The sequence below is a fragment of the Streptomyces sp. NPDC051740 genome, assembly GCF_044453165.1.
GTDB lineage: Bacteria > Actinomycetota > Actinomycetes > Streptomycetales > Streptomycetaceae > Streptomyces > Streptomyces atrovirens.
On the sequence record NZ_JBITCL010000002.1, the window covers coordinates 1 to 55,130 of the forward strand.

Genomic DNA, 55,130 nt, shown 5'->3' on the forward strand with positions numbered 1-55,130 from the left:
CTGCACGGCACCGCCGACCGCATCCTGCCCATCGAGTCCACCGGCGAGCCCTTCCACCGGGCGCTGCCGCAGGCCGAGTACGTCGTCGTCGAGGGTGCCCCGCACGGCCTGCTGTGGACCCACGCCCAGGAGGTCACCGACGCCCTCCTCGCCTTCCTCGCCAAGTAGGCGAGCCCCGCTCCGTCAGGCCTGGAACACCTGTACCGCCCGTACGCCGACAGTCGGCGTACGGGCGGCACGGCCGGTCGTCAGTCCGCCCCGTGACACTCCCCGTACGCCCGCCCCGACCCGCACCAGCACGCCGCCGACCGCTCCGGGGGCCACGCCACCGCCCGGCCCCGGGCCGCCAGCGTCGTGGCGTACTGCGGGAGCAGGGTCGGGTCGGTGGGGGAGGTGAGCTCCGAGGCGGCGAAGGCCTCGTAGGACGGGACCGTGCCCGTGACGATGCCCAGGTTCGGGGTGCCGGACGCGGCCAGTTCGCGCAGGGCCGCCTCTATGGCCGCGAGGTGCTCCTCGTAGGAGGGGTACTCCTCCGCCAGGGTCGGGTACGCCTCCGTCAGTTCCGCCAGTTCGCCGGCCGGCCAGTGCAGCACCGCCACCGGGAACGGGCGGGACAGCGCCTCCCGGTACGCGCCCACTTCCGCGCGCAGGCGGATGATCTCCGCCTCCAGCTCCACCGGGTTCTCCGAGCCGAGCGACCACACCCGCTTGGGGTCGTGGAGTTCGTCCAGGGTGATCGGGAGGGTGTGGACGGTGTCCGCGAGCGCGTCCCACTCGTCGTGGGCCGCGCCGAGCATCCTGCGCACGCGGTGGCGGCCGAAGAGGAGCGGGTGGGTGGCGCGCGGGGGCTTGTCGGCGCCGGTCAGGAGGAGGAGTACCGCCTGTGTGAACGTCTCGTGCGCCTGTTCCAGCTCGTCGTGCGCCTCCAGGGACTCCGCGACGATCACCCAGGGGGCCGCGACGCGCGGGGCCGCCGTGCGGATGCCGGTGATGATCGCGCGGGCCTCCGCCTCGTGGCCGTACTCCCAGAGGTTCGAGGCCTTCAGGGCCCGGACCAGGTACGGGTCGTCCAGCTCCTGGGAGGAGGCCAGCAGGCGGTCGTAGAGGGCGGTCGCGGTGGGGCGGTCACCGGAGAGTTCGCGATGGGCGGCGGCCCGCAGGAGCAGGGCCTCGGCGTCCTCGGGGTAGAGGTCGGCGGTCCGCTCCAGGCGGTCGGCTTCGGCGGTGTGGTCGACGTTTTCGGCAGGCGTGTCGGGGCGCATGGGGGACACCGTACTGCCGGAGGGTGACAAAGGTGAGACGACCGCGGGCCGGTACGGGGTGCGGGGCGGGGAGGCGAGGAGGGGCGGAAGACCGGTGACCGCCGCCGCGTGGCCGGCCGCCGGTCGGTGACCGGCCAGAAGTTGGCGCGTTCGGACGGGTTCCTTCATATCGTTCTCACAGAGAACGTCGTTAGCGTCGCGGGCATGACAAATCCCTTACATGAGGAGCCCGACAACGCCGTCGTCTCCCGCCTCCTGCCCCGCCGCCGCATGCTCGCCCTCGGCGGAGCCGGTGCCGTGGCCCTCACCGGGCTCGGGGCGGCGCACGCCCTCGCCCGCGACGCCTCCACCGGTGCCGGCGCCGTCGAGCGGGCCAAGGCCGCGGCGCTGGCCGCCGGCGCGTGCATGGAGCTGACCACCGAGCAGATGGAGGGCCCCTACTACCTCGACTACGAACTCTTCCGGACGAACGTCGTCGAGGACCGCACCGGCATCCCCCTCCTCCTCGTCCTGCGCGTGGTGGACACCGCGACCTGCGCACCCATCCGCGACTCGGCCATCGAGATCTGGCACTGCGACGCCTCCGGCGTCTACTCCGGCTACACCGAGAACGGCAACGGAGGCGGCGGCACGCCCCCGACCGACGCGCCGACGGGTACTCCGCCCACCGACGCTCCGACCGGTCCGCCCCCGGGCGGCGGGGGCGGCGGCCACGCCACCCCGACCGACGACCTCACCTGGCTGCGCGGCATCCAGATGACCGACCGCCACGGCTTCGTCACCTTCCGGACCGTCTTCCCCGGCTGGTACGCCGGACGCGCCGTCCACGTCCACACCAAGGTGCACACCGGCGGCACCCGCACCGCCGACGGTTACACCGGCGGACGCACCTGCCACACCGGCCAGTTCTACTTCGCCGAGGAGTCGGTGGAGGCCACCGAGGCCGTCGCCCCCTACTCGGCGAACACCGCGACCCGGGTCACCCTCGACCAGGACGGCATCTACCCGGGGACCGGCACGCAGGGCGGCCTGCTCGAGCTCGTCCACGACCGGCGGCACATCGAGCGCGGTGTCGTCGGCCACATCACGATGGCCGTGGATCCCGAAGCCACCAACGACGGCGACCTGCCGCCCGGGGGCCCCGCTCCCACCGCCTCGCCCTCGCCCTCTCCCTCTCCGTCCTCCGGCGCCTGACGCACCGGAGCCCCGGCACCCCGGACATCCGGGGAGTCGGGGCTCCGGCCCGTACGGCGAGTGCCCGGCCTGGGGAACCATCGTGCGCGTGCCGGACGTTGGAAGGGCGCGGGGTCCGGGCGGAACCGGGACGGTGCTGGAGGGGAGGGACGAGTGGTGCGCGGTCGTGTGGTGTGGTCCCCCGCCGTGCTCCTGCCCTTCGTGCCGGCCCTCCTGCTCCTGCTGCCGGCCGCCGGCGGCCTCTCCGTGGTCGACGTCGCGCTCGCCGCGACCGCCGCGGCCGGTACCGCGCTCGCCGTCTGCGCCCTCCTCACCGCCCGCCGCGCGCCCGCCGTGGCGCCCACGCGGGTGCGTACGGCCATACGCGACCGTGACCGGCGTACGGCCTTCCTGCCCCAGCGCGACCCCGACGCCAAGGGGCGCACCAGACCCCGGGCACCCGGACACGCCCTCCCGGCGACCGCCGCGTAGGGCGCTTCTTCCGTACGTCCACCACGCCCCGCTGCGGGTCGTCATGCCGTCCCTTCCGTACTTCCGGCACGACGAGACCCCCGGAGGGCTCACCCATGTCCGTCTTCGCCAGCCTGGTCGAGCACCTGGCCGACCTGCTCCAGCCGCTGTTCGGCGTCTCCGCGGCGGCTGCCGCGATCGTTCTGTTCACCGCCTTCGTACGACTCCTCGTCCACCCCCTGTCCCGGGCCGCCGCGCGTGGACAGAAGGCGCGGGCGGCGCTCCGGCCGCGCATCGCCGAGCTGCGGCGCAAGCACGGCCGCGACCCCGAGAAGCTGCAGCGCGCCGTGCTGGAACTGCACGCGCGGGAGAAGGTGTCGCCGCTGTCCGGGTGCCTGCCGAGCCTGCTCCAGCTGCCCGCCTTCTTCCTGCTGTACCACCTGTTCTCCAGCGAGACGATCGGCGGGCGGGCCAACGAGCTGCTCGGGCACCGGCTGTTCGAGGCGCCGCTCGGCGGCCGGTGGGCGGACGCGCTCGGGGACGGCGGGGTGTTCGGCGGGCCCGGACTCGTGTACGTCGGGCTGTTCGCGGTCGTCACCGTGGTCGCCTGGTTCGGGTACCGGCTGTCCCGGCGGATGACGGCCGCCCATCCCGCGATGCCCGCGGCCGGTGAGGGGGAGCAGGTGCCGGGGCTGGGGGCGGTGACCAAGGTGATGCCGTTCATGTCGTTCTTCACGCTCGTCACCGTCGCCGTCATGCCGCTGGCGGCCGCGCTGTACATGGTGACCAGTACGACGTGGAGCGTGGCGGAGCGGGCCGTGCTGTACCGCTGAGCGCGGGGCAGGGCGGGGGTGCCCGTCGGCTGACGGTTGTGGGGTGGTGAGGGCTGGGTGTGCGCAGTTCCCCGCGCCCCTGGGGAGTTGGGGTTGCCGTTGGCCGGCAGCTGTGGGCTGTCCTCGCGGTCCAGTACGTGAACGGGGTATTGCGGAGTGGAGCGCGGGATCGGAGGATCGACCAGTCCTCCGATGACTGTGCCCCGCCGCATCCGGGCCGTGCTCATCGGGCGGGCCCGCGATCGAGGGAGACGGGAATCATGAAGCTGCTGCGAGTCGGTACGGCGGGACAGGAGCGGCCGGCGCTGCTCGACGACGAGGGGACCCTGCGCGACCTGTCGGGTCTCGTCGCCGACGTCGACGGGACGCTGCTCGCCGACGAGGCCGCGCTCGGCCGGATCCGGGCCGCCGCCGACAGCGGGGAGCTGCCCGCGCTGGACGGGGAGGGGCTGCGGGTCGGGCCGCCGGTGGCGCGGATCGGGAAGATCGTCTGCATCGGGCTGAACTACCACGACCACGCCCGCGAGACGGGGGCCGAGCCGCCCGCCGAGCCGGTGGTCTTCTTCAAGGCGGCGGACACGGTCGTCGGGCCGGACGACACGGTGCTGGTGCCGCGCGGGTCGGTGAAGACCGACTGGGAGGTCGAACTGGCGGTCGTGATCGGGCGTACGGCGCGGTACCTGGAGTCGGCGGAGGAGGGGCTCGCGCACGTCGCCGGGTACGCCGTCGCGCACGACGTCTCCGAGCGGGAGTTCCAGCTCGAGCGGGGCGGGACCTGGGACAAGGGGAAGAACTGCGAGACGTTCAACCCGCTGGGCCCGTGGCTGGTGACGGCGGACGAGGCCGGCGATCCGCAGGACCTGTCGCTGCGGCTGTGGGTCAACGGGGAGCTGAAGCAGGACGGGACGACCGCCGAGCAGATCTTCCCGGTGGGCGAGGTCGTGCGGTACGTCAGTCACTTCATGACGCTCTATCCCGGTGACGTCATCAACACCGGGACGCCGGCGGGGGTGGCGCTGGGGGAGCCGGAGCCGAAGCCGTTCCTGCGGGCGGGGGACGTGGTGGAGCTGGAGATCTCCGGGCTCGGGCGGCAGCGGCAGGAGTTCAAGGACGCGTAAGCGCTCCGCTGGGAAGGCGGGCGACCACGGGGTGGGGAGTTGTGGTTCGTTGTCGGCTGCGGGTTTGTCGTGGCTGGTCGCGCCCGCGCGGCGGAGCCGCATGTGGACACAGCCCCGCGCCTCTTTAGGTGGGTCGACTCGCGTCAGTGGAGAAGTGGGGCGGCGCCTGGCTTCCCGCGTCCCCTCTTTCCGCATCCATAGCGCGGTGTTATCGCCAAGTGTTAGTACCCCTGTTCGGGGTTCCTCCGGGATTCTGGGCGTGCTCATGGTGAACTTGCCGTCGGCAGGCGGCGGTTCGTCGTGGGCGCGGCCCATGGGGCCGTCACCCCCACGCGTACACGTCCAGGCGACGTGTCTCCCCGAATCGAGGAACCTTGCGCATAACAAGGCTCGTTCCCGCTCTCGCCGCGGCGGCGGTCTCCGTCCTCGCGCTTCTCGTCCCCACCGCGACCGCCACCGCGGCACCGGCACCCCCGACCACCAAGGCCCCGCAGCCCATCATCGGCGGCGGGTACGCCTCCAGCGGTCCCTGGGCCGCCCGGCTGTTCTCCAACGGCAGGGAGACCTGTTCGGCCACGATCATCGCCCCGACCTGGATCCTCACCGCCAAGCACTGCGTCACCGGCGGCGGACTGTCGTTCCGCATCGGCAGCCTGGACCAGCACAGCGGCGGCACCGTGGCCAACGGCGTCCAGACCTACACCCACAGCGCGGACCTGGCACTCGTCCGCCTCGACCGTTCCGTGCCGGCGACCTACGCCGGACTCGGGCAGCCGGGCACCGTGCGCGTCGGACAGAACGTGCAGGTGTACGGCTGGGGCGCCACCTCCCGGTGCGGCTCGGAGGCCAACTGCCAGTCCCGCTACCTGAAGGTCGCCAACGTCACGGTCACCAGCGGCTGCAGCGACGCCTACGGCGGCTCCGCCATCTGCGCCCGCCGGGGCGACGGCATCACCGCCGGCGGCGACTCCGGCGGCCCGATGATGGCGAACGGCGTCCAGGTGGGCGTCGCCTCCACCAGCGACCGCCAGACGACCACGGCGTACACCAACGTGACGGCGTACCGCTCCTGGATCCAGTCGATCGCCGGCGTCTGAGCCGTTCCCGCCCCTTCCCGCCCCTTCCCCGTCCCGGGCGGACACCGGGCCCTCACCGCGTCGCGGCGAGGGCCCTTCACGGCGGGGCGGGCCTCAGTCCGACGCGGCGGGCCCGCGGTCGGCCAGGAACCGCTCCAGGACCTCCACCACGAAGCGGTGGTCCTGGAGTTGGGGGAGGCCCGAGACCGTCACCGCGCCGATGACGCCCACGCCCTCCACCGTGATGGGGAAGGAGCCGCCGTGGGCCGCGTAGGTGTCGGGGTCCAGGCGGGAGGACGCCTCGAACGTCGTGCCCTTGGCCCGGTGGCGGGCGCCCACCAGGTAGGAGGCGGAGCCGTAGCGCTCGACGACCCGGCGCTTGCGGGCGATCCAGGCGTCGTTGTCGGGGGCGGAGCCGGGCAGGGCGGCGTGGAAGAGCTGCTGGCCCGCGCGGTGGATGTCGATGGCGACGGGGGCCTGGCGCTCGCGCGCCGTCTCCACCAGCAGGGAGCCGAGCGCCCACGCGTCGTCGTACGTGAACCGCCGGAAGACCAGGCGGCGTTCCTGGGCCTCCAGCTCCTCCACGCTCGGCGTGAGTTCCGGGGTCTGCTTCGGGGTGGTCACAGCGTCACCGTCACCTTCTCCAGGGCCGAGCGCCGCGCGGCCTCCAGTACGTCCAGGGCGGCGGCCGCCTCCCGCGCGGTCACCGGGTTGGGGGCGCCCTCCAGCAGGGCCTTCGCCACGGCCGCGTAGTAGGCGGGGTAGTCACCCGGGAGGGTCGGTACGAGGCTGCCGCCGCCGGTCACCGGGGACTCGCCGGCACCGACACGGCCCCACAGCTCCTCGGGTTCCGTGCCCCAGCCGGCACCGGACGCGCCGGGGCGCAGGCCGTCGCGCAGGGCGGCCTCCTGGGGGTCGAGGCCGTGCTTGACGTAGCCGGCCTTCGAGCCCAGGACGCGGAAGCGCGGGCCGAGCTGGGCCGTGGTCGCCGAGACGTAGAGGTGGGAGCGGACGCCGCCGGCGTGCGTCAGCGCGATGAACGTGTCGTCGTCGGTCCGCGCGCCGTCGCGCCGGATGTCCGCCTCGGCGTAGACGGCGGTCACCGGGCCGAAGAGGACCAGCGCCTGGTCGACGACATGGCTGCCGAGGTCGTAGAGCAGACCTCCGATCTCTGCGGGGTCGCCGGACTCCCGCCAGCCGCCCTTGAGCTGCGGGCGCCAGCGCTCGAAGCGGGACTCGAAGCGGTACACGTCGCCGAGTCCGCCCTCGTCGATCAGCTTGCGCAGGGTGAGGAAGTCGTTGTCCCAGCGGCGGTTCTGGAAGACGGAGAGGAGCAGGCCGCGCTCCTCGGCGAGGTCCGCCAGCTCGCGCGCCTCGGCCGCCGTGCCGGAGAGCGGCTTGTCGACGACGACCGGCAGACCGGCCTTCAGGGCGGTCGTGGCGAGCGGGACGTGCGTCCTGTTCGGGGACGCGACGACGATCAGGTCCAGTTCGCCGGCGCGGGCGAACAGCTCGTCCGGGGTCGCGGCGACGCGTACGTCCGGGAACCCGTCGCGGGCCTGTTGCTGCCGCTCGGGGTTCGAGGTGACCACCGTGTCGAGCGCGAGGCCCTCGGTCGCGGCGATCAGCGGGGCGTGGAACACGGAGCCCGCGAGGCCGTAGCCGACGAGGCCGACGCGGAGGGGAGTGCCAGTCATGGCTCTACTTTCGCAACGCTGTTGCCAAAGTGCAAGCAGCGGAGAGAATGGCCGGGTGAACAGGACGAACGACGGCATCGGCGGGGCGTACGGGACGTACGGGGCGCACGGGGCCCCGCTGGGGGTGAACCTGCTCGCCCTGCGCAGCCACAACACCGCGCTCGTGCTCGACTTGTTGCGGACCGCGGGGGCGGAGGGGATCAGCCGGCTGGAACTCGCCGAGCGGACCGGGCTCACCCCGCAGGCGGTCAGCAAGATCACGGCCCGGCTGCGGGCGGACGGGCTCGCGGCCGAGGCGGGGCGCCGGGCGTCCACGGGCGGCAAGCCGCGCACGGTACTGCGACTGGTCCCGGAGGCGGGGCACGCGGTGGGCGTCCACCTGGACCGGGACGAGGTGCGGGCGGTGCTGGTCGACCTGGACGGGACGGTGGTGGACCGGAGGCGGGCGCCGCTGGACCTGGGCGCGGGGGAGGAGGCGGTACTGGCGCGGGTGGCCGGGGTCGTCGAGGCGCTCCGGGTGCCGGGGGCGGGCGGGGCGGACCGGGCTCCGCTCGGGGTGTCGGGCGGGGCGGGCCGGGCTCCGCTCGGGGTCGGGGTCGCGCTGCCCGGGCCGCTCGACCACGAGAAGGGGGTGCTGCACCGGGTCACCGGCTTCCCCGAGTGGGACGGCTTCCCGCTCCGGGACGCGCTGGCACGGCGGCTCGGTGTGCCGGTGGTCGTCGACAAGGACACCAACGCGGCGGCGCTGGGGCTGGCGGTCGGCGGGGAGGGGGGCTCCTTCGCCTATCTGCACCTCGGTACGGGGCTGGGGGCGGGGCTGGTGATGGGCGGGAGCGTGTACCGGGGGGCCAGGACCGGCGCCGGTGAGTTCGGGCACCAGGTCATCCAGCTGGACGGGCGGCCGTGCGGCTGCGGGGCTCGCGGGTGCGTCGAGGCGCTGTGCCTGGACGCCGTCGCCCGCGGTGACCTCGCCGAGGCGGCCAGGGTGCTGGGGGCGGGGGCGGCGAACCTCGTCGGGCTGCTCGACATCGATCTGGTGCTTCTCGGGGGGCGCACCGTGGCCGCCGCGCCCGAGGCGTTCGTGCGGGGGGTCGGCGCGGTTCTCGCCGCACGGGCCCGGCGTGAGGGCGGGGGCGACGGGGGTGTGCCGGTGCGGGTCGCGCCCGGTGGGGTGCAGGGGGTCGCGGAGGGGGCGGCCCAGTTGCTCCTCGCCCCGCTGTTCGGACGGGGCGAGGCCTGACCGGGAGGCACCGGCCCTCGTGCGGCTGAGGGGCGCGGGTGTCGCTCGGCGGCGTTGTCCCCCGGGTGCCTCCCAGGTCCTTACCGGCCGTTTCGGACTCGGTCCGCTCCAACTCGCTCGCAGCGACATCCGCCCGCGACGACTCCGGACGTCATGCCGAAACGATCAGCAAGCCACGAGAACGCCACGGCCCACCTCTTCCGGAGACCGTGATCGACGTCATCTCCGTGAACCACGTGCGCGCGGGGACCGTTGTACGGCCGGATGCCCTCGAGAAGCGACAGCTGGACGCGGCGACCATGACCGCGCTTCCACGGGCGACGACGGGAAAGAGTACTCATGAAACTGACAGTCAAGACCGCGGTGGTAGGGGCGGTCCTCGCCTCCACCGCCGTACTGGCGGCTCCGGGAACCGCATCGGCCGATGAACCCGTGACCCGCTGTGAAGAAGGCCAGATCTGCCTCTACGACGGCCACAACCTCACCGGGAGCAACCTGCAGCTCCAGTACCGGGTGGACATCCCCAACATCGGCTGGGCGTGGAACGACCGGGCCAGCTCGGTGTGGAACCGCAGCGAGGGGTTCGTCTGTGTCTACACCGATGCCGACTACTACGGCTACCACTTCAGCATCCCGCCGGGTGGGAAGCAGGAACTCCTGTTCCTCTACGACAACGCGGTGAGCTCCCTCGAGTACGGTGGCTGCGGCGGCTGAGCCGGCTGGTCGACCGAACCCGCCATCCGCCCGCGCTTCGAGGGAGGATGGCGGGACGTGGCCCGAACCCCAGGCCGAAACGATCGGTTGAGGCGCTGGGGGAGGCAGGACTGTCCGCGGTCATCTCCCCACCGCGCAGGCGTCCCCGTTCAGCATGAACCTCGGCGGTGGTGCCGTGTCGCCCGTGTGTTCCGCGAGGTAGCCCAGGGTGATGCCCGCGCCCGGCGCGATCGCGGCGTTGTGGGTGGCGTCGGACGCCGTGACCACGTTGCTTCCCTGGGTCAGGTCCGTGTTCCAGTCGGAGACGACCGTCTGGCCCAGGGCCAGCGGGAACTCCAGTGTCCAGCCGTTCACCGGGGTGTCGCCGGTGTTGGTGACGGTGAGGTCGACCGTCATGCCGGTGCCCCAGGCCGTCACCGTACGGTCCACCCGGCAGGTGGGTTCCTCCCGCGAGAAGGACACCTTGTGCAGGCCGCCGGGCAGGTCGTTGACCACGTAGAACTCCCCGTCGGCGGTCGTGCCGACCGACGTCACCTGCGTGGGCGTCTCACCGATCTCGGCCTGCTCGTAGCCGCCCCGCCCGTCGGGCCGCAGCGCCCAGACCGTGGACGAGCAGTAGTCGGTGGCGATGTACGTGCCGCCCACCAGGTCGGCGTACTCCCGGCCCCGGTACACGTGCCCGCCGATGACCGAACAGCCGCCGGTGTAGGGGGAGTAGGTGAAGACCGGCTCGGTGTACTCCTCGCCGGGGCCGCAGTCCCCGCCCGTGAACCTCTCCAGGCCCTCGTAGCAGGACCAGCCGAGGTTCAGTCCGCCCCGGCCGGGGGCGAGATGGTCGATCTCCTCCCAGCGGCCCTGGCCGACGTCGCCGATCCACATCGAGCCGTCGGCCCGGTCGAAGGAGAACCGCCACGGGTTGCGCAGCCCGTACAGCCAGATCTCCGCGCGGGCGCCGGGCGTGTCCACGAAGGGGTTGTCGGAGGGGACGCAGTACGCGAGTGAGCCGCACGCGCGGCTCACGTCGATCCGCATGATCTTGCCCAGCAGGGTGTCCAGCCGCTGTCCGGAACGGAAGGGGTCCCCGGAGCCGCCGCCGTCGCCGATGCTCCAGTACAGGTTGCCGTCGGGGCCGAAGGCGAGCTGGCCGCCGTTGTGGTTGCTGTACTCGGCGTGCTCCTGGGAGAGCAGGGGCTCCAGACGGGAGTCGTCGAGCCGGTAGCGGGCGACGGTGACCGCGCCGTCGGGCAGCGCCGTGTACGCCAGGTACAGGTCCTGGCTGTCGGCGAAGTCGGGCGGGAGGGCGATGCCGAGCAGGCCGCGCTCGTTGCCGGACTCGTCGACGGACGGGGTGATGTCGATCAGCGGGGTCCGCTCCAGACCGGTGTCCGGGTGGTAGACGCGGACGGTGCCGGACTTCTCGGTGATGAACAGCCGGTCCGTGCCGTCGTCGGGGGCGGCGATGGCGGTGGGCCGTCTCAGCCCGGAGGCGACCTGGGTGGTGGTCGCGCCGATCGAGGACAGGGGGACGGCGGACGCGTCCTCCTCCGCCGCCGCGGTGGCGGACGGGACGAGGGCCGACACCACCGCGAGCAGGGCGCACAGGACGAAGGCCGGACGGAGCCGCACCTTAAGGGCATGTATATGACAAGCCACGATCTCCTTCTTTCCGTGTGCTGTCGGCGGCCGATGAACGGGGCTGTGGGGGCACGGGCGGTCGTGGGAGCGCTCCCGTCACCTCAGGCTGCGACGCACACGACACAGCGGCAACACATGTTCGCGCCACTTTCGCGCCGCCTGACGCGAACGCCGCCCCCGCCCCGCCGCCGCCGAACCACCCGCCCACCCGCCGGCCGAGCCGTATCCGGCATTCCCCCAAGATCCGGGTCTGTTTAGGCTGGGGCGCACGCAGGACCGCGCACGGCAGGAGATCCCGCACATGGCAGACCGCAAGCCGATCGAATCGTGGCTCACCGACATGGACGGGGTGCTGATCCACGAGGGTGTACCGATCCCCGGCGCCGACGCCTTCATCAAGAAGCTGCGCGAGTCCGGGAAGCCCTTCCTGGTCCTCACCAACAACTCGATCTACACCCCGCGCGACCTGCACGCCCGGCTGCGCCGCATGGGCCTGGAGGTGCCGATCGAGAACATCTGGACCTCCGCCCTCGCCACCGCCAAGTTCCTGGACGACCAGCGTCCCAGCGGCTCGGCGTACGTCATCGGCGAGGCCGGTCTGACCACCGCGCTGCACGACATCGGCTACATCCTCACCGACCACGAGCCCGACTACGTGGTCCTCGGGGAGACCCGGACGTACTCCTTCGAGGCCATGACGAAGGCGGTCCGCCTGATCAACGACGGCGCCCGCTTCATCTGCACCAACCCCGACGAGACCGGCCCCTCCACCGAGGGCCCGCTCCCGGCGACCGGCGCGGTGGCCGCGCTCATCACCAAGGCGACCGGCAGGCAGCCGTACTTCGCGGGCAAGCCCAACCCGCTGATGATGCGCACCGGCCTCAACACCCTCGGGGCCCACTCCGAGAGCAGCGCGATGATCGGCGACCGGATGGACACCGACGTGCTGGCCGGCATCGAGGCCGGGATGCAGACGTTCCTGGTGCTCACCGGGCTGACCCGGACCGAGCAGGTGGAGAACTGGCCGTACCGGCCGTCCAAGGTCGTGGACTCCATCGCGGACCTCGTCGATCTGATCTGACACCGACGTTCACCCGTACGGAGTAATCGCCGCGCTCGCGAGGATGCGGCCCGGGACCCCGCGCGGGACCCTCCAGATGTCTGGAGGTGCACGATGGGTTCCGACGAGGAACGCTGCCCGTCCGGCACCGGGCGGCTGCTCGCCGGTGTGGCCTGGGCGGTGCTGCTGCTCGGGCTGTGGCTGTGGGGCCGTGAGCGAAGTGACGTACCCGCCGGGATGTCCGGGACCGCCACCGGTGACATGGCGGCGGCCGGACGGCCTCCCCGGATCGAACTGCCGCCCGCGCACCGCCCCTTGGCCGCCGCGGTGCCGCGGCGCCTCGACATCCCGGCCCTCGGCATCCACGTACCGGTGGTGGCCGACGGGTACGGCCGGCCGGACACGGTCGGCCGGCCCGCGGACGGGGTGACACCGGGGGAGCCCGGCACCGCGCTGCTGGTGGGGGCGGCCGCCCTCCACCCCGTGGACGCGCTCGAGCCCGGCCAGGAGATCCGGGTGACCCGCGCGGACGCCGCCGGGAGCGCCGAGTTCACCGTGGAGGACGTCCGGGTCCTCTCCCACTCCCCCGAACGGTTCGACACCCGGCGGACCCCCGAGCCGCGCCGCGCGGGACGGGCCGAACTCCGGCTGGTCGCCTGCGCCGGGACCCCCGACCGGACCACCGGCGGCTGCACGGCCGACGTCATCGTCTCGGCGTATCTGACCGCGACCGGGCCTTGAGCACCGGTGCCCACCCACCCGGCCCACCCACCCGGCCCACCCACCCGGCCCACCCACCCGGCCCACCCACCCGGCCCACCCACCCGGCCCGGCCGGCCGGGCCGGTCCCCGGAGGCCGTCGGCCGGGCCGGTCCTCGACCGCGCGGGGTCCGGGCCGCGGGAGTGACCCGGCGGCCGGCCGCGGGAGTGACCCGGCGGCCGGCGCGGGAGGCCGCGACGGCCCGTGGTGCGCACGACTCCGGAACGAAGGACGTGCCGGGCCCAGGGGCGGATCGACGCCGAGTCCGGGCCCGGTCGCGTTCCGTGATCCCCGCAGGTGATCCCCGCCGGCGGCCTCGCCGCCGGCCCGTACCGCACGACCGGGAGCGCCTGTGCCACCGGGCTGTAACAGCCTGCGGACAAGGTCGGGTTCGGCCTCGTGGGCGTCGCGGGACGTATGTCAGGATTGGGGCTCGGAGCACATGGAACAAGTGCACCCAAGGGGGGCTTGATGTACGGCAGCAGGGGGGTCGGGGCGTTCACCGGGGGGCGGGCGTCCGCGGTGGTGCTGGGGGCAGCGCTACTGGTGACCGGGTGTTCGTCCTCGGACGACAAGGGGGGTGCGGACGCCGGCGCGGGGATCACCCAGCAGCCGAGGGAGTCCGACCCGTTCTGGGTCAACCCGGACGGCAACGCCGCACGGCAGGTCGCCCGACTGGTCGAGGACGGCAGGAAGTCGGAGGCCGACCAGATCCGCAAGATCGCCCAGCAGCCCGTCGCCGAGTGGATCAGCCCGGAGAACCCCGAGGAGCAGGCCCGCGGCTTCACCGAGGGCGCGGAGAAGGCGGACCGCACCGCGCTGCTGGTCCTCTACAACATCCCGCACCGCGACTGCGGCCAGTACTCGCAGGGCGGCGCCGCCGACGGCGACACCTACCGCGACTTCGTCGACAGTGTCGCCAAGGGCATCGGCGACCGCCCGGCGACCGTGATCCTCGAACCCGACGCGGTACTGCACCTGGTGGACGGCTGCACCCCGGACGAGTTCCACGAGGAGCGCTACGACCTCCTCAAGGGTGCCGTCGCCAAGCTGAAGGGCCTGGAGAACACCAAGGTCTACCTGGACGCGGGCAACGCCGGCTGGGGCGAACCCGACCAGATCCACGAGCCGCTCAAGTGGGCCGGCGTCGACCAGGCCGACGGCTTCTCGGTGAACGTCTCCAACTACTACTCCACCGAGGAGTCCATCGCCTACGGCAAGCAGCTCTCCGCCAGGATCGGCGGCAAGCCCTTCGTCATCGACACCAGCCGCAACGGCAACGGCCCCTACACCGAGGGCGCGGCGGACGAACGCTGGTGCAACCCCCCCGGCCGGGCCCTCGGCGAAACCCCGACGACGAAGACGTCCGACCCCCTGGTCGACGCCTACCTGTGGGTGAAGCGCCCCGGAGAGTCGGACGGCGAGTGCAAGGGCGGCCCGAAGGCCGGCGAGTGGTGGCCCGAGTACGCCCTGAAACTGGCCCAGGGGTCGGAGACCTGAGGGGCGCGGGGCTGTGACATGTGCGGCTACCGCCGCGTGGGCGCGAGGAACCACAGCGCTCCCGCGCCCCTAAGCACCATCCGCGGGAGCGCTAAGGCACTTGCACCCACTGCGCCTTACTGGGCACACCCTCCCCGTCGTTGACGAACAGCATGTACCACCCCGACTGAACCAGGTTCCCGCTCTCGGGCACCGTCACAGTGATCTTGTCCCCGTCCGCCTCGAAGTCCAACGCGACGGACCGCTGATCCACGTCCGTGACGTGAGTGGACGCACTGGGCCGGATCAGCCGCACGCTCTTGACCGACGCCGCGTCCGCGGAGGTGAACGTGCCGGACCCACCGCGTTCGATGGTCTTCGGCCCGCCCGACAGGTCGGGCTGCTCGTCGTCCCCGTACAGGTACGGCGGCGTGTAGATCTCGATGCGCTGTTCGAACTCGCCCGGCTTGGTGTTGGCCTTGTCGGCGTAGAGCGAGTCGGAGCCGAAGACCATCACGCGGCCGTCGGGCAGCAGGACCGAGCCCGAGTGGTAGTTGCGGCCCACCAGCGGGTCGGCGACCCGCTTGAACTCGTTCTTCTCCGTGTCGTAGATCCGCGCCTCGAGGATGTTGGAGTCGCTGCGGCCCCGGTAGTCCTCCGAGCCGCCCGTGACCAGCACCTCGTCGTTCGGCAGGACCGACGCCTGCGGGTAGCGGGTGCCCTTGTCCAGTGACGGACCGTCGACGAACTTCGGGTCGTCCGCCTTGAGGTCGACGATGCGGGTCTTCTCGCTGGAGAGCTGGGACTCGCCGACCCCGCCGCCGCCGATCACCATGTACTTCTCGTCCTGCGCGGGCGGCAGCAGCACCGTGCCGGACGTCTCCATCATGTCCGGGTCGCTCAGCCCGGGGATCTTCTCGAACTTGTTGGTCTCCACGTCCCAGACGCCCGGCTCGCGGCCCACGTCGTCCGGTCCGTAGCCGGCGTTCGAACCCGAGTAGAAGACCTTGCCGTTCTGCATCAGGAACAGCGCCGGGTACGTCGGGAACTGGCGGACCTTGTCGGTGTAGGTCCACTCCTTGGTCTCCGGGTCGTAGATCTCGTTCTTGCCCGGGACGAGCTGGCCGATGTCGTCGAGGCCGGAGACGCTGAGGATCCTGCCGTCGCTCAGGGTGGTGAGCGTCGGGTACCAGCGGGCCTCCTTCATCGGGTCGACCTTGATGTACTTCTCGGCGACCGGGTCGAACTCGTAGGCGTCCCGGATGCCCTGGAAGTCCTTCTTGTCCAGGGCGAGCTTCTCGGCGATGCCGTACGTGTTGCGCGCGTCGGCGCCGGTCAGGCCCTGCACCTCGTAGTTGTCCTGGGTGCCGGTCTCGTACTTGGCGCCTTCCTTCTGCGCCTCGACGTAGATGCGGCCGACACCCGGGGTGTTGCCCAGGAACTCGCCGGTCTCCGGGTCGAAGTTCTTCTCGGCGCGCGGGACGAGCACCGGGTCCTTCGAGACGAAGGTCTTGCCGTTCTCCTTGCCGGTGAACTCCGTGCCGGCGGGCAGGGTGATCGGCTTGTCCGGGTTCTCGTTGTGGACGAGCATCAGGCCGCCGGCCTTCTTCACGTCACCCTTGAGCTTCTCGTACCGCTTGGTGCCGCCCGCGATCAGCAGGTTGCCGTTGGCGAGCTGGGTGTGGCCGGTGCAGAACAGGTCGGTGGGCGTCGGCACCTTCTTGACGGTCCCCTTGACGGGGTCCCAGATCCGGGTGTCGTACTTCTTCGCGTCGAAGTTGTCCTGGTCGTTGCCCGACCCCGCGACGAGCAGCACCTTGCCGGTGCGCAGCAGCGCCGCGTGGATGGTGTTCTGCCGGTACTCCTCGGGGAACTCGACGATCTCCCACTTGCCGTTCTCGGCCTTGTACCCGGGCTGGTCGATCTTGTACTGGTGGTATTTCTCGGTGCCGAAGCGGTACAGCCACGGCCCGTTCATCCCGGCCAGCGCCAGCACCACCGCCGTGCCTATCGCGAGCCGACGGGCGCGACGGCGGCCTGCACGGTCCTTCATTCCTTACGTCCCCCAAGTCCACCAAGGGCGATCTGCATGGTCTGGTCGTTCCCGGGGGCCGCGCCCCCGGTGCCCGCGGCGGGCCCGCCGTGCGAGGCGGCCCACTGGGGCCGGTCCTGCGGGGCGTGCTGCTGCGGCATCTGCGGCGGCGGCGCCTGCGTCCGGGGTTCCTGCCCGGCGTCCGGCTGCCCGCCCCCGGCGCGGGCGCCGGGCTTCTTCCGGTCCTGCCGCATGCCGTGCCGCCAGGCGAACATCGGCGCGGCGGTGATCAGCAGGGCGAAGGTCGCCCAGATCACCATCGCCGGGTGCGAGTGCCCGTAGACGAAGCCCGCGGTGAGGGAGCCGGCGAAGATCAGGATGAAGTACCAGTGGTACCGGAAGGTTCCGAACCAGGTGTCGGGGCTGGCCGAGTCGCCCTTGGGCGTGACCACGAACTTGCTCTTCCTGCGCAGGACGGAGTCGATCAGCGCCTTGGCGTAGAGCGGCGCCGACAGCGCGGACATCACCATGCCGGCCACGCCGCCGGAGCCCTCCGGCTCGTGCGGCGAGACGTTGTGGCGGCGGTTCCAGACGTACAGGCCGATCTGCAGCGCGGAGGCGTTGCCGTAGAGCATCAGCCAGATGGTGGGGTCGATGTTCACACCCGAGGCGCCCAGGCCCAGGAACAGCGCGCAGCTGATCGCCGCGAGGATCCAGTTGAGGGCCGACATCGGATAGAAGATGATCATCATCGTGTAGTTGAAGAGCTTGCTCGGCGGGAGCGAGTGGAAGCCCTTCCAGTACTGCCCGATGATCGTCTCGTACGTACCGCGCGACCAGCGCATCTGCTGGGTGAAGAAGTCGGTCCAGGCGTTGGGGCCCTCACCGACCGCGAGCACGTCCGGGGTGTAGACCGAGCGCCACCTCCTGCCCGTCGCCGGGTTCCTGTGGCGGTGCATCTCGAAGCCGGTCGCCATGTCCTCGGTGATCGAGTCGTACAGACCGCCGATCTGCTTCAGGGCCTTGATGCGCACCGCGTTGGAGGTGCCCACGAACATCGGCGAGCCGTAGCGGTTGCCGGCGCGCTGGATCAGCGCGTGGAAGAGGAACTGCTGGGACTCGGCGGCCTTGGTGACGAAGTTGTCGTAGTTGCCGTACACCTGCGGGCCGATGACGAAGCCGACGTCCGGGTCGCGGAAGAAGCCGAGCATCCGCTCCAGGTAGTTCGGCAGCGGCACGTGGTCGGTGTCGACCGAGGCGAAGTAGTCGTAGTCGTCGCCGTGCGCGTCCAGCCAGGCGTTGTAGTTGCCGTGCTTGGTCTTCGCGCGGTGCGCGCCCTTCGCCTGGTTCCACTTCGCGACGCCCTTGCGGGAGAAGTGGCGCACGCCCAGGCGCGCGCAGACCTCCTTCACCTCCGGGTCGTCGCCCTCGTCGAGCAGCCAGACGTGCATCAGGCCCCGGTGGCGGATCCTGACGGCCGCCTCCAGGGTCTTCGTCACCATCGCCAGCGGCTCCTTGCCGGGCACGAAGGAGGTGAGGAAGGCGACCCGGGTGCCGGTCTCGGGCACCACCGGGATCGGATCGCGGGCGACCAGCGTGGCGTGCGCGTTCGACAGCACGTTCATGCAGCGGAAGAGCTCGATCAGGCCGATCGAGACGAGCATGACGATGTCGAGGGCGGGCAGCCACTCGAACTCCACGTAGTCCCGCTCGGTCCAGTGGGAGGGCTGGAGCAGCCAGAACAGCAGCACCAGCGACAGCACCGGGGCGGCGGCCAGCATCAGCGCGATCCGGATGCGGTGCGGCTCCTGGCCGATCAGCGAGCGGTACTGCACCTTGTACGGTCTGTTCGGATCCGGCTGGGTGAGGGGGCCCGCGAGCCGGCTGTAGTGCTCGTAGTCGTATCTCGGCAGCGTCTTCCTGATCCGGCGGAACGCTCCCGTGTTCCAGTTGCGGTGGCCGGGCACCCTGAGCTGGGTGGTCCGGGACGGGTCGTCGTCCCTCTGGGCGCCCGTCGGCGTCGACGTCATGAGTCATCCCCCCAACACACGGCGGTCGCCGCGTGCTTCGTCGCTTCCTTACGTGCGGTCCGGTCCCCCTCGACCGTCACGGACGTATCGGTTGTGGACCGCTGTCACCACGTCGCCCACACCTTATAGACACGGCACGGCGCTGTTCCGGTTGCATGATGCCCCCCTCGGCATCGCTTCATGAAGCGGGACCCTCGTCCCGCATCACCAGCAACCGGTTTCTTGCCCCCCAACCGCCGCGAATCCGCAGCAACTCGAAGAACCCAGGTTCTACGGTGCCCATCATGATCGCAAGATACGAAACACGGTGTTCACCGGTGATACGGGATCATTGTGAACCGTGGGGAAGAGCCGTGGGGCCGATGTTGCATACGTGCGCCGAGTGTGCTGCGTTCAACGGCCGCGAGGAGGTATTCAGCCAAAAACCGACGGGCCCCTCGTATGCACGAGGAGCCCGTCGGGTCGGTGCGCCGCCAGGGACTCGAACCCCGGACCCGCTGATTAAGAGTCAGCTGCTCTAACCAACTGAGCTAGCGGCGCGCGCTGACGGCGTAACTCTACAGGACCCCGGCGGGTGCTCCCGACCGCCGGCGGCCGGGCGCGGATCATGGATCACTCCCGGTCCCGCCGCCCGTACATCGTTCGGACCGTCAACATGCGCGTGCGGGGGACGGTTGCGAAACTGACCGTCGTGCACGGACGTGGTGAAATCGACCGGGAGTGTGAGGGGAATCGCATGGAGTCTCCGGTATTCGAGGAAATCGATCCGGGGGACGACTGCGACTGCCCCGGCTGCGCGCACTGGCGGCGCGTTCTGCCGCATTCCCGGACCGGCCGCTTTCCCGGCCACCCGGCGGCGGCGCACCGGACCGCTCTCGTCGCGGCCGTCGCGGCGTCGGCCGCGGTCGCCGCGCCCGCGGTCGCCGTCCCCCAGGTCCAGCGGCCCGCCGGTCCGGACGTTCCCGCAGGTGACGAACCGGGCACCCCGCAGGGGACGCGGGCTCCGCTGCACGGTCCCGGCGGTCAGGCGGTCCGGCCCGCGAGCCCCGCACGCCCCGCGCGGGTGCCCGCGATCACCCGCGCGGACATCGTCGAGCGGGCCCGGAACTGGGTCACCCGGAAGGTTCCGTACGGCGTGGGGTCCTACTGGTCCGACGGTTACCGGCAGGACTGTTCGGGTTATGTCTCGATGGCCTGGCGACTGCCCGGGAACGAATGGACCGGCAGCCTCGGGAAATACGCCGAGAGAATCACCAAGGACGAACTCCAGCCGGGCGACATGCTGCTGTTCCACAATGCGGCCGACCCGTACGGCGGATCACATGTGGTCCTTTTCGGCGGCTGGACGGACACCACCCGATCCCAGTACGTCGCCTACGAACAGACCGCGCCGCACACCCGTCGGAAGACCACCCCGTACGCCTACTGGAACAACTCCGCGCGCTATGTCCCGTACCGCTACAAGGGGGTGACCGACGGTGCGGCGGGGGCGGGGGCGTCCCTCCCGACAGGCCGGATCCCGTTCCCCGGAGCGGCGTATTTCGGCCCCGGCGCGGAGAACGAGTACGTCGCCGAGCTCGGCCGGATGCTCGCCGCCCGCGGTGCCGGGCGCTTCTACCCCACTCCTTCCGGACCGCGCTGGACGGACGCGGACCGCGGGGCGACCCGGGCGTTCCAGGAGGCCCAGGGGTGGCGGGGCGCGGCGGCGGACGGGCTGCCGGGGCCGCTGACCTGGGAGCTGCTGGTGACCGGCGGGGGCCGGGACGTCCAAAGTGGAGATTCCGCTTCCGGTTCGCCCGGGGTGCCGGGCTATCCGGGCCGGGCGTCGTTCCGGCCGGGCGCCGTCAACGACCATGTCACGCGGCTCGGGAGACAACTGGTGGAGAAGGGGTTCGGCCGGTACTACACGAAGGGCCCGGGACCGCGCTGGAGCGAGGCCGACCGCCGCAATGTGGAGGCCTTCCAGCGGGCCCAGGGCTGGCGCGGCGGAGCGGCGGACGGCTTTCCGGGGCCGGAGACCTGGCGGCGGCTCTTCCTCTCGTGACGTCCCTTCACGGCATCCCTGGAAGTGACCGGTGTGACGCATCTGGCGCGGAGGCTGGAGGCCCGCATGACCACGACGACATCCCCGATTCCTGAGAACATCCCCGAGCCCAAGGGGCCGGCGGACGCCGGCTGTCCGGACGGCTCCCCGGACAGCCGTCCGGACAGCCCTTCGGACGGCTCGGCGGCTGCCCGGCCGGTCCGGCTGATCCACACCGGGTCCACCACCGAGATCCCCGTCCACCTGCTGTTCCGCGACGCCCCCGAGCCGGCGCCGGTGCGGCTGCGGCCGGCGGTCGTCGCCCGCCGGGCGGACGCGGACGGGAAGGTTCCCCAGGGCCGGGGAACGGGAGAGCGGGCCCGGTCGGTCGTCCCGCGGGTCGACCCCGAGCTGGTGGAGCGGCCCGCGCGGGTGCTGCCCGGCCTCGCGGGGGTGCTCGCCGGGATGTGCGGGGTGGCCGGCTGCGCGGTCACCTCGTGGTGGGCGGGCGTGCTGCCGCCGCTGGTGGCCCAGGCGCTCGGGCCGGAGGCGCGCGCCGGTGCGGCGGGGCTCGGCCCCGCGCAGTGGGCGGCGTACGCGGGGGCCGGGGCGCTCGGCCTGGTCGGGTTCGGCGGGCTGGCCCGCGGGCGGACCGGGCGGGCCTGGGTGCTCGGCCTGTTCGGCCGTTACCGGGGGACCGTCCGGCGGACCGGGCTGATGTGGGTCAACCCGCTGCTGCTGCGCCGCCGGGTCGACGTGCGGCTGCGGCACTGGCGCGGTGAGCCGGTGCGGGCGGCCGACCGCAGCGGGGTCGCGCTGCGGGTGGCCGTACTGGTGGTGTGGCGGGTGCGGGACACCGCGCGGGCGACACTGGGCGTCGAGGACCACGAGGCGTACCTGCGCGCGTGCGTCGAGGCGGCGCTGGTGCGGGTGCCGGTGGCGGCGCCGGGCGCGGGCAGGGGCGCGGTGGAGGCGGCGCAGGACGCGCTGACCCGGCTGGTGGCGGCGGACGCCGCGCCGGTGGGGGTGGAGGTGTTCGCGGTGCGGCCGGTCCGGGTGGAGTACGCGCCCGAGGTGGCCGCCGCGATGCACCGGCGCCGGATCGCCGCGCTGGACGCCCAGCACCGGGCGAGCGTGCTCGGCTCGGTCGTGGACTCGGTGGAGGACACGGTGACCCGGCTGACCACGCGGGGGCTGGTGGAGCTGGACGACTACGAACGCAAGGCGCTGGTGAAGGACCTGACGGTGGCGTTCTGCGCGGGACGGGGGGAGACGGGGCCGTGAACGGCGGGGGAACAGACCCTGCGATTGGTATGGACATGTTCAATCTGCGCCCATAATCTCAGACTTGGTCTAGACCTACCTGCACGGCTCACGGAAACTCCCCCACGTTCACCAGGAGCAGCAGCATGCGCACAAGGACCAAGACGTACGCAGCCGCGGTGGGGCTGGCCACGACCGGAGCACTCGTGCTCTCCTCCGGTGGTGCCAGCGGCCACGGCTACACGGATCTGCCGGTCAGCCGGCAGAAGCTCTGCCAGAACGGCTCGGTGGCCAACTGCGGATCCATCCAGTGGGAGCCGCAGAGCGTCGAGGGGCCGAAGGGCTTCCCCGCCTCGGGTCCCGCCGACGGGCGGCTCTGTTCCGCGGGCAACGCGCCGTTCGCCCAGCTCGACAGCCCGAAGACCCCCTCGGGCGGCGCCTGGCCCACGACCCGGGTGTCCGGCGGCCAGAACTACACCTTCCGGTGGCAGTTCACGGCGATGCACGCCACCACCGACTTCAGGTACTACGTCACCAAGCCGGGCTGGAACCAGGACCACGGGCTGTCCCGGTCCGACCTCGACCTCACCCCGTTCCTCACCGTGCCCTACAACGGACAGCGTCCGCCGCAGACCCTGTCGCACAGCGGCCGGCTGCCGTCCGGGCTCAGCGGGCACCACGTGATCCTCGCGGTGTGGACGGTCCATGACACGGGCAACGCGTTCTACGCCTGCTCCGACGTGACGTTCTGATCCCCGGACACGTCAAAGGGCCTCTCGCTCCCACGAGAGGCCCTTCCAGGTGCGCCGCCAGGGACTCGAACCCCGGACCCGCTGATTAAGAGTCAGCTGCTCTAACCAACTGAGCTAGCGGCGCATGACTCCCGCCGTCCGCTTTCGCGGGCGGCGACAGAGAAAATACTACCCGGTTCACGGGGGTGGTCCGTACCGCCGCCCGGGCACGCTAGATCGTCAGCGACAGCAGCACCGGGGCCGCGCTCCGGTTGAGCGTCTCGGCGGCCCGGCGCAGACGGTGGGCGTGCGCGAGGGGCAGGGACAGCGCCAGACAGCCCACCGAGGAGCCGGCCGTGATCGGGACGGCCGCGCAGACCGTGCCGACCGCGTACTCCTGGAGGTCGAGGACCGGCACGGTGGGCGGCTGCGCCGCCAGCCGGGAGAGCAGCAGCGTGTCACTGGTGATGGTGCGCGAGGTGAGCCGGGCCATCCGGTGCCGGGCGAGGTGGTCGCGCCGGCCGTCGTGGTCGAGCTGGGTGAGCAGGCTCTTGCCCACCGCGGTGGCGTGCGCGGAGTGACGGAAGTCCACCCACTCGTTGACCTTCGGGGTGGCCGGGCCGTCGGCGTACTGGGTGACCTCGACCTCGCCGTCGACGTACCGGCTGATGTAGACGGCGGCGCCCACCCGGTCGCGGAGCCGGTCCAGGGTGCGCTGGAGCTTCTCGCGCAGCGCCTCCTCGTGTCCCTCGGCGGCGCCCAGGCGGGCGAAGGCCACTCCGGTGACGTACGCGCCGTCGGCGATCTGCTCGACGTAGGCCTCGCGGCGCAGCATCCGCAGCAGCGTGGTCAGCCGCTCCGCGGTGAGGCCGGTCTCGCGGGCGATGTCGGTGTCGGTGACTCCTGTGGTGTGCCGCGCCACCGTCTCCAGGACGCGCAGCGCGTCCTGGACCGGGTGGTACGACGCGGTCGGCTCGTGCCTCAGCGCCACGGTTTCCCCCTGCGCTCGCGTATGGGGCCGCAATCCGGTCAGCGAATCGCTTCCACGATAGCCGTCGAACGGCCTAGTGGAAGCGGGGGTTGACAAGAACGCGGCCCCCTCATCTGCGGCGCCGGCCCCCTGGCATATGCCAGGGGGCTGACCCAGTTTTCCTGCCTCGGGTATTGCCCCGCTCACGGCCCGTGGCTACAGCACCGCGCTGAGGAATTCCCGTGTCCGGTCGTGCTCCGGCTCGCTGAAGATCTTCTCCGGCGCGCCCGCCTCGATGATCCGGCCCTGGTCGAACATCAGCACCTGGTCGGAGATGTCCCGGGCGAAGTTCATCTCGTGGGTCACGCAGAGCATGGTGATGTCGGTGGAACGGGCGATGTCCCGCAGCACGTCCAGCACGCCCGCGACCAGCTCCGGGTCGAGCGCCGAGGTCACCTCGTCGAGCAGCAGCACCTGCGGCCGCATCGCCAGCGCCCGCGCGATCGCCACCCGCTGCTGCTGACCGCCGGACAGCTGCCCGGGGCGCTTGCCGAGGTGGTCGGTCAGGCCGACCATCTCCAGCAACTCCCGCGCCCGCTCCTCGGCCGCGTCCTTGGACATGCCGAGCACGGTGACCGGAGCCTCGGTGATGTTCCGCAGCACCGTCATGTTCGGGAACAGGTTGAACTGCTGGAACACCATCCCGATCTTCTTGCGGACCTCGCGGACCCGCTTCTCCGGCGCCGGGAACAGCTGCTCCCCGTCGACGGTGATCGTGCCCTCGTCCGGCTTCAGCAGCGTCATCAGCAGCCGCAGGATCGTGGTCTTGCCCGAACCGGACGGACCGATCAGCGTGACGTGCTTGCCGACGTCCACGGAGAAGTCCAGGTGGTCCAGGACCGTGTGGTTCCCGAACCGCTTGGTGACCTGCTCGAGCCGGATCAGCTCGCCGCTGCCCCTCGGGCTCTCGGGCTTCTTGTCGAACGGGGTGTGGGTGTCAGTGGACAAGGCGTCGCTCCAGGGCTCGCAGGGCAAGGGAGGCCAGGTAGGAGATGACGACGAAGGCGAGGCCGATCACCGTCAGGGGCTCGGTGAACTGGAAGTTCTGCTGCGAGAACAGCCGCGCCTCACCGAGCATCTCCAGCACGGTGATGGCCATCAGCAGCGGCGTGTCCTTCAGCATCGAGATGACGTAGTTGCCGAGCGCGGGCACCACCCTGCGCACGGCCTGCGGCAGGATCACCGCGGTCCACGTCCGGCGCAGCGGCAGGTTCAGCGCCGTCGCCGCCTCCCACTGGCCCACCGGCACGGCCTCGATGCCCGCGCGGTAGACCTGCATCGTGTACGTCGAGTAGTGCAGCCCGATGGCGAAGACACCGGTGGTCAGCGCCGAGAAGGTGACCCCCCACTCGGGCAGCACGTAGAACAGGAAGAACAGCTGCACCAGCAGCGGGGTGTTGCGGACGAACTCCGTCACCGCGCCCACCGGCCAGGTCACCCAGCGCGTCGGCACCCGCGTCAGCAGCGCCCACACCAGGCCCAGCACGAACGAGATCAGCGAACCGAGGACCAGGATCTGCAGGGTGACCAGCAGACCGTCCCAGAAGTGCGGCATGAAGTCGGAGACCGCGCTCCAGTCCCACTCCATCAGACGGCACCTCCCACGTTGGTCGTCTCGGGCCGCTTCGGCTCCACGTCCGCGTCACGGACCGGAGCCTTGCCGACCCCCGCCTTCAGCTTCTTCTCCAGACCGCGCATCAGGCGGGTCAGCAGGAAGGCGATCACGAAGTAGATCAGCAGGACGTACGTGTAGATCTCCGCGCTCTCCTGCAGCGCCAGGCGCACCAGGTTGGCGCTGAACGCCAGGTCGCCCATGCCCATGACCGACACCAGGGCGGTGCCCTTGAGCAGCTCGATCAGCAGGTTGGAGAACGGCGGGATCATCTCCGGCACCGCCTGCGGCAGCAGGATCAGCTTCATCCGCTGCCAGGGCGTGAAGCTGAGCGCGATACCGCCCTCACGCTGGGCCGGGTCGACCGCGGCGAGGGCGCCGCGCACGATCTCCGAGCCGTACGCCCCGTAGGTCAGACCGAGTGCCAGCGTGCCCGCCCACAGCGGCACCAGCTGCCAGCCGAAGGCCGGGGGCAGCACGAAGAACACCCAGAAGATCATCACAAGGGCCGAGGTCCCGCGGAACACCTCGGTGTAGAAGCCGGCGAGGAAGCGGACGATCCACAGCCGGTGGGTGCGCGCGACGCCCACGACGAAGGAGACCGCCGTCGCCAGCAGCGCGCTGAGCACGAGCAGTTGGACGGTGACCCAGACACCCTCGAGTACGCGTTCCCAGAGTCCCGATGTCATCCGCCGCAGAGCTCCTTCGCGGTCATGTCCGTCATCTCGTCCTCGGTGAAACCGAAGGGCTTGAGGATCCGGAGGAGCTCGCCGCTGTCCTTCAGCTTGCGCAGTTCGGCGTTGAAGGCGTCCCGCAGGCGGGTCTCGTTCGGCCGGAAGGCGAAGCCGCCGCCGTCGACGTGCGGCTTCCCGTCGACGATCGGCTTGAAGGCCTCCGTCACCTCGGCCTTGCGGGACTTCTTCACCACTTCGCGGGTGGTGAGGGCGGTCCCGGCGAAGACGTCGGCGCGTCCTGCCTCGACGGCGTTCAGGCCGGCCACCTGGTCGGGGACGATCAGGATGTCGCTCTCCGCGTACCCGGCCTCGACGGCGTACGCGATCTCCGCGTACCCGGTGCCGGTGGCGAACTTCGCCTTCTTCTCGACGACGTCCCGGTAGTCGTGCAGGCCCTTCGGGTTGCCCTTGCGCACGATGAACGAGTCGAGCATCTGGTAGTCGGGGTCGGAGAAGATGACCTGCTGACAGCGGTCCGGGTTGATGTACATCCCGGCGGCCACGACGTCGAACTGCTGCGAGTTCAGCCCGGGTATGAGCGAGCCGAACTCGGTGGGCACGGGCTGCACCCGGTCCACGCCGAGCCGTTTGAAGACGACCTTGGCCAGCTCCGGTGCCTCGCCGGTCAGATCGCCGTTCCTGTCGATGTAACCGAACGGGATCTCGCCGGCTATGCCCAGACGGACGACGCCCGCGGCCTTGAGCCGGTCGAGCAGGTCACCGCCGCCCGTGGCCGCCGCCGTGGGCACGCGGGAACAGCCCGCGGCACCCAGCGCGCCGAGCGCCGCGACCCCCGCGAGCAGCGACCGACGTGAGGGCCCGGAGGTTTCTCGGAATCGTCTCAGTGGTTGTAGTGGTGGAGCCATGGCGGCGCGGCTACCCGAAGCGATGCGGGTTATTCCGGCCAGTTTCGGCCCCGTCCGGCGGCCGGGCGGTCTTGACCGGCGCGGGACGATGGGGGACATGGCAGACCGATATCTCGAGATCTCCCTGGTCAGGCGTGACATCAGCTGCACGGCCCGACTGCTCGACGACCGGGCGCCGATCACCTGCGAAGCCGTCTGGAAATCCCTCCCGTTGTCCGGCGACGTCTACCGGCCGACGTGCCCGCCCCCCGTCCCGTACAGCGCGTGCGCACCCCGCAGCACCAGATCGTCCCGGTGCCGGGCGGCTACCAGCCGCAGCCCGACGGGCAGCCCGTCCCCGTCGCCCCCCACCGGCACGGTCGCCGCCGGCCGCTGAGTCATGCTGAACGGGTACGTGAACGGCGTCCACCCCGTCCACCGCTGATGCCCGGACCCCTTCGGCACCCCCGCGCGGCGGACGCGCTGTTCCTCTCCTGCACCAACCTGCCGACCTACGACGTCATCCCGCAGCTCGAAGCCGAACCGCGCATACCGGTCATCTCGGCCAGCCAGGTGACCGTGTGGGCGGCGTTGCGCCGATTGGGTACCCGAGCGGTGGGACCGTATCAGGCGCTGATCGACGCGTCGGCACGCTCCGGGACCGTACTGCCGGGCCAGGCGTCCGGCTCCGTACTTCCGGGCGTGCCGGGCGTGCCGGAAGAGAAGCAGCAGGAAGGCTGGACATGACCGCACTGGGATTCCTCTACCCGGGCCACTTCGCAGAGGACGACTATCCGCGTATCGAGCAGTTGCTGGGCAGCGACATCCGGGTGGACCTGGTGCACACCGACGTCGGTGAGGACGCGCACCGGGTGGACGCGCTGTTGCGGATGGGCGCGCCCGAGCGGCTGGCGGCGGGCCTGCAGCAGTTGCGCCTCTCGGGCGCCGAGGCGGTGGTGTGGGCCTGTACCAGCGGCAGCTTCGTGCACGGCTGGGAGGGCGCCCACGAGCAGGTGCGGGGCCTCGCCCGGGCGGCGGGCCTGCCGGCGTCGTCGACGTCGTTCGCCTTCGTGCACGCGGCGCGGGAGGTCGGGGCGCGGCGGGTCGCCGTCGGCGCGACCTACCCGGACGACGTGGCCGTGCTCTTCGCCGAGTTCCTGCGGGCCGGCGGCGTGGAGGTGACCGGGGTGCGCGGCTCCGGGATCGTCACGGCGGCGGAGGTCGGCACCTGGGGCGAGGAGGAGCTGTCCGCCCTGGCCCGCGCGGCCGACACCCCGGACGCGGACGCGCTGCTGCTGCCGGACACGGCCCTGCACACGGTGGCGCACATCCCCGCCCTGGAGAAGGAGCTGGGCAAGCCGGTCCTGACCGCCAACCAGGTCACGGTCTGGGAGGCCCTGAGGCTGGCGGACCGCAGGGTGAACGCCCCGGAACTGGGCGCGCTGTTCACCCGGGAGCCGATCGTCCAGGTCTGACCGTTCGTCCCGCACACGGAAGAACCCCGGTCCCGCTTCCGCGGGCCGGGGTTCCGATCGAGCGCCGGGCAGGCCTTGCACCTGCATCTCCCCACAGGAAGTGGGGCGTCTTTCCTTGGACCACCAACGCGTGTCCACTGTCGGGGGGCGACCCCCTCAGCGAGCAAGATGATCGTATCGCATGATCGTCGGGCGCGCACATCGCCGGGTGCCGGAGAAGGGGAGGGAATAACCGGGGACCGTCTCCTGTTACCTCGCGCAGCGAACGTCACACCCCACAGGAGGCACCCCACCATGGCCGCAGACGCCGCAGAGGAGATCCGGGGCACCGCCCACGGCACCGCACCCGTCCCGCTCTCCGTGCTGGACCTGGTGACCGTCGGCGCGGGCCGGACCGCCACCGACGCCCTGCGGACCAGCGTGGACATCGCACGCCTCGCCGAGTCCCGCGGCTTCCACCGCTACTGGGTCGCCGAGCACCACTCCATGCCCGGGGTGGCCTCCTCCTCGCCCGCCGTGATCCTGGCGCACCTCGCCGCGCACACCGGGCGCATCCGCCTGGGCTCCGGCGGGGTGATGCTGCCCAACCACGCGCCGCTGGTCATCGCCGAGCAGTTCGGCACCCTGGAGGCCATGGCGCCGGGCCGCGTCGACCTCGGCCTCGGCCGTGCCCCCGGCACCGACGGCGCCACCGCGGCCGCCCTGCGCCGCAGCGACCGGCTCAACGAGGGCGCCGACGACTTCCCCCAGCAGCTCGCCGAGCTCACCCGCTTCCTCGACGACGACTTCCCCGACGGCCACCCCTACCGCCGCATCCACGCCGTCCCCGGCCCGGTCCAGGCGACGTCACCCGGCGGTGTGCAGTCCCCGCACCGCCCGCCGGTCTGGCTGCTCGGCTCCTCCGGCTTCAGCGCCCGGCTGGCCGGCATGCTCGGCCTGCCCTTCGCCTTCGCCCACCACTTCTCGGCCCAGAACACCGTCCCCGCCCTGGACCTCTACCGCGAGACCTTCCGCCCCAGCGAGGTCCTCGACGCGCCCTACGCCCTCATCGGCGTCTCCGCGCTCGCCACGGACGACGAGAAGGAGGCCCGCCGCCAGGTGCTGGCCGCCGCGCTCAACATGGTCCGGCTGCGCACCGGCCGCCCCGGCCTGGTCCCCACCCCGGAGGAGGCGGAGGCGTACGACTTCAGCCCCATGGAGCGGGAGTTCGTCGACTCCTGGAACGCCAACGTCATCCACGGCACCCCCGACGAGGTCCGCGCCGGCCTCGACGACCTGCAGAAGCGCACCGGCGCCGACGAGCTGATGCTCACCGCCAACGCCCACGGCGGCGACGTACGCCTGCGCTCCTACGAACTGGTGGCCGACGCCTACGGATTGCCCACGCCCGCCTGAACCCCGGGCGTGCCCAGCAGCTCGGAGATGCGGTCCGGCGACACCGGACGGGAGTACAGCCACCCCTGACCGGTGTCGCACCCGATCCGGCGCAGCCTCGTCGCCTGCGCCGAGGTCTCCACGCACTCCGCGGTGACCGTCAGACCGAGCCGGTGGGCGAGCTGCACCATCGCCTCGACGATGACCTCGTCCGCCGGGTTCGGCGGGGCGGCGGCGCGCTCCTCGTACTGGAAGCCCCGTACGAAGGAGCCGTCCAGCTTCAGCACCGACACCGGCAGCCGGCTGAGGTAGGCCAGGTTCGAGTAGCCGGTGCCGAAGTCGTCGATGGCGATGCGTACGCCCATGTCGCTGAGCGCCTTCAGGGCCTGGATCGGCCGGCCGGACGACCCCATCACCGCCGACTCGGTCAGCTCCAGTTGCAGCAGCTCCGGCGCGAGGCCCGTCTCCTTCAGGGTGTCGGCGACGTCCGCCACCAGGTCGGAGTCCCACACCTGCCGGACCGCCACGTTCACGCTGACGAAGATCGGCGGCTCGTCCGGGTGCTCCACCTGCCAGTCACGGGCCTGCCGGCAGGCGGTGCGCAGCACCCAGCGGCCGAGCGGCACGATCGAGCCGTCCTCCTCCGCCAGTGAGATGAACCGATTCGGCGTCAGCGTGCCGAACCGCGGATGGTGCCAGCGGATCAGCGCCTCCACGCCGTGCACCCGGTCGTCCTCCATGCCCACCAGCGGCTGGTACTCCAGCGCGAACTCACCCCGGTCGATGGCCGGGCGCAGCGTGGAGGCGAGGGCCTGGCGGGTCACGCGGGAGGCGTTGCGCTCCGGGTCGAACAGCGTCCAGCGGGCCTTGCCGTCGGCCTTCGCCCAGTACAGCGTCGTATCGGCGGCCTGCATCAGCGCGGTGGGCGTGGTCCCGGCGGCATGCCGCTCGACCACCCCGATCGACGCCGACACCGACAGCCTGCGCCCGGAGAGGTCGAAGGGCGCCTGGATCGCGTCGAGCAGCGACTCGGCGAGGTCGGCGAGCTGTTCGGTGCCGGTGGAGTCCTCGACCAGCAGCGCGAACTCGTCCCCGCCGAGCCGGGCGACCAGCGGGGTGCCGGTCCTGGCCGCGTCCTTCGCGCACTGTTTGAGCCGCTCGGCGACGGCGGCAAGGAGCTGGTCGCCGACGCGGTGGCCCAGGGTGTCGTTGATCGCCTTGAACCCGTCCAGGTCGAGGTAGCACAGCCCGATCCGGCCGGTGCCGCCCTCCTCGTACGGCTCCGCCTCCAGCGCGGCCGTCAGCCGTTCGAAGAACAGGGTGCGGTTGGGCAGCCGGGTCACCGGGTCGTGCATCCGCAGGTGGCGCAGCTGCGCCTGGAGCTCGTGCTGGTCGCCGATGTCGGCGACCGACAGCAGCACGCCCCCGTCGTCGGCGGGCAGCGGGGAGACCGTCACCCGCACCCACAGCGCGTGCCCCTCCGGGTGCTTCAGCCGACGGGTGCAGCGCAGCCTGGAGCGCCGTCCGCGCAGCAGCTCCCGGTAGGCGTGCCAGGTGCGGGCGTCGGAGGCCAGGTCCACCAGATCGGCGGCGACGGCACCGGGCAGGCTCTCCGGATCGCGGCCGAGCAGGGTGGCGAGGGCCGCGTTGGCGCCGGTCACCATGCCTTCGCGGTCGACCACGGCCATGGCGAGCGGCGCGGCCGTGAAGACGGAGCGGTACGACGGCGACGGCTGAGGTGACGGGGACGGCTGAGGTGACGGGGGCGGGGATTCCGTACGCGGAGACGTAGTGATCTCACTCTCTGTGACCGTCGGCCGGTTGAGTTCCGCCGCGGGCGCCGGCCCTTCGGACGTTCCGCTCACCGCTCGCTCCCGCAGTGCACTCGATCGCTGTCCGTGCAGAAAGTCTCAGAGTCTCAGGAAAGTGTGCCGATCATAAGGGCCCACGCCGGGGCCTTCCAGTCACTGTCCGGTCTCCAGGGCGGATCCGCATCCCTGCCCGACCGTTTCTGCTCGCCGGTGGACGGCTTCTGCTCCCCTTCGACCAGCTGTGACGTTCCGTGAGTGTGCGGGGTGCCGGTCCCGCCCGGTCCCGCTCGGATACCCGCGTTTCTCACTCGTCCGGTGCAGCCGAACAGGGCGTAGTACGACAAATACGCACAGTCTGGGTGCGGTGTCCCGTGAACCGTCTCCCGGAGGTCCCTGTGCCGCGTCAGCTCACCCCGAGAGGACTCGGCCGTGAGGCTCTTCGGCGGCGACTGGGACGGCTGGGCCGATCGGGTACATCGGGTGCATCGGGCGCACCGGGTACGTCAGGCGTATGGGGTGTACGCCCCCGGCTGCGCAGCACCGCCGCGATGTGCACCACCATGTCGGCGCTCGCGGCGACCTCGATGGTGAGCGTCCCCTCCGTCGCCGAGCCCTTCTCCGCGGCGCCCTGCGCCCTCACCCGCACCACCGCCCACCACTCCGAGGGCCTGGACACCTGGAACGCCGCCTACCCCCGCCCCGCGCGGAGCCTGGACGCGGTGATGGTGTTCCTCTCCTTCCCCGACTCCCACCCCCTGACCACGCCCGCCGAACTCGCCGCCGACCACTTCCCCGCCACCAGCCACTTCTTCGAGCGGGCCTCCTACGGCAGGTTCACCCTGCGCCCGCACCCCCTGCGGCAGTGGTTCCGCATGCCGCGCCCCTCCACGGAGTACGCCATACGGCGCGACTGGACCGTCGCCCACCGGGCCGCCTACCTGCGGGACGCGCTCGCCGTGACCGACCGGCACGTCGACTTCTCGCGCTACGACATCGTGTACCTCGTCGCCGACCCGGACGCGCCGGGCGTGGACTCCGACGCCACGAAGGTCGTCAACCTGGACACCCCGCTGCGCGCCGACGGCACCGACATCCGCCGGGTCGTCACCGTGTTCGAGAACCACCCCCCGGACCGGCTCGTCCTCGCCCACGAGACCGGCCACGTCTTCGACCTGCCCGACCTCTACCACCGGCCCGTGGACGGCAAGGGCGACTGGGACACCCACGTCGGCGACTGGGACCTCATGGGCAGCCAGTTCGCCCTCGCGCCCGACCTGTTCGGCTGGCACAAGTGGAAGCTGGGCTGGCTGGAGCCCCGGCAGGTGCGGTGCGTGCAGGACGCGGGACCGGTACGGCTGACGCTGGAGCCGCTCGGGGCGGGGCCGGGGACGCCGGTGACGGGCGCCGCCGGGGCGCCGCCCTTCGGCCTCGGCCGGGGCACCAAGCTCGCGGTGGTGCGCACCGGCCCCGACAGCGCGCTCGCCTTCGAGGCCCGGGGACCGGTCGGCAACGACACGAGGGTCTGCCGGCAGGGGGTGCTGGTGTACGGGGTGAGCAGCGGCACCCGGTCCGGACGCGGCCCCATCGAGGTCGTCGACGCCCACCCGCACACCGAGGCGTGCTGGGAGGACTCGGTCTATCCGCCGCTCGCCGACGCCCCGGTCGCCCTCGGCGAGAGCTTCACGGTGCCGGGGACGACCGTACGGGTGGAGGTGGAGGGACGTACGCCGTCGGGGGCGTGGACGGTGAGGATCACCACACGGTAGACGCGACGAAGGCCCCTCGCTTCCGCGAGGGGCCTTCACCGTGTCGTGCGCCGCCAGGGACTCGAACCCCGGACCCGCTGATTAAGAGTCAGCTGCTCTAACCAACTGAGCTAGCGGCGCCTGCTGACGTCGTAGACATTAGCACCCTGATCGGCGGGAGGAAAAATCGAAATCCGCACGGCCGCGCGGGCCGCCCGTACGGCCGCCCACAGCAGCACCTCCGGGCCCGGCAGCCAGGGGTGACGGGTGTCCGGGGCGACGAGCCAGCGGGAGCCGGAACGGGAGGTGGGCGCGGGGACGGTCACCGCGTCGCCGGAGCCGTGGCACAGCAGGGGCGGGACACCGTCGGTCCGCGTGCCGTGGGCACCCCACTCCTCCCACTCCATGAGGGCCGGGAGCCGCTGTGCCGTACCCGGCGCGGCGAACAGCAGCATCCGCCCCCGGAACTCCGCGACCGGCCCCGACCCCGGACCCTCGGCCCACATCCGGTCCAGCATCCGCCGCCCGAAGATCGCGGGCACGCTCACCACGTCGAAGACCACACCGCAGGGCAGCACGGCCGGCGCCTCCGGCCGCTCCCCCCAGTGCGAGAGCGTGCTGCGCGGATACGCACCCGCCGAGGCGAGCCAGGCGGCACCGTCGGGGGTGACGCCACTGACGTCGGAGACATTCCGTGTGCTGCTCATGACGGACAGGTCTACCGTGAGTGAGGGAACGCTTCCGCAGGGTTGCGGGAATCGGGGACGCGGGGTCGGGGGAGGGGGTATCTTGCCCACCCGGCATATGCGCATGCGCGTCTGTGCGGGTGGTACGGGCCGTACGCGCTGTACGGGCCCGTACGAGCCGTACACGCTATACGGGATCGGCGTACCCGGAGCCGCCGTTGCCGCCCTCGCCACCCCGCATCAGGTCCCGGCCGAACTCGACCATCTTCTTCGCGTAGTCCTCGGTCCACTCGGCCCGCTCGGCGATGTCCGCCGGCGTCAGCCGGTCGAAGCGGCGGGGGTCGGAGAGCTGGGCCGCCGCCACCGCCTGGAACTCCGTCGCCCGGTCGGCGGCGGCACGGAACGCGAGCGTCAGCTCGGTCGCCCGCTCCAGCAGCGCACGGGGATCCTCGATCGACTCCAGGTCGAAGAAGTGCTCGGGATCCGAGGCCGCCTCCGCGGGCTCGAACAGCAGGGGCGCGGGGCGTAGCCGCGGCTGCTCCCGGCGCGGCGTGTGCTCCGCCATGACACTTCTCCTTCGTACGTCGCGGTCGACCCCCCCGGCAGGCGGGCCACCGTCCATTGTCCCGCGCCCCGCAAGAGGGCTTGAGGGCTACGCCCCCGGGCACCGCGTGAATGGCTTCCCAGTCGTCCGGGCCGTATGCATGGATCGCTATTCCTTGCCGGGGACCTCAAGGGTGCCGAGGTGGGTGATGAACGCGGTGAACGTGCGAAACGGTTCCCGCATCTTCCGGACCGTCGGGTCACGCGGGTGTTCGGCTTTGTCCGCCCTCGATCGGCTGCCGCACCGTGTGGGTTGTCCCTATCCTGGCGTCATGAGCACCTTGCGCGAAGAGCTGCACGAGCTGATCGACCGGCTGCCGGAGTCGCAGGTCGCACCGATACTGGCTCTTGTGCGGGAGAGCACTCCGGCCGAGGAGGGCGGGGAGGAATGGCCGCTGCCCGACTTCGTCGGCGCGCTGTCGAGCGGCAAGGGTGATCTGGGTGCCCGTTCCGGTGAGATCCTCCGCGCGGAGATGGGGCGCGAAGCCGAGTGATCATCTGGTATACCGGGGGCGCTGGTCGCCGCCGCTGATGCCGACGACCAGGACCACGCCCGCTGCGTCGAGCTGATGCGACGCACCCCCCGTCCGCTGCTGGTGCCCTATCCGGTGCTCACCGAGGTCTGCTACCTCTTGGAGCGTGAGCACGGCACTCGTGCGGAAGCCGCCTTTCTGCGGTCCATCCGTACCGGACAGATCAGCTTGATCCCCCTGGCGGCCCAGGACATCGACCGCATGGTCGAGTTGGTGGAGAAGTACGCCGACTTCCCCCTTGGCGCGGTCGACGCCTCCGTCTTCGCCGTCGCCGAACGACTCGGCGCGGATGCCATCGCCACCCTCGATCGCCGCCACTTCAGCGTCGTCCGCCCCATGGCCCCCTTCTCCTTCACCCTGCTGCCGTAGCCGTGATCGGCCGAAACCGCACAGGTCGGGGCCCGATGCGTCGCGTCGACGATCGCCCGCTCTGCGGCTGGATCCGTCGACAACGTCACTCGACGCCGGGGACCTCAAGGATTCCGAGGTGCGCGGTGAACGCGATGAACGCGGAGGCCGGGAAGGTGAGCACGGCCCGCTCCGGGGCCTTGGAGTCGCGGACGGCTATGCGGGGGTGGCGGTGGGCGATCTCTATGCAGGCGTTGCCTTCGCCGCCACCCGAGTAGGACGACTTCTTCCAGTCGAACGCCGTACGTCACACCAAGGGCCCCGCCGCCCTGCGCGTCCACTGGTCGGGTACGGGCGTCCTGCGGATCGGCGCCTGGGACGCCGACCCCCTCCCGCCGGAACCGCCGCAGCCGCTCGACCGGGCCGTGGACCGGGAGGACGGGCGAGGGCTGGCACTGGTCAGGGCCTGCGCCGACGTGTGGGGGTAGCAACCGCTGGCCCGGGAGGGTGACCAGGGCAAGTACATCTGGTGCGAGCTGGGGGCGACGCCGGTGCCCGCGAGACGCACGGCGTGAAGGTGCGACCACCGGGCCGGACCCGGAGCGGTTCAACGCTGCCGGCCAATCCGCCGTCCGGCCGCCAGGCGCCCGCCCCGACGCCATGATTGGAGCTTTTCTCCAAGCGCGACACCGTATAGGGAGCGTCATGTCGGGAGGAATGCTCCAATCACCGGACGGCGACGGGAGCCGCCAACAACATCCGACGTGGCCGGGGCTTCCTTGTTGCTTCGGTGGTGACACCGGTGAATGCTCTGAGCAGGGCGCGGCGCGAGAAATCGGTGTTCATGAGATCACTCCAGAAGTTTTTCCGACTCGCTCGCGCAGGTATACGGAGGTGCCGACCGAGACGAGGGCGGCACCCGCCAGCAGGCATACGAACACGGTGACCGACATCGAGACGTACTCCACGGTTGACCCGTCGGAGTACACGCAGGCGTTTCGAAGGGGCCAGTACTGTTGCCTGATGGCCGCCAGGTCGGCACCGGCGCCGTTCCGGCTCGTGCACAGTTCGGGGAAAGGCCCGCCCGTGGTGACGGAGAACCAGCCGTAGCAGTACACCGCCACCGCCGAGGAAGCCAGGACCAGGGCGACAAGCGCGTAGACCCTGGGCACGGGCAGCGGCGGGTGGCTCAGCAGGATGAGGACCACCACGACGCCCACCGCCGCGGTGACCAGACTCGTGACCAGCAACGTGCCCATCAGAAACATGTGAGACCTGACGCCGACGTCTCTGGGGTGGGCGGGCGCACGCCGTCGACCTCGCCGATCAGCACGGTGTGCGTGCGGGGTAGAGGGCTTGCGGTTCCGATGCCGTTCGAGGGCGGGAGTTCGGCCGCCTGTGCTTTCGGGGCGCCGAAGTGGATCGCGACGGGATCGGTGACCGCGAACGCACGGTTGCTGAAAGAGCCTGGTCTTCCCACGTAGCCCCGTGATTGACTGGGCGATATGAAATTTGCCGATGTGATTCGGAGTGTTTTCCGGCGCGAAGGGTGGGCTTTCGTGTTCGGTTTGTTTTCCGGTGCGGCGCTACTGACGGCAGTGGGGGGCATTGTCCTTCCCTCGGGGTCTGAAGTTTTTACACTCGCCATAACCATTCCTGTTCTGGCGATTATCGTCCAACGTGGATTCAATCGATGAAAAGGGGCTGGCTTGACGTTGGTTCTCATGGGTAACCCCTGGGGCGATCTCCCTTAGCGGCGGAAAAGATACCCGGAAAGTCCGAATGGGGCTGGTATGGCGGATGAGGGGTGGAATATGGATCGACTGCGGAAGCGGTTGGTCGGACCTGTAATAGTGCTGGCGATTCTCACGGCGGTCGTCGCTTTTGTCGCTCATGCGATAGGGGGTTGGGTTCAATCCGTGGGGCCGCTGGTTGTGCTGGGAGTGGGGATGCTCTGGGGGCGGGTGCTGAGGGAGAGGCGGCTACGCGAAGACCGGGAGGGAGGGTGAGTGAATGAGAAAGGCTCCCTCGCGCGATCGGTGTCAGGTGCTTGGTGGCGGAACCGTCAACCGTCGACCGCGAGACCAGCACTCGCGGATCATCGTGAACTTCTCCTCGAAGTCGGTATCCCATGGACTGCTGCTGAAGACGCCCGGAACGGTGAGTGACCGTCCATGGACCCGGACAGCACGCACGTCCCACCACTCGCCACTCCGGGTTTGGTGGCGTCGCTTCTCGATCCGGGCGATCTCGTCCCACCGGATCGTTCTGTGACCGGCGAAGGTACGGAACTCCATCCCTTGGGGCGTGAGGAGTGTCCGCCCGTGTCCACGGTTGACCATATAGAGGAACGCGATCAGCCAGAACACGACGACGCCGCCAACCCACCACCATCGGTCCGTGGCCTGTGCGGACAGTGCCGTTGCCGCCGCTGCACCGACGCGGACGAGCGTCAGGAAACCGGTCCACCACCAGTTCCTACGCCGGGCGTGAGTATCGAGACCGATCCATATGTCGGGCACAGCCGCGATGCTACAGACCCCAGCTGAGTCAGAGTCAGGTCCGCCACCTCACCCGGTGCTCCGCCAGGTGCGCCAGCACCGCGTGGTTCGCCTCCCAGCCGTCCGGGAACTTCACCAGCGTGCCCAACTGGACCGGCTCCGTGGACGGGTAGTCGTCCAGGAGGTCGGTGACCCCCTCGCGGCAGACCACGATGCAGGCGTGGCGGTGGCGGGAGGCGAGGACGCACAGGCGGCCCGTCTCCAGGTGGAAGGCGGTGGCGTCGGGGCGGCCGGACAGGGGGTGGAGGACGACCGTGACGTCGTACTCGCGGCCCTGGAGGCGGTTCGCGGTGTCCACGGTGACGTCCGGCACGCCCAGTTCCGTGAGTGCCGACCGGATCGCTGCCGCCTGGTCGCGGTGGGCGGTGCCCACCGCGATGCGGTCGGTGGTCAGGGGAGTGGGGTCCGGGGAGCGTTCGGAGGTCGCCGCTCCGCCTCGGTCCAGGAGGCGGCGGACCACCAGCGCGACCGCGCGGATCGCCTCCGGGTCCGTGCGTGGGGTGTGGCGGCCGGGGAGTTCCAGGAGGCCCCAGCCGGACTCCGCCGCCTCGTCGATCACCCGGTCCGGGGCCGAACCGTCCGGCGGGACGGAGAAGGTGAGCCCGCGGTCGCCGTGGTCCGTGCCGCTGCGGAACGGGGTGTACGGGTAGAACGCGTCGGAGACCAGGGGGGCCGCCGATGCCGGGAGCCGCCAGGAGACCGGCAGGCGGTGCTGCGGCAGTTCAGGGTTGTGGGCGAGGAGGGTGGTCACGGCGGACGCCGACGGGTCGTACGACAGGCCCGCCCACTGCTCGCCGCCCACGATGGAGAACGGGTCCAACTGGCCCGGATCGCCGACGAACAGCGCCCGCTCGAACAGTCCCGCCACCGCGAGCAGCGCGTCCGAGCGCATCTGGTACGCCTCGTCGACGATCGCGTGCTCCCACGGCTCGACGCCCTTGACGTGCGCCCACTTCGCCGCCGTGGAGATCACCACGTCCAGGCCGGCGAGATCGGCCGCCTTCGCCGACTTGCGGACGTTGTCCAGCGCGTCGAGTGCCTTGTCGTAGGGGTCCGTGTCGCTGCTGTGCAGTCGGCCCACCGGCAGGTCCGGGTTCTTCTCGGCGAGACGGAGGACCAGGTCGTCGACCTGCGCGTTGGTCTGCGCCACGACCATCAGGGGGCGGCCCGCCTCCGCCAGTTCCAGCGCCGCGCGCACCACCAGCGTGGACTTGCCGGCGCCGGGCGGGGAGTCGACGACGACACCGCGCGCGGTGCCGCGCAGCGTGTCGCGGAGGATCGCGTCGGTGGCGCGGCCGGCCGCCGCGCCGGGGTCGAACACGGCCTGCCGGGCAGGGGCGGTCACAGCACGTCCTCCTCGGTCACCGGGTCGGCGGGCTCCGGTACGGCCGCCTCCTCACCGGGTGGTCCGCCATGGGTCCACGGCGTCTCCTCCGGGTCGGGCAACTTCGCCCCGCCGCGCGGTTCGTGCTCGAACAGCGTGAAGCACACGCGGTCGCCCTTCTCCGGGACCGAGCCCTCCTCCGGCTCCTTGCCCCGGCCCATCTTGTCCATGACGCGGAGGACGAGGAGACCGCCCTCCGGTCCGTCCTCGTAGCCGACGAACTCCGCCGTCTGCGGTTTCCCGCCCAGCGAGCGGTACGTCCGCACCCGCTCCCCGAGCTGCGGGCGGTCGTCCGTGCGGACGGTGACCAGCGGGCGCGGGCTCGGGCGCTTGCTCTCGCTGTACGCCATCACCACGTCGACCACCTCGCCCGCGAACGCCTCCCCGGACAGCCGCCGGGCCGCCATCGCCAGCGGGTCGTCGAGCGCCTCCTGCGCCTCCAGCCGGGCCTGCTCCCGCTCGCGCGTGGCGAGCTTGTTCGCCGCGGTGACCGCGTCGTCGCGGCGCGGCTGCGGCGGCTCACCGGCCGCCACCCGGTCCCGGTGGCCGGTGAACGACCAGCGGTCGCGCGTCCAGCGTTCCTCGACGCGCGCGCCCTCCGGGAGCTCCGCCAGCAGGTCGAGGCCCCGCCACACCGCGTCCCACGTGGGGCGCGTACGGCTCTCCACCAGCGCGCGGATCTCCCGCTCGGCCCCGGTCAGCGCGCCGAGGCGGTCGTCGGCCTCCAGGCCGTCCTCCGCCGCCGCGAGCGCCGTACGGGCACGGTCGTAGCGCTCGATGGCCGGGGCGAGCAGCTTGTTGTCGAACGCCGGGTCGGTCGCCGGGCCCGCGGGCGGGCACAGCAGTTGGCCGGCCGCGTCCCGCGCGAGTTCCGCCTCCTGCGCGGCCTCCGCCCCCGAGCGTCCCTCGGGCGGGTCGATCCAGGCGAGCAGCGCCCCCAGGTGCTGGTCCTCCAGGGAGGACTGCCCGGTCGCCCAGTGCCGGGCCAGTACGTCGCTCATGGCCAGCAGCAGCGAGGAGCCGGGCACCCGGGCCCGCTCCCCGAAGTGCGTCAGCCACCGCCCGAGCAGCGGCACCCGGGGCGGCGCCGGGAACGGGGCCTCCGGGTCCTGCTCCGCCGTGCGCCGGAACCGCATGGACCGGCCGAGGAGCCGCACGAGGTCGATGCCGGCCCGGGACGGCACGATCAGCTGGGGCGCGTCCGCGCACAGCTCCACCTCGACCTTGACCCGCTTGCCGGTCTCCGGGTCGGTCTCGGAGCGCTCGGCGGCCTCCACGACGTCCGCGAAACCGTCGACGTACGGCAGCACCACGTCGGCCAGTTCGGCCAGGAACGCGAAGCGGAGGTCACGGTCGCGTGGCTGCGGCACCACCAGCAGCCGCGGCGCGTCCCGGTCGGTGCCCACCAGCGCGCCGAGCGGGGCGCCCGCCTCACCGGCGGTGATGAGCGGTACGAGGACCAGGGGCCGCTCGGAGAGGTGCCGGTGCCGGACGGTGGCGGCGGGCTGGGCGCGGCCGGTGCTGACGGCCTCCAGACGGGCGAGGGTGGCGATCAGGGACAAGGAGCCACCTCCAGGAGGGCTGCCGCCTCCAGCGCCTCCGCGCGCAGGGCCGCCGCCCTGCGTAGTGCCGCCACCGCCGGGTCGTCGGGGTCACCGGCCTCTCCGCGGGCCGCCGCCAGCACGTCCCCGACCGTCGTCAGACCGCCCAGCTCCGCCCGTACCGGACGGCCCAGGCGCGTCACCGCGTCCTCCGCGCGGGAACGGTCCCGGCAGTGGAAGGCCAGCTCGCACGCGGACAGGCACTCCGGCGCGTAGGTCGCCGGGACCGCCTCCACGGCCTGCGTCAGTCGCTCGGCCGGCAGCTCCGGAGAGAAACACGTGCCCTCGGGGAGCGTGTCGGCGATCTCCTCGATCCTGGTCAGCCGGTCCAGTTGACGGGCGGTCACCGCCCGCTGCTTGCGCACGTCCACGGCGGACGCGGTGGGCAGGTTGGAGAAGTCCTTCGGGCACACCAGCAGGATCCGGTGGCGTACGCGCGGGGCCGGATCCAGTCGCGCGGCCACCTGCTCCAGGGCCAGCACGTACACCGCCGCCTGGCGCGCCGCCGCGCCGACCTTCGCCGGGTCCGCGGCGCCGTCCAGCATCGGGAAGGACTTGATCTCCACGACCGTCCAGCTGCCGTCCGGGTGCACCACCACCGCGTCCGGCTCCAGGAAGGCGGGGGAGCCCGCGACCTCGAGCGCGAGCATCGGGTGGTCGAGCAGCGTCCACGCGCCGGGCGCCCCGGTGGCCTCGCGCAGCGCCAGCTCCGTACGGGCCGTGCGGCCCTGCGGGCCCTGGGCGGTCAGATCGGGCACGCGCGCGTCGACGGGCGGTTCGGCCGCGCGGTCCAGCTTCTCGTGGGCGAGGCGCAGCAGTTCCGTACCGCCGTCCGCCTTGACCTTCGCCTCGAACGCGTTGCCCCGTACGAACGCGAACTGGGACTGGCCGAAGACCGACGGCGAGCCCAACGCGTCGGCCAGCACCGCCTTGTTCACCCCGGCGCCGTCGAGGATCGCGCGCCGTCTGCAGCCCGGGTTGGCGGCGAGGGCGGCCAGGGCGCGCGCGTCCAGCGCCTTGGCCGGGACCTCCGGGCCGCGCAGCTCAGCGAGCCGTCGCCGGAGCGCCTTCTCCCGCGTCCGAGGGGGAGGCACCCGGTTCGGTCCCTGTTCCGTACCGTGGCTCGGGGTGCCGCTGCCGTGGAAATCGCTCACCCGCGGAAGTCTGGCATCCGGCACTGACATTCGGGGAACCCGCGGCGGAGGAGTCCGCCGGGACCGCCGCGGCGCGGGGCAGGAAGCGGGCCCTCGCCCGGTCCGCGTACCGCGTCACGACCGGGGCCAGCAGCAGGCCGGCGCCCATGACGGCGGCGCCCGCCGCCGCGTCGAGGAAGTAGTGGTTCGCGGTGCCCATCACCACGATCGTGGTCACCAGCGGGTAGACGACGGCGGCCGTCCTCGTCAGGCGCGTGCGCCCGTACCGCCAGAGGATCACTCCGCACCACAGCGCCCAGCCCACGTGCAGGCTCGGCATCGCCGCGTACTGGTTCGTCATCCCGCCGAGCCCGCGCGGGGCGCTCGCCTCGCCGCCCCACCAGCCGTACGAGCTGTAGTGCGCCATCGTGTCGACGAAGCCGTGGCTCGCGTCGAGCAGCCGGGGCGGGCAGGTGGGCAGCAGGGTGAAGCCGATCAGGCCGATGAAGGTGGACGTCATCAGCCAGGTGCGGGCGGCGCGGTAGCGCACCGCGTGGGAGCGGAACAGCCAGATCAGGATCGCCGGGGTCACCAGGTAGTGCAGCGACGCGTACCAGAAGTCGGCGGGTATGCCGAGCCACGGCTCACGGGTGAAGAGACGGTTCAGCGGGTGCTCGGCGTTGAGGTACAGCGCCTTCTCGACGCGCAGGATCGCCAGGCCGTGGTCGACGGCGTCGGAGACGTCGCCGCGGACGACCAGCCGGCCCGCCGAGTAGCAGGCGTACACCAGGAGGATGAGCGGCAGCTCCGTCCACCAGCGCAGCCGGGTCGCCGGGGCGGCCTCGGTGCCCGGTGTCTCGGTGTGCGGCATCCGATCGCTCCCCCTTTGTTCTCGCGCGGTGCTCCGTTCAGCGGCCAGCCACTCTACGGTGTGCGCGCGTCCCCCGTGACATGCCCTCGGCTCTGAGAGACGCGTGGATCGCCCCCCGGGTTGCCCGCGACCAGGGTGCGCGATGATGGGGGAGTTCCGCCTGCGAATTTTCACCCGGAAGGTCTCCCATGGCACCGCGCATCCTGCTGGCCCGGCACGGACAGACCGAGTGGTCGCTGTCCGGCAAGCACACCGGCAGGACCGATGTGCCGCTCCTGGAGGAGGGCCGGCGGGGTGCCAAGCTGCTCGGCGAGCGGCTGCACCGGGCGCCGTACGGGGGGCTGCCCGGTGTCGAGGTGCGTACCAGTCCGCTGGTTCGTGCGCGGGAGACGTGTGAGCTGGCCGGGTTCGGTGACCGCGCGGAGAACTGGGACGCGCTCATGGAGTGGGACTACGGGGCGTACGAGGGGATGACGCCGGCGGAGATACAGGCGGTGCGGCCCGGGTGGCTGATCTGGCGGGACGGGGTCCCGGAGGGGGAGACCCTGGCCGAGGTGACGGCGCGTGCGGACGAGGTGGTGGCCTGGGCCCGGTCCGCCGACCGCGACGTGCTGGTCTTCGCGCACGGGCACATGCTTCGTTCCATCGGTGCGCGTTGGCTTGATCTGCCGATCGGTTTCGCGGCCCGTATCCGGCTGAATCCGACCTCCCTGTCGGTGCTGGGGTGGGCGTACGGCGAGCCGGCGGTGGAGTCCTGGAACGAGACGGGGCATCTGGCGGCTGCGTGACGCCTGGCGCCTGGTTCCTGGGTGCGTGGCCCGGTGCTCGTGGGGTGCCCCGCGTGGGGGCTGGGCGGGGGTGGGTCGCGCTGCCCGGCGCTTGCGGGGTGCCGCTGCGCCCACCCGTGCCGCCCCAGCGGCACGATTGCCCGCAGTTGGCGGGGCGTGGGTGGTGTCTCAGCGGCACGGTCGCCCGCAGTGACGCGCCGGTGGTCACATCGCGCGGGGGAGTGAGTCGTGGCGGTCCAGGAAGGCTGAGACGCCTGATGCCCGGCGGTGGGGGAGCAGTACGCGGGATGTGCCGGCCAGCATGGTGCGGACCCGGGACGACTGGACCTCGGTCAGTAGGTCCAGTACCTGCATTCCGGCCTCCGCCGCCTCGTCCGGGCGGCCCCCGCGGGCCAGGTCGTCCGCCAGCTCCGCCGTGTACAACGCGATGTTCCGCGTGAAGTGCGGGTCCTGGAGCTCCGCCGCCCGCCGTGCGTGCCGGGCCGCGCGCGGCCAGTCGCCCAGCGTCGACCAGCACTGCGCCTCCAGGCCCTCCAGTTCGGCCTCCCCGTAGAAGCTCATCCACTCCGGGTCCGCCTCCGACGGCCCGCGCTCGAAGTACGCCCCCGCCCGGACCAGCGCCTGCTCGCAGCCCGTGCGGTCGGCGAGCCCCGCCCAGCCGCCCGCCTCCCGCAGCGCCAGCAGCGACATCAGCCGCGGGGAGCCGAGCGGGCGCGCGGCCCGCTGCGCGGCCTGCGCCGCCCGTACCGCCTCCCGGGGCCGGCCCGCGTCCCGCGCGAGGAACGCCGTGTTGCAGAAGGCGTGCGCCTCCACACCCGGGTCCCCGGTCACCCGCGCGGTCGCCAGCGCCTCCGCGTAGTGCGAGCGCGCGTCGTCGAAGCGGCCCGAGTCGTGCGCCAGCCAGCCCACCGAGATGGCCAGCTCCCCGGCGCCCGAGTACAGCCGGTCCGCCGTCCGCTGCCGGGTCGTCCCCGCGTCCAGCAGTGCGTAGGCGGCGCGCAAGGGGGCCGCCGCGCGGCGGTACAGCCCGTCCGCCCCGTGCCGGTCGTCCAGCAGCCGGATGCGGCGGACGGCCTCCTCCAGGGTGCCCGCGTCGCTCGCCCCCGCGCGGCGGACGGCGCGCTGTGCCGCCGAGGCGTCGGAGGCGAACCCGTACGGGCTCAGCGAGGTGGCGGCCATCGTGGCGCCCCCGCCGGTCATGAATGCGCGACGCAGCACGTCGCTCTCCTCGTGGTCGTGCGTGTCGTACGTGTCGTACCGGTCCTGCGTCTCATACGGCTCGTACGCCCCGCTGTTCTCAGTCGTGGCGTTCGCCGGGTTCTCGGTGTGGGCCGGGGACGTGTCCCCGGCGGTCCGCGCTCCGCGCCCGCGCACCGACGAGCGGGGCGCGAAGCCCAGGTCGGTCAGCGTGCGGCCGGGGAACATGTGCAGGAACACCCGTTCGTAGGCGTAGTTGGGGCAGCGGATCTCGCCCGCCTCCACCCGGTGCACGTACCGCGCGTCACAGCTGACCCGCTCGCCGATCTCGCGGGCGGCCCGCCGGACCACCGCGGCGAACTCGGCCGGCGAGCGCGGTCCGCGCAGTTGCCGGAAGGCGAGGTTCGGCCGCGGGGGCCGATGGGGCTGGGACGAGGGCACCGTTGACGACGCCATGGCCGGGTCCTCTCTGCGAACCGTCGAACCATGCCGGAATCGGGGCGGTTTGTGCGTGTGCTGCCCTGTTTCCGGCGGGCTAGAACGTACCTGTTGTGACGGAGTCACTACGCGGAGTTTGGCAACAATCCGGATATGTCATCCGTGATCTGCCATGAACTGCCATCCTTTGCGGCGGACTTTTGTCGTAGCCGTTGACGTCGCGGCTCGTTGGGCCCTGTGTACCGGGGGCCCTATGTGTGCGGTGGAGGCCGGGATGACGACCAGTCGGAGCAAGGATTCTTTAGAGCTGCCGGAGCTGCCGGAGCTGCCGGAGCTGCCGGAGCTGACAGGGCTGGCGGAGCTGCCTGGGCTGCCGAGTGTGGACTGTGACGTGGTCACGGTTCCGGCGCGGCAGGGGCTGGAGGCGGTCGACATCCTGCGGCGGGGGGTGGGGGACGCGGTGGGGCCGGTGCTGCATGACGGCGGGTGCGACACGTTGGGGTTTCTGGTGCCTCCGGGGACGGCTGCGGACTGGGACGTGCCGGGGAGTGTCTGTACGGAGACGGACGGCTGCGGGCTGAGGCTGGCGCCGGTGGCTTCGGGGGAGGGGGCGGACTGGTTGCTGCCGCCGGGGGAGGTGGAGCCGGCGACGGATCCCGCGGCGTTGCGGGAGGCGCTGGACGAGGCCCAGCGGATGATCGAGGCTGCGGATGGGTGTGCGTGAGGTTCGGGTCCGGGGAGGGTTTTCGCCCCCGCCGCCCTTACCCTCCCCCATCACCCCGGGGGCGCTGCCCCCGGACCCCCGCTCCTCAAACGCCGGAGGGGCTGGGTGTAACGCCGGAGGGGCTGGAAGTGGCCCCGGCAGGGCTGGAAGTGGCCCCGGTGGAACTGGAAGTGACGCGGAGGGGCTGGGTGTAACGCCGACAGGGCTGGAGGCGGTCCCGGCAGGGCTGGAGGCGGCCCCGGTGGGGCTGGAAGTGACGCGGCAGGGGCTGCTGACGGGGCCTGGGACAATGGGGGAATGGGCAGGGCCAGGAACAGTGGGCGTGGACAAGCAGCCGTCGAGGGTGTCGTCGAGCAGGTCGACGGTGGGGTCGCCCGGCTTGTTCCCGACCGGGAGCGGGTGCGGGGGTGGACGCTGTTGATCGACGGGGCGCCGCAGTCGCATGTCGATCTCGACGATCCGGCGTATCTGTCCTTCGAGTACCAGCGCCGGTTCGGCCATGTCGTCGATCTCGCCGCCCCGCCCGGCAAACCCCTGCAGGCCGTGCATCTCGGTGGTGGCGCCTTCACCCTCGCCCGGTACGTCGCCGCCACCCGGCCCCGTTCCACCCAGCAGGTCGTCGAACGGGACGCGGCGCTGGTGCGACTGGTCCGGCGGGAGCTGCCGTTGGACCCGAAGGCCCGCATCCGGGTGCGTTCGGTGGACGCCCGTGAAGGGCTCGCCAAGGTGCCGGACGGCTGGGCCGGGCTCGTCGTCGCCGATGTCTTCAGCGGGGCCCGCACCCCCGCCCACCTCACCTCGACCGAGTTCCTCGACGACGTCCGCAGGGCCCTCGCCCCCGGCGGGGTCTACGCCGCCAACCTCGCCGACGGGCCGCCCCTCGCGCATCTGCGCGGACAGATCGCCACCGCCGCCGCCCGGTTCGCCGAACTCGCGCTGATCGCCGACCCCGCGGTGCTGCGCGGCAAACGCTTCGGCAACGCCGTCCTGGTCGCCTCCGACGCGCCCCTGCCGATCGCCGAGCTGACCCGCCGGGCCGCCTCCGACCCGCACCCGGGCCGCGTCCAGCACGGCAGGGACCTCATCGACTTCACCGGCGGGGCCACCCCCGTGACGGACCGGGCGGCGGTCGCCTCACCGGCGCCACCCGCGTCCGTGTTCGGGTGACCGGGCCGGTCGGCGCGTACGGGCCCCGGGGGCGGTCGTGTCATCGGTGCCGCGCGCGCCTGCGGTCCGGTGACGGAGCAGGTGCGTACGGAGCAGGTGCGTACGGAGCAGATGCGTACGGGGAAGGGAACACCCCTTCGCGTCACCCGTGACGGAACCCCTCAGTACGTACCGATCTCCACTCGCGGCGGACCGTCGTGCCAGGTGCAGAAGACCGACACCCGGTCCGCGCCCGAGGTGAACTCCACCCGGATCCACGACTCCGTCTTCCACACCTGCATCGACCAGCCGGCCCCCGGTGTCGCCGACACCAGCGACGCGGAGGTCTCGCCGAGGTCGAACACCGCCCGGCCGCCCTTGGTGTCGTAACCCTTCACCTGACCGGAGGCGGCCGGAGCGGAGGGGGAGGGGGAGGACGGGGGCGTGGTGGTCCGGGACGGCTTCGGATCCGGTTCGGGGGACGACGCCTCGTCGGGCTTCGCCGACGGCTTCCGCGTCTCCCCGGGCTTCTCCGAACGCCGCTCCGCCTCCGACGGCCGCTGCGTCGAGGACGACGCCGCCCGCGACTTCTCTTCGGCCGCCGTGACGGGCAGGGCACGGGGCGGATCGTAGGCGGTGCCCTCCATCACCGTGCTGACACCCCACCACGACAGCGTGACCGCCGCGCCCGTGGCGAGCAGCCAGGCCAGTACGTGTACGAATCCTCTGCGCATCGTCGGGCCATACTGCCCCATCCGTCTCGGGAGTGTCGCGCCGGCGGAGGTGTCCGGAGTTGTCCACAGGCCCGCACCCGGCCCGCCCGGCATGGCGTACGGTGCGGCGCATGGCAAGTGTTCTCGTGGTCGAGGACGACCAGTTCGTCCGCTCGGCGCTCATCCGGCAGCTCACCGACGCCTCGCACACCGTGCGCAGCGTGGGCACGGCGCTGGAGGCGCTGCGCGAGGTCGCCCACCACCGTTTCGACGTGGTCGTGCTGGACCTCGGACTGCCCGATCTCGACGGCTCCGAGGCCCTCAAGATGCTGCGCGGCATCACCGACGTACCGGTGATCATCGCGACCGCCCGGGACGACGAGACCGAGATCGTACGGCTGCTCAACGCCGGCGCGGACGACTATCTGACCAAGCCCTTCTCGGTGGAGCACCTCTCGGCCCGGATGGCGGCCGTGCTGCGCCGGGCCCGGGCCGGCGGCGGGGAGGCGGCGCCCTCCCCGGTCATCCGGGTCGGCGGCCTGACCGTCGACCCGCTGCGCCGCCAGGCCGAACTGGACGGCGTACGGCTCGATCTGACCCGGCGTGAGTTCGACCTGCTCGCCTTCCTCGCCGGACGGCCCGGCGTGGTCGTCCCCCGCAAGGAGCTGCTCGCCGAGGTGTGGCAGCAGTCCTACGGCGACGACCAGACCATCGACGTCCATCTGTCCTGGCTGCGCCGGAAGCTGGGGGAGACCGCCGCCCGTCCCCGCTATCTGCACACCCTGCGGGGCGTCGGCGTGAAGCTGGAGCCCCCGGCCGCGCAGGCGCCGCACGCGCCGCGCACGCCCGGGGTGGAGCCGCCGCGATGAGATGGGCCCTGGTGAAGGTGTCGCTGGCGGTGACCGCGATGGTCGTGGTCGCCTTCGCGGTGCCGCTCGGTCTGGTCATCCGGGAGATGGCCCGCGACCGCGCCTTCTCCAACGCCGAGCGGGAGGCGGCGGCCGTCGCCCCCGCGCTGTCCATCACCACCGACCGCGACCAGCTCGAACGCGTCGTCGCCTCCGTCGGCTCGGACGCCGCGATGGCCGTGCACATCCCGGCCGGCGACGGCAGCGAGGCCCTCGACATAGGGGAGCGGCGGGCCGCCGAGGAGGACGTCGCGGCCGTGCGGGAACTGGGGCGTGTCTCCACCTCCACCGTGTCCGGCGGTTCGGCCCTGCTCCAGCCGGTCGCGCTGAGCAGCGGCGAGATCGCCGTCGTCGAGGTGTTCGTCCCCGAGGCCGAGGTCACCAACGGTGTCGGCACGGCCTGGGCGGTGCTCGCCGGGGTCGGGGTCGCGCTGATCCTCGGCTCGGTCGCGGTCGCCGACCGGCTGGGCGTACGGATGGTGCGGCCCGCGCAGCGGCTGGTCGAGGGGGCGCACGAACTGGGCGAGGGGAAGCTGGGGGCCCGGGTGCCCGAGGACGGGCCGACCGAACTGCTTCTGGCGGCCGTGGCGTTCAACTCCATGGCCGACCAGGTCGTCCAACTGCTCGCCAACGAGCGGGAGCTGGCCGCCGACCTGTCCCACCGGCTGCGTACGCCGCTGACCGTGCTGCGGCTCAACGCCGCCTCCCTCGGCGACGGTCCGGCCGCCGAGCAGACCCGGGCGGCGGTCGAGCAGCTGGAGCGGGAGGTGGACACCATCATCCGCACCGCCCGTGACGCCAAGCCGCAGACGGCCGCCGCCGGACCCGGTGCCGGGTGCGACGCGGCCGAAGTGGTGCGGGAGCGGATGGCGTTCTGGTCGGCGCTCGCCGAGGACGAGGGCCGTAAATGGCGGGTGGCCGGCGCCGACCGGCCGGTGCGGATACCCGTGGCCCGCACCGATCTGGCCGCCTCCCTCGACGCGCTGCTCGGCAACGTCTTCCGGCACACCGCCGAGGGCACCGCGTTCGCGGTCGACGTGCACAACGGCGAGGACGCGGTGATCGTGCTGGTCTCCGACGCGGGCCCCGGCATACCCGACCCCGAGGCGGCGATGGCCCGCGGCCGGGGCTCCGGCAGCGACGGTTCGACCGGGCTCGGCCTGGACATCGTGCGCCGGCTCGCGGAGTCGACCGGCGGGGACGTACGGATCGGTTCGTCCGTGCTCGGCGGGACCGAGGTGCGGATCTGGATCCAGCTCGACGGGCGCGAGCGGGAACCCCGGCGGCGCGGACACCGGGGGACCGTGCGCCGCCGTCGCGGACCGGGCCGGCTGGTCGCCTCCTTTAACCGGCCCCGATCCCTTCCTTAAGCGCACCCTAAGATCCCCAACGGCCTCCCGGATCAGGAACTTTGTCCGAATCCGGCTCGCTAGCGTGCTGCCGCACACCCCCGGACGGCAACGAAGGCAGGCACGCGATGAGCACGCACCGGCGCAGGATCAGCGGCAGGAACAAGGCGATCGGCGCGGTGACCGCCGCGGCCGTGGCCGGCGGCGGCGCGTTCCTGTTCACCAGCACCGCCCAGGCGGCCGGTGTCGGCGCGGCGTACACCAGGACCAGCGAGTGGTCGACCGGGTACACCGCCCAGTACGTGGTGACCAACAACAGCGGCGAGCGGAACCAGGACTGGAAGCTGGAGTTCGACCTGCCCGCCGGCACCGAGCTCGGCTCGCTGTGGAACGCCGAGGCCGGTGTGAGCGGCCGGCACGTCACCGTGCGGTCCGCCAAGTGGGACACCGACGGCCTGGCCGCGGGCGAGTCCGTCACCGTCGGTTTCGTCGCCAAGGGCACCGGCGACCCGGCCGGCTGCCTGGTCGACGGCGCCCGGTGCGGCACGGACAGCGCCCCCGCGCCCGAACCCAGCGGCCGTCCCACCGACGCCCCCACCCCCACCACCCAGCCGACCCCCACCGAGGAGCCGACCGCCGGGCCCACCGAGAGCACCGGCACCGGCAACGGCACCGACGCCGGGTTCGCGCCCTACGTCGACACCTCCCTCTTCCCCGCCTTCGACCTGGTCGCGAGCGCCGAGGCGACCGGCGTGAAGAACTACAACCTCGCCTTCATCACCGACGGCGGCGGCTGCACCCCCAAGTGGGGCGGTGTCAGCGACCTCGGCGGCAACGCCGTGGCCGGACAGATCGGCGCGCTGCGCGCCGAGGGCGGCGACGTCCGGGTCTCCTTCGGCGGCGCGGCCGGCTCCGAACTCGGCACCACCTGCGCCTCGGCGGACGCGCTGGCCGCCGCCTACACCAAGGTCGTCGACACCTACCGGCTCACCAAGGTCGACTTCGACGTCGAGGGCGGCGCCCTGCCCGACACGGCGGCCAACACCCGCCGTGCCCAGGCGATCGCCAAGCTCCAGAAGGCCAACCCCGGCCTGGACGTCTCCTTCACTCTCCCGGTGATGCCGGAGGGCCTCACCCAGGACGGCGTGAACCTGCTCGCCGACGCCAGGAAGAACGGCGTACGGATCGACGCCGTCAACATCATGGCGATGGACTACGGACCGGCGTACAGCGGCGACATGGGCACCTACGCCGAGCAGGCCGCCACCGCCACCCAGGCCCAGATCAAGGGCGTCCTCGGGCTGAGTGACGCCGACGCCTGGAAGACCGTCGCCGTCACCCCCATGATCGGCGTCAACGACGTCGTCACCGAGGTCTTCAAGGTCGACGACGCCACCCAGCTGGTGGACTTCGCCGAGTCCAAGGGCCTCGGCTGGCTGTCGATGTGGTCCGGCGCCCGTGACCAGCAGTGCGCCGGCGGCACCAAGCCGTCCGCCGACCCCACCTGCAGCTCGATCCTCCAGGACGAGTTCGCCTTCTCGAAGGCGTTCGCGGCCTACGAGTAAGCAGCGCACGGCGGAAAGAAACGGGGCGCGGCACCCCCCCTGGGATGCCGCGCCCCGCCCCCCGTTCTCCGCTCCCCCGTCTCCCGGAACCGGGAGCCGGTCAGATGCCCTCCGGCTCCGGAAGCGCTCCGTCCTTCGCGGCCCGCGCGTACCACAGGGCGCTGGACTTCGGGGTCCGCTGCTGGGTCACGTAGTCGACGTACACCGCGCCGAAGCGCTTGTCGTAGCCGTACGCCCACTCGAAGTTGTCCATCAGGGACCACAGGTAGTAGCCGCGCACGTCCGCGCCGTCGGCGATGGCCCGGCGCACCGCCGAGAGGTGGCCGTGCAGGTAGGCGACGCGGTCCGGGTCGTGCACCCTGCCGTCGGCGTCCGGCTTGTCGTCGAAGGCCGCGCCGTTCTCGGTGATGTAGATCGGCAGGCCGGGCGCCTCACGGTTGTAGCGCATGATCAGCTCGTGCAGGCCCGTCGGGTCGACGGACCAGCCCATCTCGGTCTGCTCGCCCGGCGACTGGTGGAAGGCGACGTCGTCCGTGGCGGGCCACGGCGAGTGCTCGCTCGCCCCGTGGCCGTCGGCCCGCGGGCCCTTGGCGTCCGGGTCCGCCGCCGAGACCAGGGTGGGCGTGTAGTAGTTGAGGCCGAGCGCGTCCAGCGGCTGGTGGATCAGGTCCAGGTCGCCGTCCTGGATGCACGACCAGTCGGTGATCGACGAGGTCGCCTCCAGCAGCGTCTCCGGGTAGGCGCCGTGCAGGATCGGGCCGTGGAAGATGCCGCCGGACAGGTCGTCGATCTTGCGCGCCGCCGCCACGTCCGCCGGGTCGCTCGGCGAGAGCGGCCGGACCACCGAGGTGTTGAGGCTGAGCGCGACGGAGTTGCGGGCCGGCATCACCGAACGCAGCGCCTTGGTGCCCAGGCCGTGCGCCAGGTTCAGGTGGTGGGCGGCCTTCAGCGCGGCCGCCGGGTCGGTGCGGCCGGGGGCGTGCACACCGGAGGCGTAGCCCAGGAAGGCGCTGCACCAGGGCTCGTTGAGCGTGATCCAGTTCTCCACGCGGTCGCCGAGCGCCTCGCCCACGATCTGCGCGTACTCGGCGAAGCGGTAGGCGGTGTCGCGCTCCGGCCAGCCGCCCGCGTCCTCCAGCTCCTGCGGCAGGTCCCAGTGGTAGAGGGTGACGGCCGGCTTGATGTCCTTCGCCAGCAGCTCGTCGACCAGCTTGCGGTAGAAGTCCAGACCGCGCTGCACGGCGGGGCCGCGGCCGGTCGGCTGCACCCGCGACCAGGAGACGGAGAAGCGGTAGGCGTTCAGGTTGAGGTCCGCCATCATCGCCACGTCGTCGCGGTAGCGGTGGTAGTGGTCGTTGGCGATGTCACCGGTCTCGCCGCCGGCCGTCTTGCCCGGCGTGTGGCTGAAGGTGTCCCAGATGGAAGGCGTGCGCCCGTCCTCCCGCACCGCCCCCTCGATCTGGTACGCGGAGGTCGCGGCGCCCCAGAGGAAGGCGGGAGGAAAGGTCACCGGGGTCGCCGGCGTTGCGGAGTCAGACATGGAAGCGCTCCCATAGGAGGTCGTGGAAGACCGACGAGTACGAAAAGGAGGGGGGAGGGGCCGAGGCGGCGGTGACCCGGCCCCCAGGGGTACGAACGTGAAGCGGGCGTCAGCCCTTGACGGCGCCCTGCATGATGCCGCCCACGATCTGCTTGCCGAAGATCGTGAAGACCAGCAGCAGGGGCAGCGTACCCAGCAGCGCACCCGCCATGATCAGGGACTGGTCCGGGGTGTACCCGCGGCCGAGGCCCGCGACCGCCACCTGCACGGTCGGGCTGCCGGTCTGGGTCAGCACCAGGAACGGCCACAGGAAGTCGTTCCAGGTCTGCACGAACATCAGCATGCCGAGCACGGCCATCGCCGGCCGCGCGGCCGGGAACACCACGTGCCATATCACGCGCCAGCTGCTCGCGCCGTCCACCCGGGCGGCCTCGATGACCTCGTCCGGCAGCGCCTGGAGCAGGTACTGCCGCATGAAGAACACGCCGAACGCGCTCACCAGCGACGGGAAGATGACCGCCTGGAGCTGGTCGGACCAGTCGAGCTTGGCGACCATCATGTACAGCGGGATGATGCTGAGCTGCGGCGGCACCATCATCGTGCCGATCACGATCAGCATCAGCGCGTTGCGGCCCTTGAAGCGCAGCTTGGCGAAGGCGAACCCGGCGATCGTCGACAGCACGACGATGGTCACCGCCGAGATGCCCGCCACGATCGTGGTGTTGAGGAAGGCCTCACCGAGGTTGGCGTCCTGCCAGGCGATCTCCAGGTTCTTGAACAGGTTGGAACCGAACCAGAGCGGGGGCGGGTTCTCCGCCAGCCGCTGGTTGTCCCGGGAGGCGGCGATCGCGGTCCACACCAGCGGGAACAGCGACACGATCGTGAACACGATCAGGATCGCGTACGCGATCGGACCGCCGTGCAGCGTTCCGCCGGCCCGCGCCGACTTCGGCAGGCGCGGACGCTTGGACTCCTTGGCGGGCGTGGTCTCGGGGGGCGTCACAGTCGTCGTCACGGCCACACCTCCTTAACTGCTGGCGCGCAGCCGGCGCGAGATGAGCTGGTTGATGATGCCGACGACGATCAGGATCGCGAACATCGTCCAGGCGATCGCCGAGGCACGGCCCAGGTGCTGGTTCACCCAGCCCTGCTCGTACAGGTACAGGCCGAGCGTCTGGAACTGGTGCTCCGCGCCGCCGGACGCGCCCTTGTTGGCGTCGAACAGCAGCGGCTCGCCGAAGACCTGGCTGGCGCCGATGGTGGAGACCACCACCGTGAACAGGATCGTCGGACGCAGCGAGGGCAGCGTCACGTGGAGGAACTGCTTCCAGCGGCTGGCGCCGTCCAGCGCCGCCGACTCGTACAGGTCCTGCGGGATGGCCTGCATCGCGGCCAGGTAGATCAGCGCGTTGTAGCCGGTCCAGCGCCAGATGATGATCGCCGACACGGCGAACTGCGAGGGCCACTTGTCGCCCTGCCAGTCGACCGGGTCGATCCCGACGAGGTCGAGACCCCAGTTGATCATGCCGTAGTCGTAGCCGAAGAGCAGCACGAACACCAGGGAGGCGGAGGCGATCGAGGTGGCGTACGGCGCGAGCATCGCGACCCGGTAGAAGGTCGAGGCGCGCAGCTTGTAGTTGAGGATGTGGGCGATGCCCATCGCGATCAGCAGCTGCGGAACGGTCGCGATGATGCCGATGGTCAGGGTGTTCTGCGCGGCGTTCCAGAAGAACTCGTCGTCGAAGATCCGGGTGTAGTTCTTCAGCCCGACCCAGCTCATGTCGGTCGGGGCGGTCAGCTCCACCTGGTGCAGCGAGGC

General features: G+C 71.8%; 50 protein-coding genes, 3 tRNA genes and 6 pseudogenes (1 of these 59 running past the window's edge). 28 read left to right on the forward strand and 31 right to left on the reverse strand.

Annotated elements, in window-relative coordinates:
- A partial coding sequence (locus ACIA6T_RS03060; RefSeq protein ID WP_399445295.1) for an alpha/beta fold hydrolase occupies positions 1-168 on the forward strand: 168 nt, incomplete at its 5' end.
- An 80-nt stretch (positions 169-248) separates the two neighbouring features.
- On the opposite strand, the gene ACIA6T_RS03065 is transcribed toward ACIA6T_RS03060, so the two are convergent.
- Complete coding sequence (locus ACIA6T_RS03065; RefSeq protein ID WP_399444816.1) at positions 249-1,262, reverse strand: SEC-C domain-containing protein; 1,014 nt, start codon at positions 1,260-1,262, stop codon at positions 249-251.
- A 204-nt stretch (positions 1,263-1,466) separates the two neighbouring features.
- Between ACIA6T_RS03065 and ACIA6T_RS03070 the strand changes: the two genes are divergently transcribed.
- The 5 genes from ACIA6T_RS03070 (at position 1,467) to ACIA6T_RS03090 (ending at position 5,954) form a co-directional block, all read left to right on the forward strand.
- Positions 1,467-2,456, forward strand: a complete 990-nt coding sequence (locus ACIA6T_RS03070) for an intradiol ring-cleavage dioxygenase (RefSeq protein ID WP_399444817.1) — start codon at positions 1,467-1,469, stop codon at positions 2,454-2,456.
- 153 nt (positions 2,457-2,609) lie between these two features.
- Positions 2,610-2,927 carry a DUF6412 domain-containing protein gene (locus ACIA6T_RS03075; protein ID WP_399444818.1) on the forward strand — a complete coding sequence of 106 codons (318 nt, stop codon included), beginning with the start codon at positions 2,610-2,612 and terminating at the stop codon, positions 2,925-2,927.
- Positions 2,928-3,022: 95 nt separating this feature from the next.
- Positions 3,023-3,739: a YidC/Oxa1 family membrane protein insertase gene (locus ACIA6T_RS03080; protein ID WP_399444819.1), complete on the forward strand. Its 717-nt coding sequence runs from the start codon at positions 3,023-3,025 to the stop codon at positions 3,737-3,739.
- A 260-nt stretch (positions 3,740-3,999) separates the two neighbouring features.
- The gene (locus tag ACIA6T_RS03085) at positions 4,000-4,857 is read left to right on the forward strand and encodes a fumarylacetoacetate hydrolase family protein (RefSeq protein ID WP_399444820.1); all 858 of its coding nucleotides are present in this window, start codon (positions 4,000-4,002) and stop codon (positions 4,855-4,857) included.
- A 374-nt stretch (positions 4,858-5,231) separates the two neighbouring features.
- On the forward strand, positions 5,232-5,954 hold the full coding sequence (locus ACIA6T_RS03090; protein WP_399444821.1) for a S1 family peptidase: 723 nt from the start codon (positions 5,232-5,234) through the stop codon (positions 5,952-5,954).
- Between the two features lie 93 nt (positions 5,955-6,047).
- Here ACIA6T_RS03090 and ACIA6T_RS03095 read toward each other — a convergent pair whose 3' ends face one another.
- The gene (locus tag ACIA6T_RS03095) at positions 6,048-6,557 is read right to left on the reverse strand and encodes a heme-degrading domain-containing protein (RefSeq protein WP_399444822.1); all 510 of its coding nucleotides are present in this window, start codon (positions 6,555-6,557) and stop codon (positions 6,048-6,050) included.
- On the reverse strand, positions 6,554-7,630 hold the full coding sequence (locus ACIA6T_RS03100) for a Gfo/Idh/MocA family oxidoreductase (RefSeq protein ID WP_399444823.1): 1,077 nt from the start codon (positions 7,628-7,630) through the stop codon (positions 6,554-6,556). Before ACIA6T_RS03100 ends, ACIA6T_RS03095 begins: the two co-directional genes overlap by 4 nt.
- 55 nt (positions 7,631-7,685) lie before the next feature.
- Between ACIA6T_RS03100 and ACIA6T_RS03105 the strand changes: the two genes are divergently transcribed.
- On the forward strand, positions 7,686-8,870 hold the full coding sequence (locus ACIA6T_RS03105) for an ROK family protein (RefSeq protein ID WP_399444824.1): 1,185 nt from the start codon (positions 7,686-7,688) through the stop codon (positions 8,868-8,870).
- 339 nt (positions 8,871-9,209) lie between these two features.
- Positions 9,210-9,584, forward strand: coding sequence for a peptidase inhibitor family I36 protein (locus tag ACIA6T_RS03110; protein ID WP_399444825.1), 375 nt, complete (start codon positions 9,210-9,212; stop codon positions 9,582-9,584).
- Between the two features lie 120 nt (positions 9,585-9,704).
- Here the strand turns inward: ACIA6T_RS03110 and ACIA6T_RS03115 are convergent, their stop codons facing one another.
- Complete coding sequence (locus tag ACIA6T_RS03115; RefSeq protein ID WP_399444826.1) at positions 9,705-11,210, reverse strand: PQQ-dependent sugar dehydrogenase; 1,506 nt, start codon at positions 11,208-11,210, stop codon at positions 9,705-9,707.
- A 310-nt stretch (positions 11,211-11,520) separates the two neighbouring features.
- On the opposite strand from ACIA6T_RS03115, the gene ACIA6T_RS03120 reads away from it, so the two are divergent.
- The 3 genes from ACIA6T_RS03120 (at position 11,521) to ACIA6T_RS03130 (ending at position 14,539) form a co-directional block, all read left to right on the forward strand.
- On the forward strand, positions 11,521-12,300 hold the full coding sequence (locus ACIA6T_RS03120; protein ID WP_399444828.1) for an HAD-IIA family hydrolase: 780 nt from the start codon (positions 11,521-11,523) through the stop codon (positions 12,298-12,300).
- A 93-nt stretch (positions 12,301-12,393) separates the two neighbouring features.
- Entirely contained in the window at positions 12,394-13,020 is a 627-nt protein-coding gene (locus ACIA6T_RS03125; protein WP_399444829.1) for a class F sortase, read from the forward strand.
- Positions 13,021-13,510: 490 nt separating this feature from the next.
- Positions 13,511-14,539 (forward strand): glycoside hydrolase family 6 protein, encoded by a 1,029-nt coding sequence (locus tag ACIA6T_RS03130; RefSeq protein WP_399444830.1) that lies wholly within the window; start codon positions 13,511-13,513, stop codon positions 14,537-14,539.
- A gap of 91 nt (positions 14,540-14,630) precedes the next feature.
- Here ACIA6T_RS03130 and ACIA6T_RS03135 read toward each other — a convergent pair whose 3' ends face one another.
- The 3 genes from ACIA6T_RS03135 to ACIA6T_RS03145 form a co-directional block, all read right to left on the reverse strand.
- Positions 14,631-16,571 (reverse strand): galactose oxidase-like domain-containing protein, encoded by a 1,941-nt coding sequence (locus ACIA6T_RS03135; protein WP_399444831.1) that lies wholly within the window; start codon positions 16,569-16,571, stop codon positions 14,631-14,633.
- The gene (locus ACIA6T_RS03140) at positions 16,568-18,580 is read right to left on the reverse strand and encodes a glycosyltransferase family 2 protein (RefSeq protein WP_399444832.1); all 2,013 of its coding nucleotides are present in this window, start codon (positions 18,578-18,580) and stop codon (positions 16,568-16,570) included. The genes ACIA6T_RS03135 and ACIA6T_RS03140 overlap by 4 nt, the downstream gene beginning before the upstream one ends.
- Positions 18,581-19,046: 466 nt before the next feature.
- Positions 19,047-19,120: transfer RNA gene (locus tag ACIA6T_RS03145), tRNA-Lys, on the reverse strand.
- Between the two features lie 196 nt (positions 19,121-19,316).
- Here ACIA6T_RS03145 and ACIA6T_RS03150 point away from each other — a divergent pair.
- From ACIA6T_RS03150 to ACIA6T_RS03160, 3 genes are all read left to right on the forward strand, one after another.
- Positions 19,317-20,624 (forward strand): peptidoglycan-binding protein, encoded by a 1,308-nt coding sequence (locus ACIA6T_RS03150; RefSeq protein ID WP_399444833.1) that lies wholly within the window; start codon positions 19,317-19,319, stop codon positions 20,622-20,624.
- 66 nt (positions 20,625-20,690) lie between these two features.
- The gene (locus ACIA6T_RS03155; RefSeq protein ID WP_399444834.1) at positions 20,691-21,887 is read left to right on the forward strand and encodes an SPFH domain-containing protein; all 1,197 of its coding nucleotides are present in this window, start codon (positions 20,691-20,693) and stop codon (positions 21,885-21,887) included.
- Positions 21,888-22,012: 125 nt separating this feature from the next.
- The gene (locus ACIA6T_RS03160) at positions 22,013-22,618 is read left to right on the forward strand and encodes a lytic polysaccharide monooxygenase (RefSeq protein ID WP_399444835.1); all 606 of its coding nucleotides are present in this window, start codon (positions 22,013-22,015) and stop codon (positions 22,616-22,618) included.
- A 50-nt stretch (positions 22,619-22,668) separates the two neighbouring features.
- On the opposite strand, the gene ACIA6T_RS03165 is transcribed toward ACIA6T_RS03160, so the two are convergent.
- From ACIA6T_RS03165 to ehuB, 6 genes are all read right to left on the reverse strand, one after another.
- A tRNA-Lys gene (locus tag ACIA6T_RS03165) sits at positions 22,669-22,742 on the reverse strand.
- Positions 22,743-22,829: 87 nt separating this feature from the next.
- Positions 22,830-23,588, reverse strand: a complete 759-nt coding sequence (locus tag ACIA6T_RS03170; RefSeq protein WP_399444836.1) for an IclR family transcriptional regulator — start codon at positions 23,586-23,588, stop codon at positions 22,830-22,832.
- Positions 23,589-23,783: 195 nt separating this feature from the next.
- Positions 23,784-24,575 (reverse strand): ectoine/hydroxyectoine ABC transporter ATP-binding protein EhuA, encoded by a 792-nt coding sequence (ehuA, locus tag ACIA6T_RS03175; RefSeq protein ID WP_399444837.1) that lies wholly within the window; start codon positions 24,573-24,575, stop codon positions 23,784-23,786.
- Entirely contained in the window at positions 24,565-25,215 is a 651-nt protein-coding gene (gene ehuD, locus ACIA6T_RS03180) for an ectoine/hydroxyectoine ABC transporter permease subunit EhuD (protein ID WP_399444838.1), read from the reverse strand. The genes ehuA and ehuD overlap by 11 nt, the downstream gene beginning before the upstream one ends.
- Positions 25,215-25,928 (reverse strand): ectoine/hydroxyectoine ABC transporter permease subunit EhuC, encoded by a 714-nt coding sequence (ehuC, locus tag ACIA6T_RS03185; RefSeq protein WP_399444839.1) that lies wholly within the window; start codon positions 25,926-25,928, stop codon positions 25,215-25,217. The genes ehuD and ehuC overlap by 1 nt, the downstream gene beginning before the upstream one ends.
- Positions 25,925-26,839 (reverse strand): ectoine/hydroxyectoine ABC transporter substrate-binding protein EhuB, encoded by a 915-nt coding sequence (gene ehuB / locus ACIA6T_RS03190; protein WP_399444840.1) that lies wholly within the window; start codon positions 26,837-26,839, stop codon positions 25,925-25,927. The genes ehuC and ehuB overlap by 4 nt, the downstream gene beginning before the upstream one ends.
- 97 nt (positions 26,840-26,936) lie before the next feature.
- Between ehuB and ACIA6T_RS03195 the strand changes: the two are divergent.
- Positions 26,937-27,068: pseudogene (locus ACIA6T_RS03195) on the forward strand (DUF3830 family protein); the annotation flags it as partial.
- Here ACIA6T_RS03195 and ACIA6T_RS03200 read toward each other — a convergent pair.
- A pseudogene (locus ACIA6T_RS03200) lies at positions 27,065-27,289 on the reverse strand (amidase family protein); the annotation flags it as partial. The pseudogenes ACIA6T_RS03195 and ACIA6T_RS03200 overlap by 4 nt on opposite strands.
- On the opposite strand from ACIA6T_RS03200, the pseudogene ACIA6T_RS03205 reads away from it, so the two are divergent.
- From ACIA6T_RS03205 to ACIA6T_RS03215, 3 genes and pseudogenes are all read left to right on the forward strand, one after another.
- Positions 27,290-27,565, forward strand: a pseudogene (locus tag ACIA6T_RS03205) (decarboxylase); the annotation flags it as partial.
- Positions 27,562-28,293 (forward strand): aspartate/glutamate racemase family protein, encoded by a 732-nt coding sequence (locus ACIA6T_RS03210; RefSeq protein ID WP_399444841.1) that lies wholly within the window; start codon positions 27,562-27,564, stop codon positions 28,291-28,293. The pseudogene ACIA6T_RS03205 and the gene ACIA6T_RS03210, both read left to right, overlap by 4 nt.
- A 294-nt stretch (positions 28,294-28,587) precedes the next feature.
- Positions 28,588-29,688, forward strand: a complete 1,101-nt coding sequence (locus ACIA6T_RS03215; protein WP_399444842.1) for an LLM class flavin-dependent oxidoreductase — start codon at positions 28,588-28,590, stop codon at positions 29,686-29,688.
- On the opposite strand, the gene ACIA6T_RS03220 is transcribed toward ACIA6T_RS03215, so the two are convergent.
- Positions 29,664-31,532 carry a putative bifunctional diguanylate cyclase/phosphodiesterase gene (locus ACIA6T_RS03220; protein WP_399444843.1) on the reverse strand — a complete coding sequence of 623 codons (1,869 nt, stop codon included), beginning with the start codon at positions 31,530-31,532 and terminating at the stop codon, positions 29,664-29,666. The genes ACIA6T_RS03215 and ACIA6T_RS03220 overlap by 25 nt on opposite strands.
- A gap of 494 nt (positions 31,533-32,026) precedes the next feature.
- Between ACIA6T_RS03220 and ACIA6T_RS03225 the strand changes: the two genes are divergently transcribed.
- Complete coding sequence (locus ACIA6T_RS03225; protein WP_399444844.1) at positions 32,027-33,244, forward strand: M6 family metalloprotease domain-containing protein; 1,218 nt, start codon at positions 32,027-32,029, stop codon at positions 33,242-33,244.
- A gap of 46 nt (positions 33,245-33,290) precedes the next feature.
- On the opposite strand, the gene ACIA6T_RS03230 is transcribed toward ACIA6T_RS03225, so the two are convergent.
- The 3 genes from ACIA6T_RS03230 to ACIA6T_RS03240 all read right to left on the reverse strand — a co-directional run bounded on the left by ACIA6T_RS03230 (position 33,291) and on the right by ACIA6T_RS03240 (position 34,474).
- Positions 33,291-33,364: transfer RNA gene (locus ACIA6T_RS03230), tRNA-Lys, on the reverse strand.
- Positions 33,355-33,930 carry a bifunctional DNA primase/polymerase gene (locus ACIA6T_RS03235; RefSeq protein ID WP_399444845.1) on the reverse strand — a complete coding sequence of 192 codons (576 nt, stop codon included), beginning with the start codon at positions 33,928-33,930 and terminating at the stop codon, positions 33,355-33,357. Before ACIA6T_RS03235 ends, ACIA6T_RS03230 begins: the two co-directional genes overlap by 10 nt.
- A 166-nt stretch (positions 33,931-34,096) precedes the next feature.
- The gene (locus ACIA6T_RS03240; RefSeq protein WP_399444846.1) at positions 34,097-34,474 is read right to left on the reverse strand and encodes a hypothetical protein; all 378 of its coding nucleotides are present in this window, start codon (positions 34,472-34,474) and stop codon (positions 34,097-34,099) included.
- A gap of 310 nt (positions 34,475-34,784) precedes the next feature.
- Here ACIA6T_RS03240 and ACIA6T_RS03245 point away from each other — a divergent pair, with 310 nt between their 5' ends.
- Together ACIA6T_RS03245 and ACIA6T_RS03250 are read left to right on the forward strand one after the other, a co-directional pair.
- Positions 34,785-35,006 (forward strand): hypothetical protein, encoded by a 222-nt coding sequence (locus ACIA6T_RS03245; protein ID WP_399444847.1) that lies wholly within the window; start codon positions 34,785-34,787, stop codon positions 35,004-35,006.
- A 21-nt stretch (positions 35,007-35,027) separates the two neighbouring features.
- The gene (locus ACIA6T_RS03250; RefSeq protein ID WP_399445296.1) at positions 35,028-35,414 is read left to right on the forward strand and encodes a type II toxin-antitoxin system VapC family toxin; all 387 of its coding nucleotides are present in this window, start codon (positions 35,028-35,030) and stop codon (positions 35,412-35,414) included.
- An 85-nt stretch (positions 35,415-35,499) separates the two neighbouring features.
- Here ACIA6T_RS03250 and ACIA6T_RS03255 read toward each other — a convergent pair.
- Positions 35,500-35,688: pseudogene (locus ACIA6T_RS03255) on the reverse strand (DUF397 domain-containing protein); the annotation flags it as partial.
- On the opposite strand from ACIA6T_RS03255, the pseudogene ACIA6T_RS03260 reads away from it, so the two are divergent.
- Positions 35,687-35,878, forward strand: a pseudogene (locus ACIA6T_RS03260) (ATP-binding protein); the annotation flags it as partial. The pseudogenes ACIA6T_RS03255 and ACIA6T_RS03260 sit on opposite strands and share 2 nt — an antisense overlap.
- Positions 35,879-36,235: 357 nt before the next feature.
- On the opposite strand, the gene ACIA6T_RS03265 reads toward ACIA6T_RS03260, so the two are convergent.
- From ACIA6T_RS03265 to ACIA6T_RS03295, 7 genes and pseudogenes are all read right to left on the reverse strand, one after another.
- Positions 36,236-36,652: a hypothetical protein gene (locus tag ACIA6T_RS03265; RefSeq protein WP_399444848.1), complete on the reverse strand. Its 417-nt coding sequence runs from the start codon at positions 36,650-36,652 to the stop codon at positions 36,236-36,238.
- Positions 36,653-36,669: 17 nt separating this feature from the next.
- A pseudogene (locus ACIA6T_RS03270) lies at positions 36,670-36,864 on the reverse strand (esterase); the annotation flags it as partial.
- Between the two features lie 571 nt (positions 36,865-37,435).
- Positions 37,436-37,915 carry a PH domain-containing protein gene (locus ACIA6T_RS03275; RefSeq protein WP_399444849.1) on the reverse strand — a complete coding sequence of 160 codons (480 nt, stop codon included), beginning with the start codon at positions 37,913-37,915 and terminating at the stop codon, positions 37,436-37,438.
- A gap of 34 nt (positions 37,916-37,949) precedes the next feature.
- On the reverse strand, positions 37,950-39,299 hold the full coding sequence (locus ACIA6T_RS03280) for an AAA domain-containing protein (protein WP_399444850.1): 1,350 nt from the start codon (positions 39,297-39,299) through the stop codon (positions 37,950-37,952).
- Positions 39,296-40,900, reverse strand: a complete 1,605-nt coding sequence (locus ACIA6T_RS03285; RefSeq protein ID WP_399444851.1) for a hypothetical protein — start codon at positions 40,898-40,900, stop codon at positions 39,296-39,298. Before ACIA6T_RS03285 ends, ACIA6T_RS03280 begins: the two co-directional genes overlap by 4 nt.
- Positions 40,891-42,033 (reverse strand): hypothetical protein, encoded by a 1,143-nt coding sequence (locus tag ACIA6T_RS03290; RefSeq protein WP_399445297.1) that lies wholly within the window; start codon positions 42,031-42,033, stop codon positions 40,891-40,893. Before ACIA6T_RS03290 ends, ACIA6T_RS03285 begins: the two co-directional genes overlap by 10 nt.
- Positions 41,984-42,943, reverse strand: coding sequence for a phosphatase PAP2 family protein (locus tag ACIA6T_RS03295; protein ID WP_399444852.1), 960 nt, complete (start codon positions 42,941-42,943; stop codon positions 41,984-41,986). The genes ACIA6T_RS03290 and ACIA6T_RS03295 overlap by 50 nt, the downstream gene beginning before the upstream one ends.
- Positions 42,944-43,131: 188 nt before the next feature.
- Here ACIA6T_RS03295 and ACIA6T_RS03300 point away from each other — a divergent pair, with 188 nt between their 5' ends.
- Positions 43,132-43,731, forward strand: coding sequence for a histidine phosphatase family protein (locus ACIA6T_RS03300; RefSeq protein WP_085573313.1), 600 nt, complete (start codon positions 43,132-43,134; stop codon positions 43,729-43,731).
- 204 nt (positions 43,732-43,935) lie between these two features.
- On the opposite strand, the gene ACIA6T_RS03305 is transcribed toward ACIA6T_RS03300, so the two are convergent.
- Positions 43,936-45,384, reverse strand: a complete 1,449-nt coding sequence (locus tag ACIA6T_RS03305) for a hypothetical protein (RefSeq protein WP_399444853.1) — start codon at positions 45,382-45,384, stop codon at positions 43,936-43,938.
- Positions 45,385-45,640: 256 nt separating this feature from the next.
- On the opposite strand from ACIA6T_RS03305, the gene ACIA6T_RS03310 reads away from it, so the two are divergent.
- Both ACIA6T_RS03310 and ACIA6T_RS03315 read left to right on the forward strand, forming a co-directional pair.
- Positions 45,641-46,090, forward strand: a complete 450-nt coding sequence (locus ACIA6T_RS03310; protein WP_399444854.1) for a hypothetical protein — start codon at positions 45,641-45,643, stop codon at positions 46,088-46,090.
- A gap of 297 nt (positions 46,091-46,387) precedes the next feature.
- Complete coding sequence (locus ACIA6T_RS03315; RefSeq protein WP_399444855.1) at positions 46,388-47,257, forward strand: spermidine synthase; 870 nt, start codon at positions 46,388-46,390, stop codon at positions 47,255-47,257.
- Between the two features lie 161 nt (positions 47,258-47,418).
- On the opposite strand, the gene ACIA6T_RS03320 is transcribed toward ACIA6T_RS03315, so the two are convergent.
- Positions 47,419-47,970 (reverse strand): hypothetical protein, encoded by a 552-nt coding sequence (locus ACIA6T_RS03320; protein WP_399444856.1) that lies wholly within the window; start codon positions 47,968-47,970, stop codon positions 47,419-47,421.
- 110 nt (positions 47,971-48,080) lie between these two features.
- Here ACIA6T_RS03320 and ACIA6T_RS03325 point away from each other — a divergent pair, with 110 nt between their 5' ends.
- The 3 genes from ACIA6T_RS03325 to ACIA6T_RS03335 all read left to right on the forward strand — a co-directional run bounded on the left by ACIA6T_RS03325 (position 48,081) and on the right by ACIA6T_RS03335 (position 51,771).
- Positions 48,081-48,818, forward strand: coding sequence for a response regulator transcription factor (locus tag ACIA6T_RS03325; protein WP_399444857.1), 738 nt, complete (start codon positions 48,081-48,083; stop codon positions 48,816-48,818).
- Entirely contained in the window at positions 48,815-50,227 is a 1,413-nt protein-coding gene (locus ACIA6T_RS03330; RefSeq protein ID WP_399444858.1) for a sensor histidine kinase, read from the forward strand. The genes ACIA6T_RS03325 and ACIA6T_RS03330 overlap by 4 nt, the downstream gene beginning before the upstream one ends.
- 107 nt (positions 50,228-50,334) lie before the next feature.
- Entirely contained in the window at positions 50,335-51,771 is a 1,437-nt protein-coding gene (locus ACIA6T_RS03335; protein ID WP_399444860.1) for a cellulose binding domain-containing protein, read from the forward strand.
- A 100-nt stretch (positions 51,772-51,871) separates the two neighbouring features.
- Here ACIA6T_RS03335 and ACIA6T_RS03340 read toward each other — a convergent pair whose 3' ends face one another.
- The 3 genes from ACIA6T_RS03340 to ACIA6T_RS03350 all read right to left on the reverse strand — a co-directional run.
- Positions 51,872-53,311: a GH1 family beta-glucosidase gene (locus ACIA6T_RS03340; protein ID WP_399444861.1), complete on the reverse strand. Its 1,440-nt coding sequence runs from the start codon at positions 53,309-53,311 to the stop codon at positions 51,872-51,874.
- 109 nt (positions 53,312-53,420) lie between these two features.
- Positions 53,421-54,326, reverse strand: coding sequence for a carbohydrate ABC transporter permease (locus tag ACIA6T_RS03345; protein ID WP_399444862.1), 906 nt, complete (start codon positions 54,324-54,326; stop codon positions 53,421-53,423).
- Between the two features lie 12 nt (positions 54,327-54,338).
- On the reverse strand, positions 54,339-55,130 hold the 3' portion of the coding sequence (locus ACIA6T_RS03350; RefSeq protein WP_399445298.1) for a carbohydrate ABC transporter permease. Its footprint extends 222 nt past the window's final position; only the last 792 of its 1,014 coding nucleotides appear in the window; its start codon lies beyond the right edge, outside the window; the stop codon is at positions 54,339-54,341.

Excerpts from the sequence above, each read along its gene's own strand:
- ACIA6T_RS03065 (WP_399444816.1), bottom strand. The coding sequence starts at position 1,262 with ATGCGCCCCGACACGCCTGCCGAAAACGTCGACCACACCGCCGAAGCC.
- ACIA6T_RS03070 (WP_399444817.1), top strand. The coding sequence starts at position 1,467 with ATGACAAATCCCTTACATGAGGAGCCCGACAACGCCGTCGTCTCCCGC.
- ACIA6T_RS03080 (WP_399444819.1), top strand. The coding sequence starts at position 3,023 with ATGTCCGTCTTCGCCAGCCTGGTCGAGCACCTGGCCGACCTGCTCCAG.
- ACIA6T_RS03085 (WP_399444820.1), top strand. The coding sequence starts at position 4,000 with ATGAAGCTGCTGCGAGTCGGTACGGCGGGACAGGAGCGGCCGGCGCTG.
- ACIA6T_RS03100 (WP_399444823.1), bottom strand. The coding sequence starts at position 7,630 with ATGACTGGCACTCCCCTCCGCGTCGGCCTCGTCGGCTACGGCCTCGCG.
- ACIA6T_RS03110 (WP_399444825.1), top strand. The coding sequence starts at position 9,210 with ATGAAACTGACAGTCAAGACCGCGGTGGTAGGGGCGGTCCTCGCCTCC.
- ACIA6T_RS03120 (WP_399444828.1), top strand. The coding sequence starts at position 11,521 with ATGGCAGACCGCAAGCCGATCGAATCGTGGCTCACCGACATGGACGGG.
- ACIA6T_RS03125 (WP_399444829.1), top strand. The coding sequence starts at position 12,394 with ATGGGTTCCGACGAGGAACGCTGCCCGTCCGGCACCGGGCGGCTGCTC.
- ACIA6T_RS03130 (WP_399444830.1), top strand. The coding sequence starts at position 13,511 with ATGTACGGCAGCAGGGGGGTCGGGGCGTTCACCGGGGGGCGGGCGTCC.
- ACIA6T_RS03135 (WP_399444831.1), bottom strand. The coding sequence starts at position 16,571 with ATGAAGGACCGTGCAGGCCGCCGTCGCGCCCGTCGGCTCGCGATAGGC.
- ACIA6T_RS03140 (WP_399444832.1), bottom strand. The coding sequence starts at position 18,580 with ATGACGTCGACGCCGACGGGCGCCCAGAGGGACGACGACCCGTCCCGG.
- ACIA6T_RS03150 (WP_399444833.1), top strand. The coding sequence starts at position 19,317 with ATGGAGTCTCCGGTATTCGAGGAAATCGATCCGGGGGACGACTGCGAC.
- ACIA6T_RS03155 (WP_399444834.1), top strand. The coding sequence starts at position 20,691 with ATGACCACGACGACATCCCCGATTCCTGAGAACATCCCCGAGCCCAAG.
- ACIA6T_RS03160 (WP_399444835.1), top strand. The coding sequence starts at position 22,013 with ATGCGCACAAGGACCAAGACGTACGCAGCCGCGGTGGGGCTGGCCACG.
- ehuD (WP_399444838.1), bottom strand. The coding sequence starts at position 25,215 with ATGGAGTGGGACTGGAGCGCGGTCTCCGACTTCATGCCGCACTTCTGG.
- ehuC (WP_399444839.1), bottom strand. The coding sequence starts at position 25,928 with ATGACATCGGGACTCTGGGAACGCGTACTCGAGGGTGTCTGGGTCACC.
- ehuB (WP_399444840.1), bottom strand. The coding sequence starts at position 26,839 with ATGGCTCCACCACTACAACCACTGAGACGATTCCGAGAAACCTCCGGG.
- ACIA6T_RS03210 (WP_399444841.1), top strand. The coding sequence starts at position 27,562 with ATGACCGCACTGGGATTCCTCTACCCGGGCCACTTCGCAGAGGACGAC.
- ACIA6T_RS03215 (WP_399444842.1), top strand. The coding sequence starts at position 28,588 with ATGGCCGCAGACGCCGCAGAGGAGATCCGGGGCACCGCCCACGGCACC.
- ACIA6T_RS03225 (WP_399444844.1), top strand. The coding sequence starts at position 32,027 with ATGTGCACCACCATGTCGGCGCTCGCGGCGACCTCGATGGTGAGCGTC.
- ACIA6T_RS03235 (WP_399444845.1), bottom strand. The coding sequence starts at position 33,930 with ATGAGCAGCACACGGAATGTCTCCGACGTCAGTGGCGTCACCCCCGAC.
- ACIA6T_RS03240 (WP_399444846.1), bottom strand. The coding sequence starts at position 34,474 with ATGGCGGAGCACACGCCGCGCCGGGAGCAGCCGCGGCTACGCCCCGCG.
- ACIA6T_RS03245 (WP_399444847.1), top strand. The coding sequence starts at position 34,785 with ATGAGCACCTTGCGCGAAGAGCTGCACGAGCTGATCGACCGGCTGCCG.
- ACIA6T_RS03265 (WP_399444848.1), bottom strand. The coding sequence starts at position 36,652 with ATGGGCACGTTGCTGGTCACGAGTCTGGTCACCGCGGCGGTGGGCGTC.
- ACIA6T_RS03295 (WP_399444852.1), bottom strand. The coding sequence starts at position 42,943 with ATGCCGCACACCGAGACACCGGGCACCGAGGCCGCCCCGGCGACCCGG.
- ACIA6T_RS03300 (WP_085573313.1), top strand. The coding sequence starts at position 43,132 with ATGGCACCGCGCATCCTGCTGGCCCGGCACGGACAGACCGAGTGGTCG.
- ACIA6T_RS03305 (WP_399444853.1), bottom strand. The coding sequence starts at position 45,384 with ATGGCGTCGTCAACGGTGCCCTCGTCCCAGCCCCATCGGCCCCCGCGG.
- ACIA6T_RS03310 (WP_399444854.1), top strand. The coding sequence starts at position 45,641 with ATGACGACCAGTCGGAGCAAGGATTCTTTAGAGCTGCCGGAGCTGCCG.
- ACIA6T_RS03315 (WP_399444855.1), top strand. The coding sequence starts at position 46,388 with ATGGGCAGGGCCAGGAACAGTGGGCGTGGACAAGCAGCCGTCGAGGGT.
- ACIA6T_RS03320 (WP_399444856.1), bottom strand. The coding sequence starts at position 47,970 with ATGCGCAGAGGATTCGTACACGTACTGGCCTGGCTGCTCGCCACGGGC.
- ACIA6T_RS03325 (WP_399444857.1), top strand. The coding sequence starts at position 48,081 with ATGGCAAGTGTTCTCGTGGTCGAGGACGACCAGTTCGTCCGCTCGGCG.
- ACIA6T_RS03330 (WP_399444858.1), top strand. The coding sequence starts at position 48,815 with ATGAGATGGGCCCTGGTGAAGGTGTCGCTGGCGGTGACCGCGATGGTC.
- ACIA6T_RS03335 (WP_399444860.1), top strand. The coding sequence starts at position 50,335 with ATGAGCACGCACCGGCGCAGGATCAGCGGCAGGAACAAGGCGATCGGC.
- ACIA6T_RS03340 (WP_399444861.1), bottom strand. The coding sequence starts at position 53,311 with ATGTCTGACTCCGCAACGCCGGCGACCCCGGTGACCTTTCCTCCCGCC.